55 protein-coding genes (1 of these 55 running past the window's edge) are annotated in these 57,671 nt (G+C 35.5%); 45 read left to right on the top strand and 10 right to left on the bottom strand.

The window, feature by feature from the left end:
• Positions 1-99 precede the first annotated feature (99 nt).
• From EKM64_RS08580 to def, 4 genes are all read right to left on the bottom strand, one after another.
• The gene (locus EKM64_RS08580; RefSeq protein ID WP_125677634.1) at positions 100-1,050 is read right to left on the bottom strand and encodes a diacylglycerol/lipid kinase family protein; all 951 of its coding nucleotides are present in this window, start codon (positions 1,048-1,050) and stop codon (positions 100-102) included.
• Positions 1,051-1,094: 44 nt separating this feature from the next.
• Positions 1,095-2,783 carry a ribonuclease J1 gene (gene rnjA / locus EKM64_RS08585; RefSeq protein ID WP_125677636.1) on the bottom strand — a complete coding sequence of 563 codons (1,689 nt, stop codon included), beginning with the start codon at positions 2,781-2,783 and terminating at the stop codon, positions 1,095-1,097.
• Between the two features lie 3 nt (positions 2,784-2,786).
• Positions 2,787-2,999, bottom strand: coding sequence for a DNA-directed RNA polymerase subunit epsilon (locus EKM64_RS08590; RefSeq protein WP_125677638.1), 213 nt, complete (start codon positions 2,997-2,999; stop codon positions 2,787-2,789).
• 133 nt (positions 3,000-3,132) lie between these two features.
• On the bottom strand, positions 3,133-3,693 hold the full coding sequence (def, locus tag EKM64_RS08595; protein WP_125677640.1) for a peptide deformylase: 561 nt from the start codon (positions 3,691-3,693) through the stop codon (positions 3,133-3,135).
• 797 nt (positions 3,694-4,490) lie between these two features.
• Here def and EKM64_RS08600 point away from each other — a divergent pair.
• The 18 genes from EKM64_RS08600 to holA all read left to right on the top strand — a co-directional run bounded on the left by EKM64_RS08600 (position 4,491) and on the right by holA (position 22,429).
• Positions 4,491-4,916, top strand: coding sequence for a CidA/LrgA family protein (locus EKM64_RS08600; RefSeq protein WP_125677642.1), 426 nt, complete (start codon positions 4,491-4,493; stop codon positions 4,914-4,916).
• 3 nt (positions 4,917-4,919) lie between these two features.
• Positions 4,920-5,666, top strand: coding sequence for an LrgB family protein (locus EKM64_RS08605; RefSeq protein WP_125677644.1), 747 nt, complete (start codon positions 4,920-4,922; stop codon positions 5,664-5,666).
• Positions 5,667-5,687: 21 nt separating this feature from the next.
• Positions 5,688-6,686 carry a D-2-hydroxyacid dehydrogenase gene (locus tag EKM64_RS08610; RefSeq protein WP_125677646.1) on the top strand — a complete coding sequence of 333 codons (999 nt, stop codon included), beginning with the start codon at positions 5,688-5,690 and terminating at the stop codon, positions 6,684-6,686.
• Positions 6,687-6,841: 155 nt separating this feature from the next.
• The gene (gene pdhA / locus EKM64_RS08615) at positions 6,842-7,942 is read left to right on the top strand and encodes a pyruvate dehydrogenase (acetyl-transferring) E1 component subunit alpha (RefSeq protein WP_125677648.1); all 1,101 of its coding nucleotides are present in this window, start codon (positions 6,842-6,844) and stop codon (positions 7,940-7,942) included.
• A gap of 2 nt (positions 7,943-7,944) precedes the next feature.
• Complete coding sequence (locus tag EKM64_RS08620) at positions 7,945-8,922, top strand: alpha-ketoacid dehydrogenase subunit beta (protein ID WP_125677650.1); 978 nt, start codon at positions 7,945-7,947, stop codon at positions 8,920-8,922.
• A 45-nt stretch (positions 8,923-8,967) separates the two neighbouring features.
• On the top strand, positions 8,968-10,257 hold the full coding sequence (locus tag EKM64_RS08625) for a 2-oxo acid dehydrogenase subunit E2 (RefSeq protein ID WP_125677652.1): 1,290 nt from the start codon (positions 8,968-8,970) through the stop codon (positions 10,255-10,257).
• A gap of 7 nt (positions 10,258-10,264) precedes the next feature.
• Positions 10,265-11,692: a dihydrolipoyl dehydrogenase gene (gene lpdA, locus EKM64_RS08630; protein WP_125677654.1), complete on the top strand. Its 1,428-nt coding sequence runs from the start codon at positions 10,265-10,267 to the stop codon at positions 11,690-11,692.
• A 154-nt stretch (positions 11,693-11,846) separates the two neighbouring features.
• On the top strand, positions 11,847-12,140 hold the full coding sequence (locus EKM64_RS08635) for a UPF0223 family protein (protein ID WP_125677655.1): 294 nt from the start codon (positions 11,847-11,849) through the stop codon (positions 12,138-12,140).
• A complete protein-coding gene (locus tag EKM64_RS08640; RefSeq protein ID WP_125677657.1) occupies positions 12,124-12,900 on the top strand; it encodes an inositol monophosphatase family protein in 777 nt (258 codons plus the stop codon). Before EKM64_RS08635 ends, EKM64_RS08640 begins: the two co-directional genes overlap by 17 nt.
• A 65-nt stretch (positions 12,901-12,965) precedes the next feature.
• Positions 12,966-14,831, top strand: a complete 1,866-nt coding sequence (gene typA, locus EKM64_RS08645; RefSeq protein WP_125677659.1) for a translational GTPase TypA — start codon at positions 12,966-12,968, stop codon at positions 14,829-14,831.
• A gap of 137 nt (positions 14,832-14,968) precedes the next feature.
• Complete coding sequence (locus tag EKM64_RS08650) at positions 14,969-16,147, top strand: FtsW/RodA/SpoVE family cell cycle protein (RefSeq protein ID WP_125677661.1); 1,179 nt, start codon at positions 14,969-14,971, stop codon at positions 16,145-16,147.
• Between the two features lie 4 nt (positions 16,148-16,151).
• Positions 16,152-16,418, top strand: a complete 267-nt coding sequence (locus EKM64_RS08655; protein WP_125677663.1) for a YlbG family protein — start codon at positions 16,152-16,154, stop codon at positions 16,416-16,418.
• Between the two features lie 2 nt (positions 16,419-16,420).
• Complete coding sequence (gene rsmD / locus EKM64_RS08660) at positions 16,421-16,969, top strand: 16S rRNA (guanine(966)-N(2))-methyltransferase RsmD (protein WP_125677665.1); 549 nt, start codon at positions 16,421-16,423, stop codon at positions 16,967-16,969.
• A gap of 2 nt (positions 16,970-16,971) precedes the next feature.
• On the top strand, positions 16,972-17,463 hold the full coding sequence (gene coaD / locus EKM64_RS08665) for a pantetheine-phosphate adenylyltransferase (protein WP_125677667.1): 492 nt from the start codon (positions 16,972-16,974) through the stop codon (positions 17,461-17,463).
• Between the two features lie 4 nt (positions 17,464-17,467).
• Complete coding sequence (locus tag EKM64_RS08670) at positions 17,468-18,511, top strand: SepM family pheromone-processing serine protease (protein WP_125677669.1); 1,044 nt, start codon at positions 17,468-17,470, stop codon at positions 18,509-18,511.
• Positions 18,512-18,594: 83 nt separating this feature from the next.
• A complete protein-coding gene (locus EKM64_RS08675; protein ID WP_125677671.1) occupies positions 18,595-19,188 on the top strand; it encodes a helix-hairpin-helix domain-containing protein in 594 nt (197 codons plus the stop codon).
• Positions 19,189-21,441 carry a DNA internalization-related competence protein ComEC/Rec2 gene (locus tag EKM64_RS08680; protein ID WP_125677673.1) on the top strand — a complete coding sequence of 751 codons (2,253 nt, stop codon included), beginning with the start codon at positions 19,189-19,191 and terminating at the stop codon, positions 21,439-21,441.
• The gene (gene holA / locus EKM64_RS08685; protein ID WP_125677675.1) at positions 21,416-22,429 is read left to right on the top strand and encodes a DNA polymerase III subunit delta; all 1,014 of its coding nucleotides are present in this window, start codon (positions 21,416-21,418) and stop codon (positions 22,427-22,429) included. The genes EKM64_RS08680 and holA overlap by 26 nt, the downstream gene beginning before the upstream one ends.
• 136 nt (positions 22,430-22,565) lie before the next feature.
• Here the strand turns inward: holA and rpsT are convergent, their stop codons facing one another.
• Positions 22,566-22,814, bottom strand: a complete 249-nt coding sequence (gene rpsT, locus EKM64_RS08690) for a 30S ribosomal protein S20 (protein WP_125677677.1) — start codon at positions 22,812-22,814, stop codon at positions 22,566-22,568.
• Between the two features lie 251 nt (positions 22,815-23,065).
• On the opposite strand from rpsT, the gene rpsO reads away from it, so the two are divergent.
• From rpsO to EKM64_RS08760, 14 genes are all read left to right on the top strand, one after another.
• Positions 23,066-23,335 carry a 30S ribosomal protein S15 gene (gene rpsO, locus EKM64_RS08695; RefSeq protein ID WP_125677679.1) on the top strand — a complete coding sequence of 90 codons (270 nt, stop codon included), beginning with the start codon at positions 23,066-23,068 and terminating at the stop codon, positions 23,333-23,335.
• Between the two features lie 176 nt (positions 23,336-23,511).
• Positions 23,512-25,209 (top strand): ribonuclease J, encoded by a 1,698-nt coding sequence (locus tag EKM64_RS08700; RefSeq protein WP_125677681.1) that lies wholly within the window; start codon positions 23,512-23,514, stop codon positions 25,207-25,209.
• A 31-nt stretch (positions 25,210-25,240) separates the two neighbouring features.
• Positions 25,241-26,191: a tetratricopeptide repeat protein gene (locus tag EKM64_RS08705; protein WP_125677683.1), complete on the top strand. Its 951-nt coding sequence runs from the start codon at positions 25,241-25,243 to the stop codon at positions 26,189-26,191.
• A gap of 205 nt (positions 26,192-26,396) precedes the next feature.
• Positions 26,397-27,587, top strand: a complete 1,191-nt coding sequence (tuf, locus tag EKM64_RS08710) for an elongation factor Tu (RefSeq protein ID WP_125677685.1) — start codon at positions 26,397-26,399, stop codon at positions 27,585-27,587.
• A 204-nt stretch (positions 27,588-27,791) separates the two neighbouring features.
• Complete coding sequence (gene tig, locus EKM64_RS08715) at positions 27,792-29,078, top strand: trigger factor (protein ID WP_125677687.1); 1,287 nt, start codon at positions 27,792-27,794, stop codon at positions 29,076-29,078.
• Between the two features lie 156 nt (positions 29,079-29,234).
• Positions 29,235-30,482 (top strand): ATP-dependent Clp protease ATP-binding subunit ClpX, encoded by a 1,248-nt coding sequence (clpX, locus tag EKM64_RS08720; protein WP_125677689.1) that lies wholly within the window; start codon positions 29,235-29,237, stop codon positions 30,480-30,482.
• Positions 30,483-30,548: 66 nt separating this feature from the next.
• The gene (yihA, locus tag EKM64_RS08725) at positions 30,549-31,136 is read left to right on the top strand and encodes a ribosome biogenesis GTP-binding protein YihA/YsxC (protein ID WP_125677691.1); all 588 of its coding nucleotides are present in this window, start codon (positions 30,549-30,551) and stop codon (positions 31,134-31,136) included.
• A gap of 143 nt (positions 31,137-31,279) precedes the next feature.
• On the top strand, positions 31,280-32,074 hold the full coding sequence (gene sufC, locus EKM64_RS08730) for a Fe-S cluster assembly ATPase SufC (protein WP_125677693.1): 795 nt from the start codon (positions 31,280-31,282) through the stop codon (positions 32,072-32,074).
• Between the two features lie 11 nt (positions 32,075-32,085).
• Positions 32,086-33,369, top strand: a complete 1,284-nt coding sequence (sufD, locus tag EKM64_RS08735; protein WP_125677695.1) for a Fe-S cluster assembly protein SufD — start codon at positions 32,086-32,088, stop codon at positions 33,367-33,369.
• Positions 33,356-34,591, top strand: a complete 1,236-nt coding sequence (locus EKM64_RS08740; protein WP_125677697.1) for a cysteine desulfurase — start codon at positions 33,356-33,358, stop codon at positions 34,589-34,591. The genes sufD and EKM64_RS08740 overlap by 14 nt, the downstream gene beginning before the upstream one ends.
• Complete coding sequence (gene sufU / locus EKM64_RS08745; RefSeq protein ID WP_125677699.1) at positions 34,578-35,012, top strand: Fe-S cluster assembly sulfur transfer protein SufU; 435 nt, start codon at positions 34,578-34,580, stop codon at positions 35,010-35,012. The genes EKM64_RS08740 and sufU overlap by 14 nt, the downstream gene beginning before the upstream one ends.
• A gap of 12 nt (positions 35,013-35,024) precedes the next feature.
• Positions 35,025-36,467, top strand: a complete 1,443-nt coding sequence (sufB, locus tag EKM64_RS08750) for a Fe-S cluster assembly protein SufB (RefSeq protein WP_125677701.1) — start codon at positions 35,025-35,027, stop codon at positions 36,465-36,467.
• Between the two features lie 18 nt (positions 36,468-36,485).
• Positions 36,486-36,776 (top strand): DUF3781 domain-containing protein, encoded by a 291-nt coding sequence (locus tag EKM64_RS08755; protein WP_125677741.1) that lies wholly within the window; start codon positions 36,486-36,488, stop codon positions 36,774-36,776.
• 57 nt (positions 36,777-36,833) lie between these two features.
• Positions 36,834-37,724 carry a DNA-processing protein DprA gene (locus tag EKM64_RS08760; RefSeq protein WP_164505347.1) on the top strand — a complete coding sequence of 297 codons (891 nt, stop codon included), beginning with the start codon at positions 36,834-36,836 and terminating at the stop codon, positions 37,722-37,724.
• Between the two features lie 18 nt (positions 37,725-37,742).
• On the opposite strand, the gene EKM64_RS08765 is transcribed toward EKM64_RS08760, so the two are convergent.
• Complete coding sequence (locus EKM64_RS08765; protein ID WP_125677705.1) at positions 37,743-38,330, bottom strand: histidine phosphatase family protein; 588 nt, start codon at positions 38,328-38,330, stop codon at positions 37,743-37,745.
• 405 nt (positions 38,331-38,735) lie between these two features.
• Between EKM64_RS08765 and tyrS the strand changes: the two genes are divergently transcribed.
• The 13 genes from tyrS to EKM64_RS08830 all read left to right on the top strand — a co-directional run bounded on the left by tyrS (position 38,736) and on the right by EKM64_RS08830 (position 53,772).
• On the top strand, positions 38,736-39,980 hold the full coding sequence (gene tyrS / locus EKM64_RS08770; protein WP_125677707.1) for a tyrosine--tRNA ligase: 1,245 nt from the start codon (positions 38,736-38,738) through the stop codon (positions 39,978-39,980).
• Between the two features lie 23 nt (positions 39,981-40,003).
• Complete coding sequence (locus EKM64_RS08775) at positions 40,004-41,428, top strand: Na+/H+ antiporter NhaC family protein (protein ID WP_125677709.1); 1,425 nt, start codon at positions 40,004-40,006, stop codon at positions 41,426-41,428.
• A 338-nt stretch (positions 41,429-41,766) separates the two neighbouring features.
• Positions 41,767-42,708, top strand: coding sequence for an aspartate carbamoyltransferase catalytic subunit (locus tag EKM64_RS08780; protein WP_125677711.1), 942 nt, complete (start codon positions 41,767-41,769; stop codon positions 42,706-42,708).
• Positions 42,665-43,933, top strand: coding sequence for a dihydroorotase (locus EKM64_RS08785; RefSeq protein ID WP_225420990.1), 1,269 nt, complete (start codon positions 42,665-42,667; stop codon positions 43,931-43,933). The genes EKM64_RS08780 and EKM64_RS08785 overlap by 44 nt, the downstream gene beginning before the upstream one ends.
• A 9-nt stretch (positions 43,934-43,942) precedes the next feature.
• Positions 43,943-44,635: an orotidine-5'-phosphate decarboxylase gene (gene pyrF, locus EKM64_RS08790; RefSeq protein ID WP_125677713.1), complete on the top strand. Its 693-nt coding sequence runs from the start codon at positions 43,943-43,945 to the stop codon at positions 44,633-44,635.
• On the top strand, positions 44,635-45,270 hold the full coding sequence (gene pyrE, locus EKM64_RS08795; RefSeq protein ID WP_125677715.1) for an orotate phosphoribosyltransferase: 636 nt from the start codon (positions 44,635-44,637) through the stop codon (positions 45,268-45,270). The genes pyrF and pyrE overlap by 1 nt, the downstream gene beginning before the upstream one ends.
• On the top strand, positions 45,270-46,286 hold the full coding sequence (locus EKM64_RS08800; protein ID WP_125677717.1) for a quinone-dependent dihydroorotate dehydrogenase: 1,017 nt from the start codon (positions 45,270-45,272) through the stop codon (positions 46,284-46,286). Before pyrE ends, EKM64_RS08800 begins: the two co-directional genes overlap by 1 nt.
• Positions 46,287-46,457: 171 nt before the next feature.
• Positions 46,458-47,825 (top strand): NAD-dependent succinate-semialdehyde dehydrogenase, encoded by a 1,368-nt coding sequence (locus EKM64_RS08805; RefSeq protein WP_125677719.1) that lies wholly within the window; start codon positions 46,458-46,460, stop codon positions 47,823-47,825.
• Between the two features lie 182 nt (positions 47,826-48,007).
• Positions 48,008-48,349: a PadR family transcriptional regulator gene (locus EKM64_RS08810; RefSeq protein WP_125677721.1), complete on the top strand. Its 342-nt coding sequence runs from the start codon at positions 48,008-48,010 to the stop codon at positions 48,347-48,349.
• Between the two features lies 1 nt (position 48,350).
• Positions 48,351-49,733 (top strand): DUF4097 family beta strand repeat-containing protein, encoded by a 1,383-nt coding sequence (locus tag EKM64_RS08815; protein ID WP_125677723.1) that lies wholly within the window; start codon positions 48,351-48,353, stop codon positions 49,731-49,733.
• A gap of 165 nt (positions 49,734-49,898) precedes the next feature.
• Entirely contained in the window at positions 49,899-51,410 is a 1,512-nt protein-coding gene (locus tag EKM64_RS08820) for a YfcC family protein (RefSeq protein ID WP_125677725.1), read from the top strand.
• A 166-nt stretch (positions 51,411-51,576) separates the two neighbouring features.
• Positions 51,577-52,875: a 3-phosphoshikimate 1-carboxyvinyltransferase gene (aroA, locus tag EKM64_RS08825; RefSeq protein WP_125677727.1), complete on the top strand. Its 1,299-nt coding sequence runs from the start codon at positions 51,577-51,579 to the stop codon at positions 52,873-52,875.
• A gap of 72 nt (positions 52,876-52,947) precedes the next feature.
• Positions 52,948-53,772 (top strand): Cof-type HAD-IIB family hydrolase, encoded by an 825-nt coding sequence (locus EKM64_RS08830; protein WP_125677729.1) that lies wholly within the window; start codon positions 52,948-52,950, stop codon positions 53,770-53,772.
• 137 nt (positions 53,773-53,909) lie between these two features.
• Here the strand turns inward: EKM64_RS08830 and EKM64_RS08835 are convergent, their stop codons facing one another.
• From EKM64_RS08835 to EKM64_RS08850, 4 genes are all read right to left on the bottom strand, one after another.
• Positions 53,910-55,256: a uracil-xanthine permease family protein gene (locus tag EKM64_RS08835; protein WP_125677731.1), complete on the bottom strand. Its 1,347-nt coding sequence runs from the start codon at positions 55,254-55,256 to the stop codon at positions 53,910-53,912.
• A gap of 570 nt (positions 55,257-55,826) precedes the next feature.
• Positions 55,827-56,432, bottom strand: a complete 606-nt coding sequence (locus tag EKM64_RS08840) for a response regulator transcription factor (protein ID WP_125677733.1) — start codon at positions 56,430-56,432, stop codon at positions 55,827-55,829.
• A 1-nt stretch (position 56,433) separates the two neighbouring features.
• Entirely contained in the window at positions 56,434-57,534 is a 1,101-nt protein-coding gene (locus EKM64_RS08845; RefSeq protein WP_125677735.1) for a sensor histidine kinase, read from the bottom strand.
• Positions 57,531-57,671, bottom strand: the end of a protein-coding gene (locus EKM64_RS08850; protein ID WP_125677737.1) for an ABC transporter permease. Its footprint extends 621 nt past the window's final position; the window shows 141 of its 762 coding nt (coding positions 622-762); the start codon falls outside the window, past its right edge — the gene reads right to left on this strand; the stop codon is at positions 57,531-57,533. Before EKM64_RS08850 ends, EKM64_RS08845 begins: the two co-directional genes overlap by 4 nt.

Raw genomic sequence — 57,671 nt, forward strand, 5'->3', positions numbered from 1 at the left:
AGTCAAAGCAAAAGCACCTCCAAGATTTATTTTCTCAGAAGTGCTCTTATTTATCTGTATCAAATTATATACTCAGTACCTATCGACTATCTTTTTTTGTTACTTTTCAACTGGTAACCAGAAGGGATGTGAAGAAACTTCAAAATTTATTTCAAATTCTTGTGGTGTTAATTCTTCACCATCCATTTGACCGTATTCATCATGTAAACTACTTAACGTAAATGATTTAGCTTGTGTATGCCAAACATTCTCATCTTGTAAATGAGATCCATTCGTCAATAATTTGCTGAAAAGTTTAATGAATGTCATTCCCGTTATCTTATTAACAACGACTAGATCCAATTTGTCATCAAATGGAGTTGCTAAAGGATCAATTGCCACACCACCGCCAAAGTAAGGATGATTGGTTGCTGAAACGATATAAGCCTGATCAAATTTTTTGATGCTGCCGTCAGTCGTCACTGTTAGAGGAAATGCTTCTTGTTCTTTGATGACTTTCACTAAACTGGAAACGTATGCTAAAGTCCCCAATTTCATTTTATTTAGGAAGTCTTTTCTCTTAGAGTGATTTGTAGTATAGACAGTATTAGCGTCAAGTCCAATTCCAATATTATTTACAAAATATTTTGTCTGTTCAGGAAAAATTGCTTTGCCAATGTCAATTGGACGTGGTGTCTTCATCGACAAAATATTTTGTAATAAGATCAATGGTTTAACATGATGCAATTTTATCCCGCGACTAAAATCATTACCGGATCCAGCGGGTATGTAAGCCAGTGGCGTATTGGGATTTTTAGAGTTCTTAACTCCGTTGACTGACTGATTCAGTGTTCCATCGCCACCCAACACTAATATCTTAGCGTTTGGTTCCAAATTGTCAGCAAGTTCTTTAGCAATTCGGATACCGTCACCGTTTTTTTGTGTGGTGTGAATTTGAAAGTCAATATTGTTTTGTTTGAGAAAATGCTTAATAGTTTTCCAGATTCGTAATGATTCGCCATTACCAGCTCTGCGATTTAAAATTATTTCCAGTTTGCTAATTTTTGTCATAATAAACCCCTTAAAAAATAAAAAAGCAGATCAATTTGATCTGCTTAGATAGAAGTGGAAATTATCATTGGTAAAATCACAGGATTTCTGGCTGTACGTTTGTATAGAAATTCTTGCAATCCTTCAATTATAATTCGTTTCAATGATGCTTCAGTAACTTTTTCCTCACCGTCAAAGGCACTTTTAATTAAATGGAAGACGCGTTTTTGAGCTTGATTGATCAACTCACCTGATTCACGCATATAAACAAATCCACGTGATAAGATATCAGGTCCAGCAAGTACAATATGTTTTTGATAGTCGATAGTAGCAACTACCACAACCATACCTTCTTCGGAAAGTACTTGTCGATCATGAATAACTACATTACCAATATCGCCGACACCTTTACCATCAACGTAAACGTCTCCGGCAGGGAAGTGCCCAGCAACATGGGCAGAATCTTTAGTTAATGCTAAAACATCGCCGTTTTCTAGTAGGAAAGAGTGATCCATTGGCACATCACATAAAGCAGCTAATTCAGTATGGATCTTCAACATTCTGTATTCACCGTGAATTGGCATAAAGAATTTAGGCTTCATTAGTCGAAGCATTAATTCTTGTTCAGTTTGACCACCATGACCAGAAGCATGGATATTGTTTACTTTACCATGAATAACTTCTGCACCAGCTTCAGATAGTTCATTGATCAAGTGGTTAACGCTGATTGTGTTACCAGGAATAGGGTTACTTGAGAAAATAACCGTATCGCCTGGTTGAATACTGATCTGTCTATGTGTACCGTTAGCAATTCTACTTAGAGCAGCTAATGGTTCGCCCTGTGATCCGGTACAAAGAATCAAAGTCTCATTTGCGGGAGTTTGATTCAATTCGTGTGGATCGATCATCATGTCATCAGGAATATTGAGATAACCTAATTCACGACCATTCGCAATTGCTGATTCCATGCTTCGTCCAAAGACGGCAATTTTCCGTCCTTGTTGCATGGCGGCATCAACTGCTTGTGATACACGATAAATATTAGAAGCGAAGGTAGCAAAGATAATTCTGCCTTCTATTGTTTCAAATATTTGATGAATTGTTAGTCCAACTGATCTTTCAGATTTTGAAAATGTTGGTATTTCAGCATTTGTACTATCAGATAGTAGACATAAAACTCCATCTGATCCCAATTTTGCCATTTTTTGTAAGTTTGGAGCAGGCAAACCAGCTACTGGTGTTAGATCAAATTTAAAATCACCAGTTTCTACAATAGTACCTTGAGGCGTTTGAACTGCGACACCCAAAGTATCGGGGATAGAGTGAGTTGTTCTGAAGAAAGAAACGCTAGTTTTTGGAAATTTAATAACGGTGTCTTCTTCAATGGGATACATCTTAGTAGTTCTGAGCAAACCATGTTCTTCAAGTTTACCTTTTATTAGAGCACAGGCTAATGGACCAGCGTATATAGGAATATTAGGTAATTTTTGAAGTAAGAAGGGAATACCACCAATATGATCTTCGTGACCATGGGTAATAAATAGTCCCTTAATTTTGTCTTGATTTTGAACAAGATAACTGTAATCAGAAATAACATAGTCAATTCCTAACAGTTCATCTTCTGGAAACTTAATTCCGGCATCAATAACAATTAATTCATCTTGATATTGAACACCGTACATATTTTTACCGATTTCACCAAGGCCCCCGATGGCGAATACGGCAACTTCATTATTTTTAACTTTAAACGACATTAATTAAAACTCCGTGAGCTTGTATGAAGGGTCTTTTTGCTCATATTCCAAGTGTTTTTCATCAAGCTCCTGAATGAATTCAATATGGTACTTTGTCTTTGTTTCTACTGTTTCACGAACCTCGATACTTGAGTCAGCATTCATGTATAGTGACTTAGTAAATTCACGACGGGGGTTATCTAGTTCGCTTTCTTGATATAAAACTTTATAAATCAAATTGGTTTCTCCTTTAGTGTTTATTAACGAAACAGGTCAGCTTCGTTTATTAATTTCTTGTCCATTAAACGTGCAATAATACAGATGGAACAAGTGTAACATAGAACCAGTTTCAAGTATACTGAACGCTATTTTACGATACTACTACGGTACTTGGATCGAGTTCGAATGGTTCTTTTTTGTCTATCTTGTCGTAATATAAATGACCATTTAAATGATCGATCTCGTGTTGGCAAACGATAGCAGGATAATCTCTGACACGAAGTGTTTGCGAATTTCCATCGAAGTCGTCGTATTTGATCGTAATACGATCTGAACGAGGAACGAATCCAGGTACGTCTTTATCAACAGAGAGACAACCTTCACCTTCAGATAGTGCAGCATTTTGAACTGAGTTTCTGATGATAACAGGGTTTATCAAAGTAATTTTAAGTTGAGGTTTGTCGGACTCATCTTCTGCAGGTACCAAAACGGATGCCATCATTTTAGAAACTCCAACTTGAGGAGCAGCTAAACCGACACCGGCACGTAACTGATGCTTCTCGGCAATTTTTTCATCTTGACTGTTGATCAGATATTCCATCATGTCATCAGCTAATTTCTTATCTTCATCACTCAATGGGAATTCAACTTTTTTAGATACTTTTCTTAATACAGGGTCACCATCGCGAACGATGTCTTTCATTAAATACATAATTTCCTCCAGATATTTAGATTTGAGTTATACCAGTACTTCTATTATAAATTATTTTACGTTAAAAAATGAAATATAACTTAAATTACTTTACAAATTTATTTGGTCAGATTGATTTTTGTTAATTAAGATGTCTATTTGTGCCTTTTAATAGGAAGATTAGGAATCGGGATTCTAAAATTACTATCAAAACCATTTGGGCATCGCTTTTTTTGCTTTTGAAAAAATATCAAATTTTTGAAAATAATTTCCCAAGTTTTACCTTTAAACTTTCAGAAAGAAAAACTTTCTCTATAGATCATTTATTAAATCGCAGAAAGAAGGCGTTAAATCATTCAATGTTACTCGTGAAATCTTTATAAAGGGTCTTATTGTTGAATCTTAGACGGTATGATGTTTTTTTGGGAACAATGCCTATAACTACTGGTTCCAATACCTTGTCAGAGGATCTTAACGAAGGTTTCTACGGTATCATTGGATATTTTTGATATGAATATCACTTATTATTACACTTAAAAACAAGACTTTAATTTATAGACATATTGACAATAAAAAATATTTTTTTTATTTTTTATTAATATTGAACAAAAAAATGATAATTGTGAATCAAATAACTAAATGAACATTTTTTGGTGTCTGATATAGAAGGAACTTAATAATACTTTTAAGGTCATTTTCACTTTTAAGCTGTCAAATGTGAGTAAATGAACTTAGTTGCCATGCCCTGAAGAATCATGATAAGATAAGCTCGCACACCGATGTAACCGTTTTCAGCAGAACTAAAGGGGAATATACTTATGAACAAAACTGAGAAAGAACGGATTGCCGAAGAGGAGCAAAAAGATGCCTCTCCCGTAATAATCCAGCTCGGAATTTTTGCTGCGGTATTGTTTGTATCTAATATTTTATCTGTGATAATGCCGAAAGCATTTCCAGTACCAGTACCAGTTTGGGGTTTGATAATTCTCTATGTGCTTTTAACAACACATGTAGTTAAATTACACCAAGTTGAAAAGTTATCTGGCTTTTTGATTGGAATTATCGGAGTTTTCTTCGTTCCATCTGGTATTCAGATGTACAAAAGTTTGGATCTAATTAAGGAGGATGGAATTACTTTAATCATTGCGATTATCGCTTCAACGATAATATTATTGATAACTGTAACCTTTACTGCACGACTTTTCATTTCTATTAGTAAGAAAATTAGAAACAGGAGGGCATGACATATGCAGTTTATCAATAATACATTCTTTGGAATATTTGTTTCAGTGGTGGTTTATTTAATTGGGCTCTACTTATTTAATAGATTTAATAATTTCTTTTTATTTCAGCCACTGTTCGTCGGAATGATTTTAGGTATTTTTGTACTATGGATTTTAGAACAAACTTTGGGAGTTTCTTCTACTATAATATATGATGCTTTTTGGCATGGTGGTAAAGATAACTTCATTGGCGCCAATTTATTATTCTGGTTCTTAGGACCAGCTACAATATCTTTTGCAGTTCCATTATATAAACGAAATGATATTGTCAAAGATTATTGGGTCGAAATACTACTATCTTTAATAGTAGGTTTATTCATCAGTTTGATCATTATCTACTTAATGTGCAGAGCTCTTAACTTGAGCGATTCTGAAATCGCTTCATTATTACCACAATCAGCAACAACTGCCATTGCTTTACCACTATCAACTAGTATTGGCGGTATACCAGCTATTACTGCTATGACGGTAATTTTAAATTCGGTGATTGTATTAGCGATAGGAGATCAGCTTGTTAAGTGGTTGAAACTTGACACTGACCCTATCGGTATTGGATTAGGTTTAGGTACTTCTGGACATACGATCGGTTCAGCCAAGGCTGTAAAACTTGGTTCCATAGAAGGAGCGATGGCGTCGATTGCCGTCATTGTTGTGGGAATAGTAACCAATATTGTTGTTCCATTATTTGCACGATTGATTGGTTTAAAATAATTTTTTTCTAAGGAGATTGTTATGAAGCTTATTGACTATGGTGTAAGAGAAGATGAAATGCAATATATAAAGGATTGGTCAAAAGAAAACGATATTGAAGTTAAAATCGTTTCAGACCTGTTAACTGCAGAAACTATTGAAGCTGCAAAAGGATTCGATGGTGTTGTGGCTTACCAACAACTTCCATATGATCCAATTATTTTCGACAAGATGAAAGAATATGGTATTAATGTTATTTCACTGAGAAATGTCGGAACAGATAATTTACCTATTGACGCACTTATAAAGAATGATATTAGACTTACAAATGTTCCAAGCTATTCTCCAGAGGCTATTGCTGAATATTCAGTGACTGGATTAATGGCATTACTAAGAAGTATGAAATCTATGATCAGAAAAGTAGATAATCATGACTTTAGATGGGCACCAGATATCGGTAGAGAACTAAATACTCTTACTGTTGGTGTTGCTGGTACCGGAAGAATTGGTCGCGCAGCAATTAAAATTTATCAAGGTTTTGGGGCAAAAGTTATCGCTTATGATAAATTTCACAATTCAGAATTAGAAGAACAAGGCATGTATGTTGATAGTCTTGATGAGCTCTTAAAGAATTCGGATGTTGTAACACTTCATTTACCTAGTCTTGGTAAAGGCAATACGGTCATTAATAAGGACACTATTTCAGGAATGAAAGACGGTGCAATTGTTGTCAATACTGGACGTGGAGACTTAATTAAGACCAAAGATCTCTATGATGCAGTAGAAAACGGTAAATTGGCCGGATCTGTCCTTGATGTTTACGAAAACGAGGTTGGTATTTTCAATAGCGACCTTTCCAATAGTGAACTTAATGACGACCTACTAGAAGCAATGATCAAACATCCTAAATTTATCATCACGCCTCATATTGCCTTTTACACTACTAGGGCAGTAAAGAACATGGCTACAATATCACTAGATTCTATGGTAGAGGAACTGCAAACAGGTACCTCTAAAAATGAAATTAAATTAGGAAAATAGTTAATTCATTCACAAGGATTTCACCGGAAATTTTTTATTGAAAGCGGTTAAAAAACCCTTGTTTTTTTCATAATCAATGATAGTATAAAGAGTGTGAAAGCCCTTTCAATGCAGGTTGGACGGGTGAGTTTCTTTAATGAAAGGACTGTAAGAGAATGGCAAACAAACCGATTGTTGACTTTGAAACTATTAAAAAAGATTTATCAAATAATCCAAAGCCAATTCAAGTTTTAAATGAAAACGCTGAAATTGTGGATCAAAAAACTTTTGATTCATTTTCAGATGATGACTTAGTTGAATTTATGAAGAAAATGGTTTGGGAACGTGCATTGCACGAACAAACTATGAACTTCTCACGTCAAGGACGTATGGGATTCTACGCACCAACAGAAGGAGAGGAAGCTTCTGAAATGGGTACTGTTTTGGCAATGAAGAAGCAAGATTACTTATTGCCAGCATACCGTGATGTTCCTCAATTGATTCAACATGGGGCTACTGTTACAGAAGCATACCTATGGTCAAGAGGCCATGTTGTAGGTAACAAATATGAAGCACGTGCTATGATGCCACAAATCATCATTGGTGCTGCCTATGATGAGGCTGCCGGTGTTGCTTTAGGACTTAAGAAGAATAAAGAAGATGCTATTGCATTCACATACACTGGTGACGGTGGTACTTCTCAAGGTGATAGTTATGAAGGTATGAACTTTGCAGGTGCTTATCAAGCTCCAGCATTGTTCATCGTTCAAAATAATGGCTTTGCCATTTCAACACCACGCCACAAACAAACAGCTGCTCCAACATTAGCTCAAAAGGCTGTTGCTGCTGGTATTCCTAGTGTTCAAGTTGATGGTATGGATATCTTAGCTTGTTATAAAGTTGCTAAGGCTGCTCGTGAATATATTACAGCCGGTAATGGACCAGTTATGATTGAAACATTAACATATCGTTACGGTGCTCACTCAAGTGCTGGTGATGATCCTACTCGTTACAGAACTGAAGAAGAAACAAAACCTTGGTTCGATAAAGACCCATTGATTCGTTTAAGAAAAGTTCTTGAAGACAAGGGTCTATGGTCAGACGAGGATGAAGAAAAACTTGTTGATGAATATAAAGCATCATTCAAGGATGCTATCAAAGAAGCAGATGCTGTTGAACCAGATACAGTACCAGCAATGTTGAAGCGTACATTTGAAGTCCCAACTCCAGAAATACAAGCCGAAATTGAAAAATTTGAAGAAAAGGAGTCGAAGTAACGATGGCAAAGAAAACCTATATTAAAGCAATTACTGACGCACTTGACATTGTCTTAGACGAAGATCCAAAAACATTGATCTTCGGTGAAGATGTTGGTAAAAACGGTGGTGTATTTAGAACCACACAAGGTCTTCAAGAGAAATATGGTGAAGATCGTGTCTTCGATACTCCATTGGCTGAATCTGGAATTTTAGGTATGGCAACTGGTCTAGGTGTTACTGGCTGGCGTCCAATTCCCGAAATTCAATTTATGGGATTCTCATTTGAAGCTATTGACCAAATTGTTGGCCAACAAGCAAGAATGCGCTTCCGTTTTGATGGCAAACAAACATCACCTGTTACAATCCGTACACCTTATGGTGGTGGTACACATACCGCTGAAATGCACGCTGATAACCTAGAAAACTACTTTACAGGTACACCAGGCTTACGTGTTGTTATGCCAAGTAATCCATATGATGCTAAAGGACTATTGATTTCATCTGTTGAAAACAATGACCCTGTTTTATTTATGGAAAACCTTAAGTTATATCGTTCAATGAAGGATGATATTCCTGATGGCAAGTATACAGTTCCATTGGACAAAGCTAACGTTTCACGTGAAGGTACAGATATTACTATTGTTGCCTATGGTGCTGAAGTTAATGAAGCACTTAAAGTTGCTGAAAAATTAGCTGACGAAAAAATCTCTGTTGAAGTTATTGATTTAAGAACTGTTTCTCCTATCGATACAGAAACAATTTTCAAGTCAATTGAAAAGACACACAAAGTTGTAGTTGTACAAGAAGCTCAAAAGATGGCTGGTGTTGGAGCACAAGTTGCTTCGGCCATCTCAGAAAATGCTATTATGTCTCTTGATGCACCTATTGGTAGAGTTGCCGCTCCAAACAGTGTTTATCCATTTGCTCAAGCCGAAGATATTTGGATCCCAGGCGCAGATGAAATTGAAGAAAAAGTTAAAGAAATTTTAAATTATTAATAAAAACTACTAATAGATAGGTAATCGAAGGGAAGGATTCTAGCCATGGCATTTAAATTTAAGCTACCAGAACTAGGCGAAGGAATGGCCGAAGGTGAAGTCGCTAGCTGGCTTGTTAAAGAAGGAGACACAGTTAAAGAAGATGATTCTTTAGTTGAAATCCAAAATGATAAGTCTGTTGAGGAACTACCTTCACCAGTCTCAGGTACTATTAAACAAATCGTTGCACAAGAAGGACAAACTGTAGAAATTGGTGATACATTGATCATTATTGATGATGGATCAGCTGATACAGGCGACGATGAGGAAGCTCCAGCTGCAGCCGCATCAGATGACTCAGCTTCCGCACCTGCAGAAGAAGCTGCACCAGCAGCAGAACCTGCTAAGGATGCTACAGGATCAGCAAATGCTGATTACTTAGCAATGCCATCAGTACGTCAATTAGCACGTGATAAGGGTGTCGATTTATCACAAGTTACACCAACTGGTGACCATGGACAAATTACAAAGGCTGACGTTGAAGGATTTAACGGTGCTGCAGCTGCTCCTGCTAAGGAAGCTGCACCAGCTGCCGCAGCCGCACCTGCTGCAACAGCTACAGCAATCAGACCTTACAAGTCAGATAATCCAGAACTTGAAACACGTGAAAAGATGACTATGACTAGAAAAGCCATTGCTAAAGCAATGTCAAATTCTAAGCACAGAACTCCACATGTTACAAGTTTCGATGATGTTGAAGTTTCAGCTTTGATGGCTAACCGTAAGAAGTACAAGGCAGTTGCTGCTGATAAAGATATCAAGCTAACATTCTTGCCATATATCGTTAAAGCCTTAGTTGCTGTTATGAAGGAATATCCTGAATTCAACGCTTCTATTGATGATACAACTGAAGAAATCGTTTACAAGCACTACTTTAACGTTGGTATTGCTACAAACACAGATCATGGTTTGTATGTACCAAATATTAAAGATGCTGATTCTAAGGGAATGTTCCAAATTGCCAAGGAAATCACAGAAAATACTCAAGCTGCATATGACAACAAATTGAATGCTAAGTCAATGTCTGGTGGTTCAATCACTATCAGTAATGTTGGTTCAATCGGTGGTGGCTGGTTTACACCAGTTATCAATCAACCTGAAAGTGCTATTTTAGGTGTTGGTAAGATTGCTAACGAACCTTACGTTGATGAAGACGGAAACATCCAAGTTGGTAAGATGTTGAAGCTTTCACTAAGTTATGATCACAGACTAATTGACGGTGCATTGGCACAAAATGCCTTGAACCTCATGAAGAAATTGTTGCATGAACCAGATATGCTACTAATGGAGGGCTAGTTTAAAAATGGCAGATAATGTTGTAGAAAAAGATACTGTTATCATTGGTTCGGGACCCGGCGGATATGTTGCCGCTATTCGTGCCGCTGAATTAGGACAATCAGTAACCGTAATTGAAAAATCAGATACTGTTGGTGGAGTTTGTTTAAACGTTGGATGTGTTCCTTCAAAGGCTTTAATTACAGCCGGACACAGACTACAACAAGCTAAGAATGCCGAAACATATGGTATTACAACAAAAGAAGCCACAATTGACTTCACAAAGACACAAGCTTGGAAAGACGAAAAAGTTGTTGCACGTATGACAAATGGTGTAAATATGCTTTTGAAGAAGCATAAAGTTGAATTGATCCAAGGAGAAGCATACTTGGACAACGATACACAACTACGTATCATGCCTGCTGGCCCTCGTCAATTTATGGATAATGGTGGCGGTCAAACTATCAAGTTCAAGAATTTGATTCTTGCTACTGGTAGTCGTCCCGTTGAAATCAAAGGATTCAAGTTTGAAGACAGAATCGTTGATTCAACTGGTGGTTTGAACTTTAAAGAAGTTCCTAAGGAACTTGTAATCATCGGTGGTGGATATGTTGGTACTGAATTAGCCGGCGCATATGCTGACTTAGGTGCACATGTTACTATCCTTGAAGGTACACCACAAATCATTCCTAATTTTGAAAAGGATATGGTTTCAGTTGTTAAGAAGAACCTTGAAAAGAAAGGCGTTACTATCGTTAATAATGCCATGGCTAAGAAGGGTGAAAACGCTAAAGACAACGTTACTGTTACTTATGAAGTTGATGGTAAAGAAGCAAAAGTTGTTGCAGATTACTGTATGGTAACTGTTGGACGTCGTCCTAATACTGACAACTTTGGTCTTGAAATGACAACTGTTAAGACTACAGATCGTGGACTTATTGAAGTCGACGCACAAGGTCGTACAAATGTTCCTAATATTTATGCTATTGGTGATATTGTTCCTGGTCCAGCTTTGGCTCATAAGGCTTTCTTTGAAGCTAAAACTGCTGCAGGTGCTATTTCTGGAAAGAATACTGCTAATGACTTTATCGGTGTTCCTGCTGTCTGCTTTACAGACCCAGAATTAGCAAGCGTTGGTCTAACGCAAGCCGAAGCTAAGGATAAAGGTATTGAAGTTTCATCAGCTAAGTTCCCATTTGCTGGTAATGCTCGTGCCGTATCATTAGATGCTCCAGAAGGTTTTGTAAGATTAATTGCTAAGAAAGATACTGGTACACTTATTGGTGCACAAATCGTTGGCCCTGGTGCTAGTGACTTGATCTCTGAATTAAGTGTTGCTGTTAACTGTCAATTGAATGCCGAGGATATTGCCTTGACAATTCACCCACATCCAACATTGGGCGAACCAATTCAAGAAGCAGCCGACATTCTTATCGGATATCCTACACATATTTAGTTAATAATTTAAAAAAGATCAGAGATTCCAGTGAGGAATTTCTGATCTTTTTTGGGTTGGACAGATTGGCAAATTAGCTGATTTAAGTAATAGGTGATGCACTTGCATCACTTTTTTTGTATAGTATAGTAAATGGTTGAAAAGGGGAATACTTATGCGCGAAAACTATAGTTATCCATTAGATGAAGATTGGAACAATGATGAAATAATTACAGTAATGGCACTATACAATGCGGTTGAGTCAGCCTATGAGCATGGTATTAAACGAGAAGATTTTTTAAATAAATATCGATCATTTCAACAGGTGGTATCAATGAAGATGGAGCAGAAACGTCTGGATCATGAATTTGAGACTGAGTCAGGATATTCCATCTATAAAGTATTTAAGCAATGTCAAAAAATACCTGATAATGAGAAAGTAAGGGTTCAATATGAAAATAAATATTAAAGAGATGGATGAATTCCTAGTTGAATTACTAAGTGAAGTTGGGAAAAGCCTCTTAGTGGACTCCAAAAAGGATAAGTCTGTTGGGACAAAAAGTAGCCGGATCGACTTGGTAACCAACTTTGATAAATCTACTGAGAAATGGTTAGTTGGCAAAATAAAAGAAAAATATACTGATGCAACTATCTTTAGTGAAGAAGGCTATGGAGATGTCGTAAAAGATATGTCCGGATTAGTTTTCTTTGTTGACCCGATTGATGGTACAATGAACTTTGTGAAACGACGCGATGATTTTGCCTCGATGATAGGAGTTTATCTGGATGGCAAACCGTTTCTAGGCGCAATAATTGATGTTATTAAACAAGAAATCTATCATGGTGGACCTGATTATGGAATTTTTAGAAATAAAGAAAAAGTGATCAGTCCTAAAAATCAGTCATTACCAGAAGGTCTAGTTGACATCAGCTGGCCTATGGTTGTAGCAGATCGTTTTAATTCTCAAGCGGTTGTCCAAAAAAGTAGCGGGTTGAGGATTTATGGTAGTGCAGGGATTATTTTTGAACATTTAATCTTTGGTAGAGAGGTTCTATACATGTCTTATTTGGCTCCTTGGGATCTAGCCGCGGGTCGAGTACTCTGTGAAAGTCTCGGTTTGAAGGTCTCGACTATTGACGATAGCCCTGTAAATATGCTAAAATCACAAGTCGTAATAGTTGGTACTGAAAAAGTTGTTTCAGAGGTACTAAAGACAGTTAAAAAATAATAACTGAAACTGTGAATTACAATCACAGTTTTTTTATTGCAAGTAATCCAGTCGCATTACTATTAATGGAAGGAAGAAGTACTTTGACTAAATTAAGAGAAGATATTAGAAATATTGCCATTATCGCCCACGTTGACCACGGTAAGACAACCTTAGTTAATGAAATGTTAAAACAATCAGATACATTAGGGGAACATTACCAAATTCAAGATCGTGCTATGGATACCAACGCTATCGAAAAGGAACGTGGTATCACAATTCTTTCAAAGAATACAGCCGTTGATTACAATGGCAAAAAGATCAATATTTTGGATACACCAGGACATGCCGATTTCGGTGGTGAAGTTGAGCGTATCATGAAGATGGTTGATGGTGTTCTACTTGTTGTTGATGCATACGAAGGAACTATGCCTCAAACACGTTTCGTTCTAAAGAAAGCTTTGGAACAACACCTTACACCTATTGTTGTTATCAACAAAATTGATAGACCAGGTGCTCGTCCTGAAGAAGTTGTTGACGAAGTTCTTGAATTGTTTATCGAATTAGGTGCTGATGATACACAACTTGATTTTCCTGTTATTTATGCTTCAGCTATCAACGGAACATCAAGCTATGATTCAGATCCAGCTGCACAAAAACACACAATGGATCCATTGTTTGACACAATTTTGAAGACTATTCCAGCTCCAGTAGATAACTCTGACGAACCATTACAATTCCAAGTTGCTTTACTTGATTATAATGATTATGTTGGACGTATCGGTATTGGTCGTGTCTTCCGTGGAACTATCAAAATCGGTGACAATGTTACTGTTATGAAGCTTGACGGATCGACTAAGAATTTCCGTGTCACTAAGATATTTGGTTTCATGGGTCTTGATCGTGTTGAAGTTCAAGAAGCTAAGGCCGGAGATTTGATTGCTGTTTCTGGTATGGAAGATATCTATGTTGGTGAAACTGTTTGTCCAGTCGACCATGAAGAAGCACTTCCATTATTACGTATTGATGAACCAACACTTCAAATGACTTTCTTACAAAACAACTCACCTTTCGCTGGTCGTGAAGGTACAGAAGTTACTGCTAGAAAGATTGAAGAACGTTTAAGAAGACAATTACATACTGATGTTTCACTTAAAGTTGAAGATACTGATCAAGCTGGTGCTTGGATGGTTTCAGGACGTGGTGAACTTCACTTGTCGATCCTTGTTGAAGAAATGAGACGTGAAGGATTCGAATTACAACTTTCTCGTCCAGAAGTTATTTACAAGAACGTTGATGGCGTAAATAGCGAACCTTTCGAAGAGGTTACAATTGATACACCTGACGAATATGTTGGATCAGTTATCGATTCAATGTCACAGAGAAAAGGTGACATGAAGAACATGGAAAGTACTGGAAATGGTCAAACACGTTTGATCTTCTCAGCTCCCTCACGTGGGTTGATCGGTTACTCAACTGAATTCTTATCAATGACTGGTGGTTACGGTATCATGAACCACACATACGAAGAATACAAACCAGTTGTTAAAAACTGGGAACCAGGTAGAAGAACTGGTGCTTTGGTTTCAATCAACCAAGGCCCTTCAACTACATATAGTTTACAATCAGTTGAAGATCGTGGAAAATTATTTATCGGTGCCGGTGTTGAAGTATACGAGGGTATGGTTGTTGGTGAAAGTAATCGTGATCAAGATATCGCCGTTACTGTTACAAAAGGTAAGAACCTTACAAATACTCGTGCTGCTGGTAAAGATCACGCTGCTGCAATCAAAACTCCTAAGGAAATGTCACTTGAACAATCAATTGAATTCCTAAATGAAGACGAACTTTGTGAAGTAACACCTAAGAGCGTTAGACTACGTAAGAAGATCTTAAGCACAAATGAACGTAAGAAGTATGATAAGCAAAGAAAAATGTCTAAGAAAGCTTAATATAGCTTAATCAGGTATAACATCATTCGATGTTATACCTTTTTTATTTATTCTTGTAAATCCTGAAAGACTGGCTTTTCTATACGCGTTATTTGATTGGTGGTATAATCTTATTATTAGATTTTAGGAGTATTAATGTGAAAAAATTAAAGTTAATTGACTTGTGGATTTTAATCCCATACATCATACTTCTGGGTATTGGTGTAGTAATGGTATATTCCGCCAGTTTTTATAATGCTATGTCGAATGGTGGCAGTACTAATCAATACTTGATAAAACAAGGAATGTACGCGTTCATAAGTCTGATTCTCTTTTTTATAACTTTTATGTTGAAAGTAAAATTCTTTAAAAGTTCAAGGACTCGAGCGTTTTTATTGGCAGTTACATTAGTATCCTTAGCCTTACTGCTAGTTAGAGCATATTTTAATCCTAGTAGTAGGATCAATGGTGCATCCGCATGGATCAATTTTGGACCAATAAATTTTCAACCACTGGAATTAGCTAAGATAACTTTGATTCTTTATCTGGCTTATATCTTAACGAGCCGTAGAAGTAGACTATTGGATAATGAAAAGCTTTTTGACTCACTAAATGTTATTAGAGAACCAGTTATAACCGTTTTGACCATTATCGTTCTAGTTGGATTTCAGCCGGATATAGGTGGTGCATTGATATTGGGATTGATAACTATAGTTTTGATATCTTCGTCTTCAATACCTTTCAACCATATTTTAAAATTAGATGGTAGTTTACTTGGAGCATTTTTAGTTGGTATATTCTGGATAGCTAAATTTCAACCTAAATTTATTATTAAAAATTATCAATATCAACGTATTTTGGCAATGTTACATCCATTTCAATTGGAGCGTACATCTGGTAACCAGTTGGTTAACTCCTTTTATGCAATTAGTAATGGTGGTATTTTTGGGGTTGGTTTGGGAAATAGTATTCAAAAAAGAGGCTATTTACCTGAACCTCATACCGATTTTATCTTAGCTATTATCAGTGAAGAACTGGGACTAGTAGGAGTTTTTATAGTATTAGGCTTATTAGGATTAATTATTTTCAGGATGCTTTATCTTGGAATGAAATCAGTCAGCACTTATAATGTCTTAGTTTATTATGGTGTAGCGGTTATGATGTTGGCACAGACGATTCTAAACGTTGGTGGATTGTTAGGCTTAATGCCGTTGACAGGTGTTACATTACCATTTATTAGCTATGGTGGCTCAAGTCTATTAGTTCTGTCGTTCTCATTAGGGATAGTCTTAAATCTTGAAGCAACCAATAAATTCAATATAGAAAAACACAGGTGATTTTATGTACAAGAAAGTGGAACGTCAGGCTTTGTATGTCTGGGTCTACTCAATGAAATGGAAAAAGAAATTACAACGTTATGGGACAGTTTATTATTCATCTCCAAAAATGAAGTATGTGATGTTGTATGTTAATTCCAGTAAGGCTTCAGAGGTTAAAAAGGAATTAGTCAATAAAAAGTATGTTAAGCGTGTGACTGTTGCTCATAGAAAAGAATTAGATGAGCACTACGTTCTAAATAATAAGAAATCTGATGAGTTAGAGGAATAATTATGAAAGTTGTATCAGGTGCCTTTGGTGGATTGAATTTGAAACCAGTTCCAGGCAATAATACCCGCCCCACTTCAGCAAAAGTCAAGGAAGCAATTTTTAGTATGCTGACACCTTATTTGAATAATGGAGTAGCTTTAGATCTATTTGCAGGTACTGGTAGTCTGGGAATTGAGGCTGTATCACGTGGTTTTGAAAAAGCTTATTTGGTGGATAAGGCGTATAAGGCCATCAATACCATCAAAGAAAATGTTGAAAAAACTCATCAAGAAGAACAGTTTGTGATTTTAAAAAAATCTGCTACTGAAGCCTTAAAAGAGTTCTCTGAGAAGAAGATCAAATTTGACTTAGTGTTTTTGGATCCTCCATATAGAATGAAGATAACAGAACAAATAATTTTAGATATGATTGAAAATGACTTATTAAATGATGGAGCAATTATTGTTGACGAAACGGATTATAATGTTGAGTTAAGTTCTGATAAAATAACTCTTATTAAAGAAAAAGATTACAAAGATACAAAAGTTGTGATGTATCAATTTGGAGGATAATTATGCCAAAGAGAATTGGAATGTATGCAGGAAGTTTTGATCCTGTTACAAATGGTCATTTAACGATCATTCGTCGTGCTGCTAAGCAGTTTGATGAATTGATCGTAGCCACAATGACCAACAACTCTAAGAATTACATGTTTGGTTATCGAGAGAAAAAGACTTTTATTGAAAATGAATTAAGTGATTTAAAAAATGTCCGTGTCATTGACGGTAAAGAACAGCTGACTACAAAATTAGCTAAAGAATACGGAGCCACTACGTTGGTACGTTCAATGCGTAATTCTAGTGATTTCAGCTATGAAGCGGGTGTATTCGCTATGAATAAATCTTTGGATTCAGAAATAGAAACAATTTTTTTATTGGCCGATTCAAAGTATGCTAATATATCATCATCAATGATTAAAGAAGTCGTCAAATTTGGCGGGGATGTTTCAAAATTTGTCCCTGAAGATGTGGCAGATGCTTTAGTTAAGAAATTGCGGAAGGACTAAGCAATTGAAATTTAATAAAACTAGAAACAAGATTTTTGGTGGAGTATTTATCTTCATCATCGTCTTAGCATTCTTTACCTTTCCAACTAAGTATTATCTGGAAGTTCCCGGAAGTGCTGAATCTACGTCACAATATGTCAAGGTTGATGGCAAGCATGATAAAAAAAAGGGTGATTTTTTACTAACGACTGTTGGTATTATGCAAGGAACGCCTTTTACCTTATTACGTTCTTTAGGAGATGATTTTGAAACAATCTATCCTCGTGAGGAATTGATGGGTAATGAAACTGACCAACAATATATGCAAGTTCAGCAATACTATATGAGATCAGCGACTAATAATGCGATTCAGGCCGCCTATTCGGCTGCCGATAAACCGTTTACTAAGAAATATCTGGGTGTTTACGTAATGGATATTTTGAGCAACTCAGCTTTCAAAGGTAAATTGAAGGTCGGAGATACGATCAGTTCGATCAATGGCTATAAGTTTAAGAACTCTGATCAGTTTATTAAATATGTTCGTAAACAAAATAAACATTCAACCGTTAAAATTAGCTTTACTAGAGATGGGAAAAAGAAAACGGCTAGTGGGAAACTTGTCAAATTGGCTAGTACGAAACGTTTTGGATTGGGTATTACATTGACCGATAATACAGAGGCAAAGGGAACACCGCCAACTAAAATAGATGCTGGTGATATTGGTGGTCCATCTGCAGGTTTGATGTTTACGTTGCAAGTATATTCACAGATAACCAATAATAATCTTAAAAAAGATCGCATAATTGCTGGTACTGGTACAATTTCTCCTGATGGAACGGTCGGTCCTATTGGTGGTATCGAAAAGAAGATCTATGCTGCCTCCTCAGAAGGGGCCACTATCTTCTTTGCACCTGATGATCCAGTTACTAAAGAGATTAAGAAGTATGATCCTAATTACGTTAATAATTACCATTTGGCCAAACGTGCCGCTAAAAAAATTAATACCAAGATGAAGATTGTTCCAGTTAAGTCATTAAATGAAGCTATCAAATATCTCGAAAAAAATTAAAATAGAAGTCTGTCGGATAATTCGGCAGACTTTTTTCGTTGAAATTTAAATTTTTTAACGTAGTTTTTATTGAGGTGATTTTAATGGAAAAAGTAATTAAAGTATGTCGAGAGAATTTAGCTGTTATCGTCTTATTATTCTTACTACTAGGTTTTGGAGTTTGGAATTTAACACATAAGGCACAGATTAAATCTGTACCAGTGGCCACCAGTACCGTTGTTCAGAAAAAAACTGCTCCTAAAAAAGAGTTGACCAACAAAGGATTGGTGATAGATATTCAAGGAGCAGTTAATAATCCTGGAGTATATCATTTAAGAAATGGTGCCATTGTTCAGGAAGCAATTAAATTGTCTGGTGGATTAGTCGAAAATGCGGATGCCAAACAGATTAATCAGGCTCAAAAGGTAACTGATCAAATGCAAATAATAGTTCCCAGAGTTGGAGAACCATCGTCTTCAACAAGTAATGGGGGAGCGGACATTAAGAAACAAGTGAATATCAATACTGCTAAGGTGGAGGATTTTCAGTCGGTAACCGGAATAGGCCCTAAAAAGGCCGAGAAGATCATTGCTTTTAGAGAGCAAAATGGAAACTTTAAGGAGTTAAAGGATCTAACTAAAGTGTCTGGTATCGGCGATAAAACTTTAGAATCATTAAAAGATCAATTAACTGTTTAAATGAAAAACTATCTTATTTTTCCAGCCTTGCTTAGTTACTGTGTATCTCAATTATTTGCAGAAACAAACTGGGCCATTTGGATTTTATTGGCAGTTTTAATTTTAATGAGAGTTATTTTTTTAAAAAATCCGATCTTGTTTATTGTGATGATCATGATTGCGGGAATCGTTTGGATCAGGAATGATAATAAAATTCAAGAAATTACTCCTAATAAAGAATTTCTAACAATTTTTCCAGATACTGTTAAAATCAACGGTGACCTGATGAGTGGAGAAACGTCGATCGATAAGCAAAAAGTGAAATTCTTTTATAGGATACGTAGTCAGGCAGAAAAATCTAACTGGAAATCTTTATCTGAGCCTGTTACGGCCAGAGTGACAATCGATAAAATTGAAAAGATTAAACTCAATAGAAATCCTGGTGAATTTAATTATAAAAATTTTTTAAAAAATAGAAATATTTACTATTCGGTTCGACTTGCAAAAGTTACTCAAATTAAAAATTATCAACCAAAATCATTATCAGAAAGAATAAATGTTTTACGAATACATGGTCTAAAAAAACTAGAAATATTACCCAAATGGATAAAAATACATACACAAAGCTTACTATTTGGATACAGCAGTGGGGAAGAAAAGGAATTCTTTAATAGTTTAAGTATTTTAGGAATAATACATCTGTTTAGTTTGTCAGGGTTACATGTTTTAATGTTAGTGACTTTTTTTAGAAAATCTTTTTCTACTATTAAAATAACTCGAGAATTGACAGACGATATTCTGCTGATCCTATTACCAGTCTATGGAATTATGGTAGGATCTAAAATTGGAATATGGAGAGCAATAGTTTTGTCAATTTTGGGTATTATTATTAGTAAACTAAAGTGGAATATAAGTAAGTTAGATGTTTTCAGCCTAACAATAATAATATGTCTCATTGTACAGCCCAAGTCTATTTTAGATATGGGTGGACAATTAAGTTTTTTATTGTCGTTTGCATTATTATTTATCTATGATATAAAAAGTACAATTGGGATGACATTTAAAATCAATTTAGTTAGTCTTCCTCTGATTTGTAATTACACTTATCAGTTCAGCTGGCTAATATTATTGACAAATTTGATATTTGTTCCCTTTTTTGAATATATAATTTTACCAACTACGGTAATTGCTGTGGCAGTACCAGATTTGTCTATATGGAATATAGTAAATCAACTGTTTGATAATATTTATAAGTTTCTCGAGCAAATAGCACAGGATGATAGATTTATACTGATAACTGGTAAAATTTCTTTATTAGTCGTTTTGATCCTGATTGGTTTGAGTTTGTTTAACCTAGAACAAAAGAAATTTCAAAATAAATATTTATTCAGTTATATTGTGATTTTTACTCTGGCTGTAACATACAATAAATTTCCTTTGGCTGGTCAAGTGTCGATGATCGATGTTGGCCAAGGGGACAGTATTTTAGTGACCACGCCTTTCAATAGAAAGACAATTTTAATTGATACCGGTGGTAAATTGAGTTTCCCAAAAAAGGAATGGCAAAAAGGAACGATTTCAGATCAAGTGACAACCTCAACAATTCCTTATCTTAAGTCTCTAGGTATTAACAGAATTGATCGGATTTTCTTATCACATAAAGATGCTGATCATATGGGTAATCTACCTATTTTGTTAAGTAAATTCCCGGTATCTGAAGTTAGTTTTGGTGAAGGATTAGACGATAATATATCTATAAAAAGGATCATTAATAACAATAGTAGTGTTAAGTTTACGCATCTGAAACAAGGTGATAAATTCAAGATTGCGGATACAGGTTGGAATGTTTTATGGCCTAAAAAGAGAAGTATTGGTGAAAATGGCGATTCGTTAACCTTATTGGCCAGTATTAACGATAAGAATTGGTTATTTACTGGCGATTTGGATATTGATAGTGAAAAGAAGATTCTCGATGATTATAAAATAAAAATTGATTACCTAAAAGTAGGCCATCATGGATCGAGAACTTCAAGTGGTGATGAATTTTTAAAACAAATTTCACCAAAGTTAGCTCTTATTTCGGCCGGAGTCAACAATCGTTATGGACATCCAAATAAAGAGACCATTCAACGGTTAGATAAATTACATGTGTCACATATGAATACGGCTGATTATGGTATGATTACTTGGTATTATTATCCGTTTATGCAACAGAACAAGATAAAAACTTTTTTAAAGGGTGAAGTAATTGAAAATAAAAGAATTAAAAAGTGAATTGAAAAAGGGAAATATTCAAAATGTTTATCTTGTAACTGGTAAAGAAGAAGTATTTGTTAAACAGGTCGAAAATTCATTTAAGAGTCTTTTATTGCCAGAAGAACGTGATATGAACTTTTCTTCATTCGATTTGGAAGATACATCATTAGACGATGCAATCAATGAAGCAATTTCGGCTCCATTCTTTGGAGAAAAACGTTTAGTATTCATCAATCATCCATACTTTTTGACTGGTGAAAAATCTAAGGGTTTTGTTGAACAAAATATGGATCTCTTAACAGAGTATGTTAAAAATCCTACCCCTTCCACTGTCATGGTTATTTTTGCGACCTATGATAAATTGGATTCTCGTAAAAAAATTGTTAAACAATTAAAGAAATCTGCCGGAATTATAGATGCCAGTAAAATGGACAGCGGACATTTGGTCAAAACAATCAATGAGGATCTGAAAAATAGTGGTTATAAGATCGAAAGAAGTGCACTGGATCTTTTGATCAACAAGACACAAGGTAATTATTCTCAAATAGTAAATCAACTGGAAAAGCTGAAATTATATGCTTTGAAATCAAAAGTAATCGATGAAAGGGCGGTTAGTGAACTGGTTCCTCAGAGTTTGGATGATAATGTGTTCGAATTAATGAATCAAATTCTAGCGCAAAACATTTATCAAGCTGAAGAATTATATCAGCAATTCTTACTGCAAAAAATTGATCCAATACTATTAGTAGCCATACTGATGTCACAATTACGCACTTTGATCCAGACCAAAATATTAAACGAACGCGGTTTATCAGAATCAACCATTTCCAAGAACTTAAAGTTACATCCATATCGTGTTAAAATGTCATTAAAACAGGCTAGAAATTTAGAAATTCAACAGTTGATATTGATGTTTCATTCAATCGTTGATTTGGATTATCAAATTAAATCAGGTCAGGGTGATAAGGAATTGCTGTTTGATCTTTTTATTGCTAAATTTGCTTAATATGTCTGGGCAGCTGTAGTCGTATTAAACAATAATGATTACAAAAAATCCGTCGAATGAAGGTTAACAGCTTCATCGACGGATTTTATTATTAAAATTAGGATAAAAAAATAAGCAACTATAAGTTGCTTATGTCTTAATTCATTTTAGCAAGTCTTGACTTATCACGAGCAGCTTTGTTTGCTTTGATTAGGCCTTTTGACTTAGCCATGTCAATAGCACGTACTGCTGATCTAAATAATTCATCTTTGTTGTCAGCATTGTTTGAAGCTGAAGCTTCAAAGTTCTTGATAGCTGAACGCATTGCATTACGTTGTGAGCTGTTGCGAAGGCTAGCCTTTTCTGCAGACTTCACACGTTTGATAGCTGATTTAATTTGTGGCATCAATTTCACCTCCGATTACCTAGTGACTTAAACTCAATACATAGAATTATACATAATTGATACTTTCAATGCAATAAATTATTTGTAATTAATTTAATGATTTGCATAGTTCTCTGGATTTTAATTGGTTTTTTATATTGAAAGTAAACTATATATATAGTAAACTGATTAACCGTACTAACCATGCTCTGTTTGACGATTCACCGTCGTTTTGCATAGTTTGGCCAAATTAATAGGAAAAGGTGAATGAAATGGCTATTTCAAAAGAAAAGAAAACAGAAGTTATCAAGCAATATGCTCGTAAAGAAGGAGACACAGGTTCTCCAGAAGTACAAATTGCTGTTTTAACATACGATATTAACTCATTGAACGATCACTTGAAGGTTAACAAGAAAGACCACCATTCATATGTTGGTTTGTTGAAGAAGATTGGTCACCGTCGTAACTTGCTTAAGTATCTTAGAGATAATGATGTACAACGTTACCGTGAATTAATCAAGTCACTTGGCCTACGTCGTTAATATTTATTTTAGGGGATTCCATTCGGAATTTCCTATTTTTTTTGCTAAATTTCAATTTACTGAACGGTGTGATAGAATAACAATCAGGTACATATCAAGTAGTCTTAAGTAGATGGACTCAAAACGACAATTAGATATTGTTATCTATTTATATTTAAGAAATGAGAGATGAAATAATGAGCAAAAAAATAAAAATTATTCTATTAAGCGGAGTTCGCGAAAATGGAAAGAATATGTATGCGGTAGAAATTAACAACGAGATTTACATTTTGGATATCGGTTTACAATATCCTGATAACGACTTGTATGGGATCGATGTAGTTGTTCCAGATATGACATACATTAAGGAAAATATTAGCAAAGTAGTTGGTATTTTCTTATCACATGGTCACGCTGATGCTATTGGTGCTTTGCCATATTTGATTGGAGATTATGATATTCCTGTCTTTGGTTCAGAAATGACAATTGAACTAGCCAAAATAGTTTGTTCGAATGATCGTCGAAGCAAAAAATTTGATGATTTCCATATTATTGATGAAAATACAGCCATTGATTTTGAAGAAGCTACCGTAGCTTTCTTTAAGACAACTCATTCAATTCCAGGTTCTTTGGGTATTGATATTAAAACTAGTGAAGGACAGATTGTTTATACAGGTGACTTCAAGTTTGATCAGGCCGCTGTACCAACATATAGAACTGACTTTGGACGTATTGCCAAGATCGGTAGTGAACGTGTCCTTGCACTATTGAGTGATTCAGCCAATGCGGAATCACCATATGAGAACTCGAATGAACGTGATATTTATGAATATATTCTTGATATGTTCAATTATCACGATGGTAGAATTGTTGTAGCACAAGTTGCATCAAACATTCAAAGAATGCAACAGGTTCTTGATGCAGCAGATAATACAGGACGCCAAGTCTTTTTGTCCGGTACTGATGCCGAAAGAATTTTAAAAACGGCTATGAAGTTGGGTTATTTAAAGATCAATAACAAAAAACTTATTGTTAAAGGTAAGGAATTAGATGATGTAGACCCAAGTAAGTTGGTAGTTATTGAGACAGGAAGAATGGGTGAGCCTATTAAGTTATTACAAAAAATGGCTAATCCATCTTCAAAGACCAAATTTCAAATTGAAGAAGGAGATTTAGTATTTATTGCTACAACTCCTTCTCATGCAATGGATACAAGCTTTGCTAAAACACGTGATGCAATTTATAGAACTGGTGCAGAAGTAAAATCATTAGGTGACGATCTTCATTCATCAGGCCATGCTAACAAGAGTGACCTACAATTAATGATTAATTTGTTACAGCCTGAGAATATCATTCCTGTACAGGGTGAATATAGACTCTTGGATGCTCATGCTCGAATTGCTCATGAAACCGGTATTCCATATCAAAATATCTTCCTTACTAAAAAAGGTGACGTTTTGAATTATGAAAACGATCAATTTTATTTGGGTAAGGGCGTAGAAGCTGGAGATACCATGATCGATGGAATTGGTGTCGGTGATATAGGAAGTATCGTTCTTCGCGACCGTGAATTATTGGCGGAAGATGGTGTTTTCATTGCTGTTGCCACAATTGATCGTAAGAAGAAGAAAGTCGTTGCTAAGCCTAAAATAACAGCCCGTGGATTTGTTTACATGCGTGCTAGTCGTGACTTACTCAGTGAAAGTTCTGATTTAATTGTTGATACTATTGTTGATTATCTTCAAAATAGTAAGGACTTTGACTGGTCAGACCTTAAGCAAGGTGTTAGAGATAAACTGAATCATTTCTTATATGAACAAACAAACCGCCATCCGGTCATCTTGCCAGTTATTATGGAAGTTAATCAAAATAGACATCGAAAATCTAAAAAGTAAGATCAAATGATCTTTTATCAAGAGGTATTTTATGGACGACTCAGATAACCTAAAGAAAATATTAGACGCAGCTGACGATGCATTCAATAAAGGTGATTGGGATGAAGCCACTGAACTTTATACCGAAGCATATACTATGCAGCCATCCTTTTTAATAAATCAAGGACTGGCTGCTTCTTTGTTGAACCTAAAAAAAGCTGATGATGCTGAGGCCGTCATTTTAGATTACTTCAATTATTACCTCAGTGATGCTGATGCAGCTAAGCTTGCAACTGATATTGTGCTAGAAAACAATGATTTCTTATTAGCAAATCAGATTATTAATTATTATAAGAACAATAGTTTCTCTACTATTGATGAAGAATTTATTCTTGATTTTAAACATCGTGTGGATTTGGCCGAGGAGCGTCATTTACGCTCATTTAGGCCCCATATGACAACAATATTGACTCGTTTACGTTCAATAGTAACAAAACCCATGGTCACTCAAATTCAGCTTATACGGAGTATGAGAGAATTTGACAAAAAGGATTATATTGTTGGTTCCAGATTACTGTTGGGAAATCCGCTCTTACATCCGTTGTTGAAGAGTGAGTTAGTTGAAAACCTGTATAAGTTAGGTGTGGATGAAGAAATTGATATTTCATTTTATGGTGAAATGAAATCATGTAATCCATCAAAATTAAAACCAATCATGGCAACTGATATCTACTTAAAGATGTGTGATGAGCTGGATAAAGTTTTGGCCGACAGTAAAAATGAGACGCAAGTTGAGAATTTACGTGGAGAGTTATCATTATATGCTGCTATGGTCTATCCATTTGGAGAAAATATAATAAAAAGCCCAAGTCTCTGGACAAACCTTTTCCTTTTGCGGTATGGTCTTATAGATGAGTCTGATGTTAAAGACAATTCACACTTTTCAGAGGTGAAGAGTTGGATCGATAGGTTCGATTCTTTAATAAATATGTTTCAGCAATGAAAATAATGCATTTTTTTCGTTATTAGTATTTACAATTTGGATTGTGCCCCGTATAATCCAAAGAGTATATTTTTAGTAGGCGATTTGCGTTGTATTGCTTTGCTTTCGCCCCTGAAAGTAGTATAATTTTTCAGTAAAGAGTCATCTAAAGAACATTTTCTTTGGATTAATCTTATGAAATGAAATTTTAGGAGGATTCTTTGTAATGGCAGAAAAAGAACATTATGAGAGAACAAAGCCCCATGTAAATATTGGGACAATTGGTCACGTTGACCACGGTAAGACAACATTAACAGCCGCAATTACAAAGGTTTTGGCTGACAAAGGTTTAGCTAAAGCTGAAGATTACGCTGATATTGATAAAGCTCCAGAAGAAAAAGAACGTGGGATTACTATCAACACTGCTCACGTTGAGTATGAAACTGAAAAGCGTCACTATGCACATATTGATGCTCCAGGACATGCTGATTACGTTAAGAACATGATCACAGGTGCTGCACAAATGGATGGTGCCATCCTTGTTGTTGCTGCAACTGATGGTCCTATGCCACAAACTCGTGAACACATCCTTTTGGCTCGCCAAGTTGGTGTTGAATACATCGTTGTATTCCTAAACAAGACAGACCTTGTTGATGATGACGAACTTGTTGACTTAGTAGAGATGGAAGTACGTGAATTACTTTCAGAATACGATTATCCTGGTGACGATACACCTATCGTTCGTGGATCAGCTTTGAAGGCTCTTGAAGGTGACCCAGAGGAAATTAAACACGTTGAAGAACTACTTGATGTTGTTGATGAATATATCCCAACACCAGTTCGTGAAACAGACAAGCCATTTATGATGCCTGTTGAAGACGTATTTACAATTACTGGACGTGGTACTGTTGCTTCTGGTCGTATCGACCGTGGTGAAGTTAAAGTCGGTGATGAAGTTGAAATTGTTGGTCTTAAAGAAGACGCTACAAAATCAACTGTTACTGGTCTAGAAATGTTCCGTAAGACATTGGATCTTGGTGAAGCCGGAGATAACGTTGGTGTTCTTCTTCGTGGTATTAACCGTGATCAAGTTGAACGTGGACAAGTTCTTGCTAAACCAGGTTCAATTAAAACTCATACAAAGTTCAAGGGTGAAGTTTATATTATGACAAAAGAAGAAGGTGGACGTCATACTCCATTCTTCTCAAACTACCGTCCTCAATTCTACTTCCATACTACTGACGTTACTGGTGTTATCGAATTGCCAGAAGGCGTTGAGATGGTAATGCCTGGTGACCAAGTTACTTTTGAAGTTGACTTGATTGCTCCAGTTGCCGTTGAAGAAGGTACACGTTTCACTGTTCGTGAAGGTGGACGTACTGTTGGTGCTGGTGTTGTTACAGATATCTTAGACTAATCTCTTTGATTCTATCTAAAAAGAGTTGAGACTACGTCTCAGCTCTTTTTTATTATCATATATTTGATAAAGAAAACGCTTTAAGGTATCTTATAATAGTGAACTAATGGCTTAAAAGCCTATATTTAGCGTGAAATATTTACAATATTATTGATTTAAGGTAATATTACAAAGTATGAGATCGTGAAATACCGGAGGGATAAAATGTCTGCTAAGGCTGAATTTACAAAAAAAGAAAAAAATACTGGTGAATTAAAATTTGAAATTGACCAAGATACTATCAAAAAGGGTTTAGATACTGCTTTTGATCGTGTAAAGAAAAACTTAAACGTTCCTGGTTTTAGAAAGGGTAGAGTACCTCGTCAAATTTTTAACCGTATGTACGGAGAAGAAGCTTTGTACGAAGATGCTTTGAACGCTGTTCTACCAGAAGCTTATGATAAGGCTGTTAGTGAAGCTTCAGTTGAACCTGTTGACCAACCACAAATTAGTGTTGACTCAATGGAAAAAGACGAGCCATGGGCTATCAGTGCAACTATTACTGTTAAACCAGATGTTGAACTTGGTAACTATACTGGTCTTGAAGTTAAGAAGCAAAAGCGTAATGTTATGAAGACAGACGTTGAAGCTCGTCTTACAGAATTACAAAAACAACAAGCTGAACTTGTTCTTAAAGACGGTAAAGCTGAAAAGGGCGACACAGTTGTTATTGATTATGCGGGCTCAGTTGATGGCAAAGAATTCGATGGTGGCAGTGCTCAAAACTATTCACTTGAATTGGGTTCAGGTTCATTTATTCCTGGGTTTGAAGACGAATTGATTGGTCACAGTGCTGATGAAGATGTTGACGTAAACGTAACATTCCCAGAAGACTACCAAGCAAAAGATTTAGCTGGTAAGAAGGCTATCTTTAAGACTAAGATCCATGAAGTTAAGACAAAGGAATTGCCAGAACTTGATGATGACTTTGCTAAAGACGTTGACGAAGATGTTGATACTTTAGATGATCTTAAGAAGAAGATCCATGACGAATTAAAGGATCAAAAGAAGCAAACTGCTGAAGACAACATTCAAGAAGAAGCTATCTCAGCTGCCGTAAAGAATGCCAAGATTGACGAAGTACCACAAGCAATGATCGATACAGAGGTTTCTAACCAAATGAACCAATATCTATCAAACTTACGTCGTCAAGGTATCGATCCTAAGTTGTACTATCAAATGACAGGTACAACAGAAGATGATATGAAGAAACAATTCTCAACTGACGCCGAAGAACGTGTTAAGACTGATCTTGTCATCGAAGCAATTGTTGCCAAAGAAGGCATCAAACCTACAGAAGATGAAATCAAAGATGAAGTTAAGTCACTTTCTGATGAATATAAGATGGACGAAAAAGCTGTTAGAAATGCTCTTACAGATGATATGTTGGCCCATGATATTTCAGCTAAGAAGGCTATCGAACTTATCGTTGATTCAGCTGAAGAAAAATAATTGATTATTGAATGAAGAAGCCTATTGGCTTCTTTTTTTTAGGTGATTAATTGATATGAGTTTAAGGTAAAATTTGTTTAAAACTAATTACTTTACTCTTAACAGCTTCAATGCTAGACTTTCAAAGTATTGGAACTATTGAAGGAGAAATCGCATATGTTTGATAGTACAGAAACTACAGGCACAATCAGTTGTTCTTTCTGCGGAAAGACACAAGATCAAGTTCAAAAAATTGTTGCAGGACCAGGCGTATATATTTGTAATGAATGTATCGATCTTTGCAAAGAGATCATTGATGAGGAATTAAATGAAAACAAACCATTAGACCTTGAAAATATCCCTACACCAGTAGCAATTAAGAAGATCCTTGATGATTATGTCATTGGTCAAAGTGATGCTAAACGTGCTTTATCAGTTGCCGTTTACAATCACTATAAGAGAATTAATAAGATGGAAAACTCAAAAGATGGTGACACAGAGTTGCAAAAGAGTAATATTGCTTTAATTGGACCAACTGGTTCAGGTAAAACATTCCTTGCTCAAACTCTTGCTCGTATTTTGAAGGTACCTTTTGCTATTGCTGATGCAACAACTTTAACTGAAGCAGGTTATGTTGGTGAAGATGTTGAGAATATCTTATTGAAGCTATTGCAAAATGCTGACTTTGATGTTGAAAAGGCTGAACACGGGATCGTGTATATCGATGAAATTGATAAGATTTCAAAGAAGAGTGAAAATGTTTCTATTACACGTGATGTTTCAGGAGAGGGTGTTCAACAAGCACTGCTTAAAATCCTTGAGGGAACAATCGCTAGTGTTCCACCACAGGGTGGAAGAAAACATCCCCAACAGGAGCTTATTCAAATTGATACTACTAACATTCTATTTATCGTTGGTGGTGCCTTTGATGGGATCGAACAAATTGTTAAAAACCGTTTAGGCGATAAGACAATTGGTTTCGGTGCTGAGCATGATATTAATCTCGATGAGGAAAAGAGTTTGATGCAGCAGATCATTCCTGAGGATTTGATGAAATTTGGTATAATTCCAGAATTCATCGGTCGTATTCCTATCGTTACAGCTCTTGAGAAACTTACTGAGAGTGATTTGGTTCAGATCCTTACTAAGCCTAAGAATGCCCTTATTAAGCAATATCAAGAACTAATGTCACTTGATGGTGTTGAGTTGAAATTTACTGATGGTGCCTTAAATGAAATTGCCAAGATGTCAATTGAAAGAGATACTGGTGCTCGTGGATTGCGTTCAATTGTTGAGGAAACAATGTTGGATACAATGTTTGATATTCCGGAAAGAAAAGATGTCAAAATGGTTAAAGTAACTAAAGATGCTGTCCGTAAAGTTAAAGAACCAGAATTAATTCTAAAAGATGGAGAGGTTGCCTAGTGGGCAATCTTTTTTTATATTCTTGATTGCATGTCATATGTTAAAATAAAAGCATTGAGGTGAATTATGCAGGTAAATAATGTTTCAATGAACTTAAGTGCGGTTAGTTCTAAGCAATATCCAGATGATGGTTATCCAGAAATTGCACTATTAGGGCGTTCTAATGTGGGTAAATCATCACTGATCAATACGCTTATTAATCGGAAAAGCTTTGCCAGAACGTCAAGTACTCCAGGTAAAACACAAACACTTAACTTCTATAATATAGAAGAACAACTTTATTTGGTTGATGTTCCAGGATATGGATTTGCTAAAGTCTCTAAGAAGCAACGTGAAGAGTTTGGTACCATGATCGAAGAATATTTAACAACTAGAGAAGTCTTAAAGGGTGTAATTATTTTAACTGATGGTCGTCATGTACCAAGTGAAGATGATGTATCAATGTATCAATACGTTAGTTATTTTCATATTCCCACGTTGATCGTTTCTACTAAGATGGATAAAGTAAAGAAGAATCAATGGAATAAGAGTAGTAGTCAAATTATGAAGACAATGCAGATCAATCAAACTGATGAAATACAAATGTTTAGTGCAGAAACTAAATATGGTAAAGAGCAGGTTTGGGATTGGATCGAGTCAAAAATGGTAAATTAAGGTCACAGATATTGGTTGTGGCCTTTTTTGCTGTCCACATTTGTGAGGAATTTAATTTATTACTATCGAATATATTAAATTATATTGGTTTCGAATTGAAACAATACTATAATGAAAGCATTAACAGTAATGGAGGGATATGAATGTCTACTTTAGAAATTAAAGATCTACATGTTTCGGTAACTGACGATGAGAACGGTGAAGGACAAGAGATCTTAAAAGGCGTTAATTTAACAATGAGTACAAATGAAATCCACGCGATTATGGGACCTAACGGAACGGGTAAGTCGACTTTATCACAAGCAATTATGGGTAATTCAGCTTATAAGGTAACTCAAGGAGATATTTTACTTGACGGCAAAAGTATCTTGGAATTGCCAGTTGATGAACGTGCGCGCTTAGGACTATTTCTGGCGATGCAATATCCAGCTGAAATCCCTGGTGTTACAAATGTTGAATTTATGCGTGCTGCCATCAATTCACGCCGTGAAAAAGATGATCAAATTCCCGTTATGGATTTCATTAAGAAACTGGAATCCAAACAAGATATCTTGGATATGACTGATGAGATGTCAGAAAGATACCTTAATGAAGGTTTTTCCGGTGGTGAAAAGAAACGTAATGAAATTCTACAATTACTAATGATTGAACCAAAATTTGCTATTTTAGATGAAATTGACTCAGGTCTAGATATTGATGCTCTAAAGGTTGTTTCACGTGGAGTTAACTCAATGCGTGGTGATAACTTTGGTTCATTGATCATCACTCACTATCAAAGACTTTTGAATTATATCGTTCCAGATCAAGTACACGTTATGATGGATGGAAGAATTGTTAAGAGCGGTGGCCCAGATTTGGCTAAGAAACTAGAAGACGAGGGTTATGCTGGTCTACGTGACGACTTACATCTTGATGTTAAACTAACGGATGAAATTTAGGAGGAGGAGTTATGCGAGCTAATTTAATAGATAAATATAAAGACGACGTGACTTCCTTTTCTCAATCTAAAGGCGAACCAGATTGGTATCAGAAAGTACGTCTTGACAGTTTGGAAAAAGCCGAAGAATTATCTCTCCCTAAATATGAAAAAATTAATTATCGCAGTTGGAGATTGGATCGCCCAGGTTCAATCGAAAGCGCGGATACTAGTGAATTTAATAGAAAACCTCAAGCAGAAAATTATATCTACCAAGTTGGAGATAAAACTATCTCAACTAACTTAGAAGATGAATTATCAAAGAAGGGTGTTATTCTGACTGATATTTTTTCAGCTATGAAAGATTATCCTGAATTGATGCAAAAGTATTTTATGACTAAGGTTACTAAAACGACTGATAATAAATTGACTGCCTTGAATGCTGCGTTCTTAAATAGTGGTGTATTCTTGTATGTTCCAAAAGGTGTACGTATAACTAAATCCATTCAGGCTATGTTTGTTCAAGATAATTCAATTGATTGTGACTTTGTACATCATGTTTTAATTGTTGCCGATGCCGATACTGAAGTAACTTATTTGGAAAATTTGGTTTCTGAAGGTTCTGGTTATAAAAATAAAGCCAATGTTGTTGTGGAAGTAATTGCAGCGGACAATTCACGAGTACATTTTTCAGCACTTGACCAATTGTCAAAAGATACGACGACTTATTTGAATCGCCGTGGCATTACAGGTAACAATGCCCGTCTTGATTGGGCCATTGGTTTTATGAATGATGGAAACGTTATTGGAGATTTTGGGACCGATCTATTAGGCGAAGGTTCCCATACAGAAGCCAAAGTTGTAGCTATTACAACTGGTGAACAAGTTCAAGGTATTGATACTAAAGTTACTAATTACGGTAAACATACAATTGGACATATCCTTCAACACGGAGTTATTTTGCAAAAATCAACACTTACCTTTAATGGTGTTGGTCATATTGTCAAAGGTGCTAGAGGTTCTGATGCACAACAGGAGAGTCGTGTTCTGATGCTTTCTAGAAAAGCTCGTGGTGACGCTAACCCAATTCTTTTGATCGATGAAAATGATGTTACGGCTGGACATGCTGCCAGTGTCGGTCGTGTCAATGAAGATCAAATGTATTATTTGATGAGTCGCGGTATTGATGAAAAAACTGCACAAAGATTAGTTATTCGTGGATTCTTAAGTAGTGTTATTTCTGAGATCCCGGAAAAAGATGTGCGTGCTAGTTTAACTCAGATGATCGAGAGGAAATTAGTCTATGGACAACAATAATATTTGGAGAAAAGATTTCCCTATCCTTGATCAAAAAGTTAATGATGAGGATTTAGTTTATTTGGACAATGCCGCAACAACGCAAAAGCCTAAAGAGGTTATTTCTAAAGTAGTCAATTTTTATTACAGCGACTACGCTAATGTGCATCGTGGTGTTCATACCCTAGCTGAGCGCTCAACTGAACAATTTGAGGCTGCACGTGAAAAGGTTAGAAAATTTATCAATGCTAAATCCGCTAAAGAGATCATCTTTACTAAAGGCGCTACTAACTCATTAAATCTTGTTGCACAAAGCTACGGCGAACAGAATATTCATGAAGGTGATGAGATCGTCATTTCCTATATGGAGCATCATAGTAATCTAGTTCCATGGCAACAATTGGCTCTCAAAAAGAAAGCTACTTTAAAATATATTGAGTTGACCAAAGATGGCCGACTTGATATGGAAGACGCTAAAAAGAAGATTACAGATAAGACCAAAATTGTCTCGATCACTCAAGCATCCAATGTTTTGGGTGTCATTAATCCCGTTAAAGAATTAGCTGAAATGGCGCATGCTCATCATGCGACCATAGTGGTTGATGGTGCACAGTCTATTCCTAATATGCCAGTTGATGTAAATGATTTGGATTGTGATTTCTTTGCCTTTTCTGGTCATAAGATGATGGCCGAAGGTGGAATTGGCGTTTTGTATGGTAAGCAAGACCTTTTAGAGCAGATGCCTCCAGTTGAATTTGGTGGTGAAATGATCGAGTTTGTAAATAAATTCGATAGTTCGTGGAACGAATTACCATGGAAATTTGAGGCTGGAACACCTAATATTGCCGGTGCTATTTCTTTAGGTTATGCAATCGATTATTTAGAGTCGGTCGGCCTAGATAATATTCAAAAAAATACGCAAGCAATTGTTGACTATGTATTGCCTAAGTTACTTGCCATTGATGATTTAATAGTTTATGGACCACAAGATCCTGTGGATCACACAGGCGTTATCTCGTTTAATTTGAAAGGTTTACATCCACATGATCTGGCAACTGGTTTGGATATGGAGGGTGTTGCTGTTCGTGCAGGACATCATTGTGCACAACCATTAATGACATACTTGGGACTTAAAGCTACTGCTAGAGCTAGCTTTTATCTGTACAACACTATTGATGATGCTGACAAACTAGTTGAAGCAATTAAAGCAACGAAGGAGTTCTTTAAAAATGTCACTATCTAAAATGGATAACCTTTATCGTCAAGTGATTTTGGATCATTCTGAAAATCCTCATCATCATGGGGAGCTACCTAAATCTACTAATGAAATTGAATTAAAAAATCCTACTTGCGGTGATGTATTAAAATTACAACTTGAAGTAGAAGATGGAATTATTAAAGATGCTGCTTTTAGTGGCTATGGTTGTACGATCAGTCAAGCATCGGCCAGTATGATGACGGATGCCGTGATCAATAAAAAAGTTGAAGATGCTGACAATATGGTACAAGTCTTTTCCGATATGATCATTGGTGAAGATGTTGATACTCATGTTTTGGAAGACGCGGCTGTTTTGCAAGGAGTTTCTAAATTCCCGGCTCGAATCAAATGTGCAACCTTAGCTTGGAAAGCATTACATAAATCATTGACTAATCAAAGCAAATAGGAAGTGAATAATATGCCAGAAACTGAAAATACAAGAAATAATGAAGAAGCTGTTTCTTCTGTAAAATCATTGGATCTAAAAGATGACTATGACTTTGGCTTTCATGATGATGTCAAACCCGTTTTTTCAACTGGTAGAGGACTAACAGAAGACGTTGTTCGTGCTATTTCTAAAGAGAAAAACGAACCAAAGTGGATGTTAGACTTTAGATTGAAATGTTATGAAATGTACAAAAAGATGCCAATGCCTAAATTTGGTCCTGATTTGTCAGGATTAGATTTGGAACATATGCGTTACTATCAAAAAGCAACTGACAAGAAGTATCGTGATTGGGACGATGTTCCAACTGAATTGAAAAACACTTTTGATCGATTAGGCGTTCCAGAGGCCGAAAGAAAATATCTAGCCGGATCATCGGCACAATATGAGTCAGAAGTTGTCTATCACAATATGCGTGACGAGTTCGCTAAGTTTGGCATTATCTTTACTGATACAGATACTGCTTTACGTGAATATCCGGAATTATTTAAAAAATGGTTCGGAAAATTAGTCCATCCAGAAGATAATAAGTTTGCAGCTCTAAACGGTGCCGTTTGGTCTGGGGGGTCGTTTATTTATGTACCAAAGGGTGTAAAATTAGATACTCCTATTCAGTCATATTTCCGTTTGAATGCGGAAAATAGTGGTCAGTTTGAAAGAACTTTGATCATTGCTGATGAAGGATCAAGTATTCAATACGTTGAGGGATGTACAGCTCCTAATTATTCAACTGACAGTTTGCATGCTGCAGTCGTTGAAGTATTTGCCGAGAAAGACGCATATGTACGTTATACAACCATTCAAAATTGGTCTAATAATGTTTACAGTCTTGAGACAAAACGTGCTCAGGCCATGGAAAATGCCACAATGGAGTGGGTCGATGGTAACCTTGGTTCTAAGATCACTATGAAATATCCTAGTGTTTATCTTGATGGTGAGGGTGCCAGAGGTACAATGCTGTCCATCGCTGTTGCAGGGCACAATGTTGATCAAGATGCGGGTGCCAGAATGATTCATGCAGCCAAGAATACTTCATCTTCGATCGTTTCAAAATCGATTTCAAAAGATGGTGGTGCGGTAGATTATCGTGGTACAGTTCGTTTTGAAAGAAATTCAGATGGATCAAAGGCTCACGTTGAGTGTGATACGATCATCATGGATGAAGATTCTAGTTCTGATACAATACCGTACAACCAAATTCTTAATGGGAACGTTTCGATGGAACATGAGGCTAAGGTTTCTAAAGTTTCAGAGGAACAACTCTATTACTTAATGAGTCGTGGTTTGAGTGAAGAAAAGGCTACTGAAATGATCATTATGGGATTTGTTGAACCATTTACTAAGGAATTACCAATGGAATATGCCGTTGAATTGAACCGCCTTATCAGTTATGAGATGGAAGGTACTGTTGGTTAAAGTTTAAATTAAATGATTATGTTAAAAGCCAATACTAAAATTCAGTATTGGCTTTTATTGTGGAAAGAAGATAAATTGATAGATAATGTTACTTATACGGAACTAGTTTTTGCTAGAGTAAATAAAAAGTTAAATACGGATTTATCTAAATCAAGGATTAAAGAAATAGTTAACGGAATTTTATCTGATGAAAATAGTTTTATTGAAAGAATTGGGAAAAATTATTACGTTAGAAATAAGAAATATAAAATCAGATTAACAATAAATTCATCAACGAAAAGATTAATAACAGTAGATTCAATTCTTTAGAAAAAAAAGTTCAAATTTAGCGAAATTTACTTTAACAAACTAAAAATGGAGTTGAATATGGATCAATTAACTGTTTTAATCATGAGTTTATTGTCATTTAAAGGAATCGGTAACCAGGCTGTTATAAGATATTTAAATGAATCAAAACAGCATTTAAAGAAATTTGATTTTGCGGAAATAAGTACGACAAAGATTTCTAAAATTAGAAAATTGCTGAATGAGGGGATTATTTCTAATAAAACTTGGGAAACGACCAATGAAATAACCTTAAAGCGATTACAAATCAGTTTTCAAAAAAATATTCAAATCATAAATTACTTCGAAGATAATTATCCAAAAAAATTACAAAATATGTCAAATCGTCCCGTTCTGCTATACCTAAAAGGTAATTTTCGACTGTTAAAAGCAGAAAAAATATTAGCGATTGTCGGAACAAGAACACCTAAAACAGTCAGTCAGACTTGGGTATCCAAAATAGCCAGTGAATTGGCCAATGATCATGTTATTGTTAGTGGCCTTGCCAAAGGCATTGATACCATGGCTCAACAGCAAATCGTAGATTGTCATAGACAAACAATTGCTGTTTTAGCAAATGGATTAGATATGCCGATCTATCCTTATGAGAATGAAGAATTGGCGGCAGAAATTTTAGCAAATGGAGGACTGTTAGTTTCCACGTATCCCAATGGAACCAAAGTCTACTCACATAATTTAGCGGCTAGAGATGAATGGCAGAGTGCATTGAGCGATGGTGTGATTGTCGCTGAAACAGGGATGCGTGGAGGTACTACTAATACGATTAACTTTGCACTAGAGCAAGAAAAGTTATTGATGATGTACGATCATTTAGAATTATCAGGTAATCAATTTTTTTTAAATGATACTCGAATTAAATCAATAAAGAATTATTCTGATATTATTAAGCAAGAAAAAAACCATATCGAATAAATTCGACATGGCTAATTATTATTTGAGGTTTGAATAGTCGTGGTTAATGGCTTCCTCAAGATTATATTTATTATCTTCAAAAGTATATTTTAAAATACTGCAATTAGTAAATCCACTTCGTAATATTTCAATAGAATCGTTCCATTGATTATTGAAAGACAAGATTGAAACATAATGACTTACTACTAGGACGTTATTAACATCTTGGTTCATAATGTCATTTAATTCTTTTGTCACACGTTTCTGAACGTTTATCATGTCTTCACCACCATATTGAACAAAAGCATCATTGAAGAGCTCATAATGTGATTTGATCGGATTTAAGCGAGTATTTTCACCCTCAAATAATCCAAAGTACATTTCCTTTAATCCTTTACGGCGTTCGTATGGCATGTCGGTTATCAATTCCAAAGTGTCACTTGCACGTTCTGAAGTTGAAGAGTAGGCAGCATCGAAAGTGATGTTGTTATCTTCATAATATTTTTTTGCTACTTTAGCTTGATTGTAGCCAAGCTCTGTTAGTGGAGCATCAGACCAGCCTTGCATTTTTCCTCGTTCGTTAAAAATAGTTTGACCGTGTCGCATTAAATATAGAGTCTTTTTCATATATAACTTCCTCATGATTTTTTATACCTATAAGATTGTAAAGGATTTGTGGAATTAATAAAAGTGACAAGGCCTTTTTTAATTTATTTACAATTTTTTTAAGAAAACTACTTGCAAAAATTATATTGTCTGCTAGTATCATATACATAAATTAAATTTCAGCTTCACAAGAAGTAATCATTTATCTGGGTGTTCAGAGAATTGACGGTTGGTGCGAGTCATGCAGGATAAATTGATAAAATACCTAGTTGAAATTTCGTGTCCGACGTTACAGGAATAAAGAGCAAATAGATTATTCTATTTGAATTTTGGGTGGTACCGCGCAAAAAGCGTCCCTGCATATTAATTGCAGGGGCGTTTTTTTTATTCCCAGTGATCCGGACAAAATAATAGGAGGATATTTAAATGAACATTATTGATGAACTTTCGTGGCGTGGTCTGATCAACCAACAATCTGATGAAGAGGGCTTAAGAAAGTTAGTCGACGAGAAGGACATTTCACTTTATTGTGGTATGGATCCAACAGGAGACTCAATGCATATCGGCCATTTGTTACCATTCATGACTTTGAAACGTTTTGGTGATGCGGGTCATCATCCTTATATTGTCATTGGTGGGGCAACTGGTTCAATCGGTGATCCAAGTGGTAAAAAGGCCGAACGACCAATGCAAACAATGGACCAAGTTAATCACAATGTTGAAGCACTTAGCAATCAAGCTGAGAAGATTTTCAAGGACTTCACAATGGTTAATAACTATGACTGGACGGAACCTATTGGTATTTTAGATTTTCTTCGCGATTATGGGAAGTTATTTAATGTAAATACTATGCTTAATAAAGAAATTATTTCAAGTCGTTTGGAAGCAGGTATTTCCTTTACAGAATTTACCTATCAAATCCTACAATCATTGGACTTCCTAACACTTTTCCGTCAACACGATATTCAGTTACAAGTTGGTGGTGGTGATCAATGGGGTAACCTTACAGCTGGATTGGATCTTATTCATAAGGCCGAAGGACAAGAAGCTAAAGTTTATGCTTTGACAATTCCATTATTACTTAAAGCTGATGGTACTAAATTTGGTAAAACAGCTGGTGGAGCAGTTTGGTTAGATGCTGAAAAGACATCTCCTTATGAGTTCTATCAATTCTGGTTCAACCAAGATGACAAAGACGTTATTAATCTTCTTAAGAAATTTACTTTCTTAACACAAGATGAAATCGCAGCTTTAGCAGAAAAAGTTAAAACAGCACCTGAAGAACGTGTTGCACAAAGAACTTTGGCAGAAGAAGTTACTAAGTTTGTTCACGGAGAAGAAGCTCTTAAAACAGCAGAAAAAATTACTGATGTACTCTTCTCAGGTGAAATTCAAGCTCTAACGACAGATGAAGTTGCACAAGCCTTCCACGGTGTACCAAGTGAAGAGATCTCCTCAGATGAGATAAATTTGGTCGACTTATTGATTGCCGCAAATGTCGACAAATCAAAACGTCAAGCACGTGAAGACATTCAAAACGGAGCTATTAGAATTAATGGGGAAAGACTAACTGATACAACAATTATGATCGATCCTAAAGACTCGTTTGATGGCAAATACATCGTTATCCGTCGTGGAAAGAAAAAGTACTTCTTAGCCAAAATTAAATAAATTTAATTAAGGCGATGGATGAAATGGAAAAGAAAAATAGGCTCAATTTTGTAGAAAGTATCATTATCATGTTAGTTATGTTTGGCATGTTAGGAACCATGATGATCAAATTTAAAATGACTCCACAAGTTCCGATTTTGTTAACATTTACTTTATTACTGTTTTACGGAAAATTCCGTGGTTTCAGTTGGAATGAGTTACAAGAAGGAATTATCAATGGTGTTAAACCTGGTATCATCCCAATGATCATTTTCGTTATGATTGGAGTTTTAGTTGCTTCTTGGTTGATTTCAGGAGTAATTCCAACGATCATGGTTTATGGACTTGAGATTTTGAATCCTAGTTTCTTCTTATTTACAGTATTTGTAAGTTGTTGTTTGGTTGGAGTTATTGTAGGTAGTTCATTTACAACCATTTCTACTTTAGGAATTGTTTTCATGGGTATTGGTCAAGTTATGGGTATTGACGCTGTTCTAACCGCTGGTTCCATTGTTTCTGGTTCCTTATTCGGAAATAATATGTCTCCGCTTTCGGGAACAACTAACCTTTCAACTGGTATTGCTGGTGTCGATAATGTCTTTAAACATATCAAGACGATTTCACATACAGCATTGATTTCAGCCATAGTTACAGGAGTTATCTTCCTGTTTGTTGGACACACTAGTGCCAAAGTAGATATGGCTTCGGTTCATAATATTATTAATGCTTTACAAGCTAATTTCTTCGTTTCACCAATTATGTTGTTACCAATTGTTGTTTTGATCACATGTGCTTTCTTACAAGTACCTGCTATCCCGACACTTTTGAGCGGTTCATTGACAGCCATTATTATGGATGTTTTCATAAATCATACATCATTTAGTACTATCAGTAATGTTATTATGAAGGGTTTTGTCTTGAAATCATCAGATAAGCATATCAATGCAATTGTCAGTGGTGGTGGTGTTTCAAGCATGCTTGATAGTATTTCATTGATTCTGGTCGCCTTAACACTTGGTGGTGTTTTACTAAAACTCGGTGTCGTTGATAATTTGATCGGTAAACTTAGAAGTCGTGTTAATACACCTGGTAAAGTTATTGCCGCATCAATGCTCAGTGCAATTGGTGTTAACTTCTTAGTTGGTGAACAATACATTTCTATTATTCTTCCCGGAACAACATTCCGTAAAAATTTTGAGGACCTCGGTATCGAACCACAATACTTATCACGTGTCTTAGCTAGTGGTGGTGCTGATATTAATGCCTTAGTACCTTGGGGTGTCAGTGGTATCTTTATTTCTGGTATTCTTGGAGTTAGTCCCGTTCACTTCATTCCATTTGCTTTCTATGTGTGGTTAAATCCACTTCTAACGGTTATTTTTGCTTTTGTCTTTGGTAAGAGTTACTTAAAATCAACTGATTCAAAAAAGACCGTTGTTCCTAAAAATCTGGTTTTAGATGCTAAATAATATTCAATTATTAAAAAGATATTATTTATCGGTACACAGCCTGATATAATCAACTTTTGGTCTTAATAGTCAGATGATAAAATCTGAAAACACTTGACGTTGTTGGTAAATTAATTTATATTATTTTCAACGAAAACTTTTAAACAAGTCCTGTGAGGCTTGGAAGGTTCAACACGCCACGCGTAAACTTCCTCTCCTTGTGGGTAGGAAGTTTTTTGTTTACTAAAAAAAATAAAAAGAACTTTTAATCAGATCCAGCGAGGTCTCAAAGGTTGAGTGGCATTTTCTGCCTTTGAGACACCGCATCTGTCGGTGTCTTTTTTTATTGGAGGAAAACAATGAAAAACATACTTTCTATGTCACAACTATCAAATGAAGAGATTTTTGACCTGATCCACTTGGCTATGGATTATAAGTCGGGAAGGATAAAATCTAATAACAGTGATAAATTTGCAATGAATTTATTTTTTGAAGACAGCACGAGAACTAACACTAGTTTTCAAGTTGCTGAAGCTAAATTAGGCATGAAACAGATCGATTTTGACGCTCGTCACTCATCTGTCAATAAAGGTGAATCATTATATGATACAGTTAAGACAGTCGAGAGCATGGGTGTAAATTTAGCTGTTATTCGTCATAAGCAAGATAAATTCTATGAAGAATTATTAGGTAAAGGTTTGAAGATTCATTTGATCAATGCAGGAGATGGTACTGGACAACATCCCTCACAGTCACTTTTAGATTTAATGACTATTTATGAAAGATTTGGATATTTTGAAGGATTGAAAGTCGGTATTATTGGAGATCTAAAGCATTCACGTGTGGCACATTCCGATGCTCAGGCCCTGACGAATCTTGGAGCAGAGGTTAACTTTGGTGGACTGGACGGCTGGTACAGCGACGAATTCAAAGCTATTGGCCCACATATGGAAGTCGATGAGCTTTGCCAAGAAATGGATATTGTTATGTTGTTAAGAGTTCAACATGAACGTTTGGCAGATAATGAGAATCAAAATTTTTCTAAGGAAGAATATTTCAAAGAGTTCGGTATTGATATGCGAAGAGTCGAAATGATGAAGGCGGATACGATGATCATGCACCCAGCACCGATCAATCGAGGAGTAGAAATTGCTGACGATATAGTCGAATGTGAAAAGTCATATATTTTCAAGCAGATGGAAAACGGCGTCTATATGAGAATGGCAATGATCGAATCCTTATTAGGAGGGAAACAATTTGACAACGATCCTGATCAAGAACGCGAATTTGTTTTACGCTAAACAAGTAATTAAAAGTGATCTTTTGATTGAAGATGATAAAATCACGCAAATTGCTGACGAAATAAATGAACGAGCCGATAAGATTATCGATGCGGACAATAAATTAGTGGCACCAGGATTAGTTGATGTTCACGTGCATTTCAGAGAACCTGGGCAAGTACATAAAGAGACTATATTAACTGGTTCTAAAGCTGCTGCACATGGTGGTTTTACAACTGTTGGCGCTATGCCCAATGTCATTCCAGTACCTGATAATGTCGATGATTTCAAGAATCAATTGGAATTAAATAAACAGTCAGTGATTAAAACTTTGCAATATGCTCCAGTAACCATGAATGAAACTGAAGATAAATTGAGTCCGATCGAAGATTTAGCGAAACTTGGTGCAATGGCATTTTCAAATGATGGTCATGGAATCAATAATGCCAAAACAATGTTTGACGCAATGTTACGTATCAAGGCCGTTAACAGTCATTTGGCGGCACACGTTGAAGATCAAAATCTTTTTAATAAAGGAGTCATTAACGCTGGCCCCGTAGCAGAAGAATTCGGATTACCAGCAATTGAACGAGTAGCTGAAACATCCCAATTAGCTAGAGATTTGATTTTGGCAAAAGAAACTGGTGTTCATTATCATGTATGTCATCTTTCAACAGCTGATGGGGTTAAGCTGATCAGGATGGCAAAAGACGCTGGGATCAATGTTACTTGTGAAGTTACTCCACATCACTTGTTGCTTAGTGACAGTAACATCATTAAAGATGATGCTAATTATAAGATGAATCCGCCACTAAGAAGTGAAAATGACCGTAGAGATTTGATAGATGGTCTCTTAGATGGAACTATCGATATGATTGCTACAGATCATGCTCCGCATGCGGAAAATGAAAAGAATCAAGGATTCTTGAAGAGTGCTTTCGGTATTACAGGAATTGAAACATCATTTCCATTAATGTATAGCCGTTTTGTCAAAACAAGTTTGATGAGTTTAGAACAATTATTGGAGTTGATGACTAACAAACCAGCACAAATATTCAATTTATCTGCTGGAGAAATAAAAATCGGCGCCGATGCCGATTTAACTATCATTGATCTAAATAAATCTTTTGAAATTAAAAAAGAGGATTTTATTTCTAAAGGTATGAATAGTCCATTTATCGGTCAGGAAGTTTATGGTCAAATTCAAAAGACCTTTGTAAAGGGTCAAGAGGTTTATTCAATTTAGGAGGAAAAAATGTCAAAGCCAGTTATAGTAGCATTAGATTTTGCAGATGATTTTGAGTGCATTGAATTTTTAAGTCAGTTTCCCAAGGATACTGATTTATTTTTGAAGATAGGATTAGAGATGTTCTGTCAATTTGGTTATCCTTTTGTGAGAAGTTTACGTAATCGAGGATATAAAATATTTTTGGATTTAAAATTGCATGATATTCCTAATACTGTTAAAAGAACCTGTGAAATGATTGCTAAGTGGGATGTACAAATGTTGACTGTTCATGGAAGTGGTGGAGCAGAAATGATATCTGCCGCCAAAAAGGGACTAGAAGGATCGGAAACAAAGTTGCTGGCTGTTACACAATTGACTTCTTTAGGTCAAAAAGAACTGGCTGAAGAATTGATGATCCCTCAAAAATCACAGGACTATGTAACTCATTTAGCTAAACTAGCTTTTGATAATGGAGCAGATGGCGTTATTTCATCAGCTTTAGAGGTTCCGATGATCAAAGAAATAACTGATGACGACTTTCTCTGTGTTACACCGGGTATCAGACCTAAGACAGCCCAAGTTGGTGATCAAAAACGTGTTGCAACACCTAAAGAGGCTAGGAAACTTGGCAGTGATGCTATTGTAGTCGGAAGACCGATCACACAAGCCGATAATGGTTTTGTCGCATATCAAAATATTTGTCAGGAGTGGAGTAAATAATGGAAAATTCAGTAGCGTATCAAACAGCCAGTAAATTACTAGAAATTAAGGCAATAACTTTAAATGCCAAAACGCCTTTTGTTTGGGCTAGTGGGATCAAAGCTCCAATTTATACCGATAATCGTTTGACGATTGCCTATCCAAATTTTAGGCGGCAAATTGCCAAAAACTTGGCCGAATTGATAAAGAATAACTATCCTGACGTAGAAGTTATCGGAGGAGTTGCCACAGCGGGTATTCCTCATGCATCTGGAGTTGCCAATATTTTGAATTTACCATTGAATTATGTCCGTTCAAAACCTAAGGATCATGGTAAAAATAGCCAAATTGAAGGTCGCTGTAAAGTTGGAGATAAAGTAGTTTTGATCGATGATCTTATTTCCACTGGTGGAAGTATTTTGAAAGCCGCAAAAGCAGTACGTGAAGCTGGAGCCGAAGTTATTGGAACAGTTGCAATTTTTTCTTACAATTTACCAGAAAGTAAGACTAATTTTGATAACGTCCATACTAAACTAGTTACCCTGACAAATTATCCAACGATGATCGATGTCGCTAATGAAAAGGATTATGTTAAAGAAGAAGATATGGAACTATTAAAGAAGTGGTACCAAGACCCAGAAGGATGGTGCAAATAATGGATTGGTATCAATTAGCTCGCCCAGCGATTTTTGCAATTGACCCAGAAACAGATCACAAATTGGTTGGAAATGGTTTGAAGATTTTTAATGACCACCCCCAAATTTTAAAGAAATTATTCTATACTCGTAAGCGAGAAAATCTTCAAGTTAAGATCAAGAACTTAACTTTTGATTCTCCAATTGGTATTGCAGCCGGATTTGATAAAAAAGCCGAATTTTATAATAGCCTAGGTGGATTAGGTGCCGGTTTTGTTGAAATCGGTAGTGTTACGAAGCATCCTCAAGAAGGAAATCCTAAGAAGCGTGTCTTCAGATTGACTGAAGACCAAGGGATCATTAATCGTATGGGATTGAATAACGTCGGAATTGAAGAAACAAAGCGCCGACTAAAAAATCATCCTGCTCAAACTAAATTAGGTATCAGTATTGCACCAGGTCATGGTCTAGAGAGTGACCAAATGATTGCCGAAATGATTGATGATGTTAAAGAAATTCACGAATATGCTGATTATATTGCATTGAATCTCAGTTGTCCTAATCAAGTTGGTGTGACCGTCCTTCAACAATTAGACATTTTGAAACCACTACTTGAAGGAATTGCCGCTTTAGAGATTGATGAACCCATTTTTGGAAAATTCAGTAATGACATTGATACGGACGAATTGATTGCTAACTTGCATGCATTAGATGGTTTGCTCGATGGAATTATTCTATCTAATTGTTCAGTCAAACGTGATAATTTGATTTCAAATAATCAAGTCGAAAAAGGTGGTTTGAGTGGGAAACCTATTTTTGCGCAATCAATGTTTTTAACTAGGACGTTACATGATGAATTTCCAGATATGCCAATAATTTATTCTGGTGGCGTCTTCACACCGGAGGATGCCAAATTGGCACTTGATACAGGTGCAACTTTAGTTGAGGTCTATTCGGGGTTTATCTATAATGGTCCAGAATTGATTGAGAGGATCAATCGTTACCTCTCAGAACAGAAATTATTAGAAAATATTTAATGCCGACGTTGTTCGGCTTTTTTTATTTTAAATCCTAGGTTTAGAGGTTACGTCTATGTTGATATTAACTAGAAGTGATTCAATTAATTGGCAGTATAAAATATCTTATAAATTGACAAAAACTACTAAAAAAAGTATGTTGAAATCGGTTACTATTTGAGGAGGTATTTTATGGCCTATAAAGCAATTAATCCATTTAATGGAGAGTTAATCAGAGAATTTCCTAATGCAACTGATGCTGAAGTTGAAACTACATTAAAAAATGCCCATGAATTTTATTTAGAAGCAAAACATCAACCTATTTTAGAGCGTGAAAAAATGCTCAAAGAAGTAGCGGATGAGATGAACGCTAATATTGATTATTATGCTAAGATTTTGTCTCTTAATATGGGTAAATTATTTAATGAAGCAAAACAAGAAGTATTGAGAACAACTGAATTTGCAGAATACTACGCTAGAAATGGTAGTAGTCTACTAAAAGATCAGCCATATGAGATACCGAATAATTATGCTTATGTTGAATACAACTCGATCGGTGCCATTATGGCAGTTGAGCCATGGAATTTTCCATATATGCAAGTCATGCGAGTTTTTGCACCTAACTATATTGTTGGTAATCCTACAATTTTAAAGCATGCAAGTATCGTTCCTGAAGCTGCACAGGCTTTTGAAGAAGCTATTTTAAAAGCTGGTATTCCAACTGGAGCCTTCAAAAATATTTTTGCCGATTATGATCAAGTTAACAAGATGATTGCTGATCCGAGAGTTCAAGGCGTTGCTTTGACCGGATCAGAAAGAGCTGGTAGTCAAATTGCTGCTGAGTCAGGAAAAAATCTCAAGAAATCAACTATGGAGTTGGGTGGAACCGATGTTTTCATGGTTCTTGATGACGCTGATCTAAAAAGTGCAGTTAATGACGCAGTTTTGGGTAGACTGGGAAATGCTGGTCAAGCATGTACTTCGGCAAAACGTTTTATCGTCAATCAAAAATTGTATGATGATTTTGTTGATGGTATCAGTGCCCAATTTGCTAAAAGAACGTTAGGAGATCCGCTAGACTTTAAAACGACTTTAGCACCTATGTCATCAAAATCTGCTCAACAAAAGTTACAAGGACAAGTAAATGATGCAATTTCTGGCGGAGCCGAAATTATTTGGGGAGATAACACTCCAATTAAGGGACCAGGATCAATGTTTAATCCTCTGATCATTTCTGGAATTACAGCAGACAATCCGATGTACGACCAAGAATTATTTGGACCTGTCGCCCAAGTATATAAGGTTAAAGATGATGTAGAAGCTGTTCAATTGGCTAATCGTTCTCAATATGGACTGGGTGGGGCAATTTATTCTAAAGATGTCGAACGTGCTCAGAATTTAGCCAGCCATATTGAGACAGGGATGGTTGCCATCAATCAGACAATGTTATCTCATGCCGAAGTGCCATTTGGCGGAGTTAAGAGATCTGGTTATGGTCGCGAATTAAGTGATTTAGGGATTAAAGAGTTTACTAATCAAAAGACAATTTTATATAAGTAGAATATGTTGAATTTTCGAGTATTAAGTTAAATAAGATTTGTAATCTGATTTTTGATTACAGATCTTTTTTTGATGAGGGAAACTTTTATGTCATATGTTTAGATAAATACTATTCTGAGAAAATTACTTTGACACACATAGTAGTTGATGTTACATTATATCTATCGAAAGGAAGATACATTATGAAACCAATAATTTCGAAAGATATAATTCGTGGTCATACAACTACGATTGTTTTGAACATTCTTAGTCAAGGCGACAGTTATGGATATGAAATAGCTAAGATGATTAAACAATTGAGTCACGAGTCCTATGAGCTTAATGAGGCCACACTCTATACAGTTTTTAGACGTTTAGAAAAAAATGGTGATATTGCCAGTTATTGGGGTGATGAGAGCCAAGGTGGAAGACGTAAATATTATCAGATCACTGAACAAGGTACTGAGACTTTAAAGAATAATGTCAAAGAATGGAATTTCGCCAAGCATGTTATCGATGATTTGATTCTTGGAAGGATAAATTAATATGAATGAAAAAATAATAGAATTAGTAAAACAGCAATTATCAGAAATATTTGAGGACTATCCTCACACTGCCGATATCCACGAATTGGCAGAAGAATTAAAATCGGATTTAATTGCCTCGGCCGAAGACAATCTTAAAGATGGCATGTCACCTGAATATGCAGTTAAAGATGCCTTCAATAAATTTGGTGATATTAGGGATTTGATCGAAGATGTTGTGCATGAAAGTGGTCAGAAAGAAAAAAACGAGAATCACGAGGGTCATCATATTGATATCAATCAGTCAGGTATCACAGTCGATGGTGGAGATAAATTAAAAATCGATAAGAGTGGGATGTTTATTAATAAAGGCAAGTCATTCAAGGCGGACGGTTCAGGTGTTTCTATTAGTGAAGGTCGAGTTTTTAGAGCTGATGAAAATGGGCTTAAACTCGGAAATATGGTTATTGATGGTCGCGGTATCAACTTTGAACAGAATGAAAATAAAGTCCGCGATACCTTCTCGAAATTTGATGAACAATTTAATACCAATGTCGATACAGAAGTTTATGTTGAAACCTTGAATTTAGTTAATGAACAAGAATTTAATGTTGATGAAGTGGAGCGTTTAGATATCTCATATGGTTTTGCAACTGTTCGTGTGTTGCCGAACGAAGGTGATAAAATCATTTTAAGAGAATATATGTCACGTAATAATCCAGATTATTTTGCTAGAACTTCAATTGGATCAGATACATTGCAAATCAAGCAAGGTCGTTTTCCTAAATTTTTAAGTTTAAAAGTAAGAACTCAAATTCTGATCCCCAGTAATTTTTCCGGTGATATGAGAATTTCTAATTCTGCCGGTCAATTATATCTAAATGGTATCTCGGGATTGAACACGGTCAAGGCCACTATTAATAGTGGGAATGGTTATTTTAATAACGTTTCAGTTGAAAATCTTTCAGTAAAAGCCCAGTCCGGAAGAATCAAGATGGAAAATGTTAAGGCGGGTGATATTCTACAATTATTAGCTCATAGCGGTTCGATCAAGATCAATAATGTACTTGGCCGTGAATTTGAGATCAAAGCACATTCAGGATCAGTTCGAGGTGAGAATTTGAGTGGTAGTGGTTATGTGATAAGTCATTCAGGAACAGTTTCATTAAGTATTGAAGAATTAACAGGTGATATTAATGCTGAATCTAATAGTGGAACTGTTAGATTAACAATGATGCCAACCAATTATTATTTTGATTTACAGTCTAAGAGCGGCACTGTTAAGAGCCCTGAAAATGCAATCATGGATCACGATACTTATAGTTTTAAAGCCGGTTATGTCGGCGATAATCCTCAATATATGATTAAAGGTAAAGCATCATCAGGAATTGTAAAATTGTATTAAAAAAAAACGTCCGATATTAAATTATCGGACGTTTTTAAATGAATAAATATTAGATAAATAGAGTGTAAACTTAAAATTAATTAAAAAAATTTTAATTTTATATTGTAATTTGTAAGAAATAAACGTATCCTTAGTATCATTCTACAAGATAAGGGGAGATATTTTATGCAGGAAACAAAAAGTAAATGGCATATGCCTTCGGCATTTACCATATTGTTTATCCTAATAATTCTTGTAGCAATTTTAACCTGGATCATTCCAGCCGGAGAATATGCTACTACTAAGGCAGGCAACGTTATTGCCGGGACTTACCGAAGCCGAAGTAGCAGTCCTCAGGGACTATGGGATATTTTTGAGGCTCCCATAAACGGAATGATAGGTACTAAAACAACAGATGGAGCAATTCCTGTATCACTATATATCTTGGTTATTGGTGGTGTTTTAGGAGTTGTTAATAGAACAAATACTTTTGCTGATGGGATCGGATCGGCTGCTAAGAAATATAAAGGTAGAGAAAAATATTTGATCCCATTTTTAATGACCTTGTTTGCTTTAGGTGGGACCGTTTTTGGAATGGGTGAAGAAACTATTGCCTTTGTTCCGATTGTTATTCCAATTATGTTAAGTGTTGGTTATGATACGATCACGGCTATTTCAATAACCTTGATCGGTTCACAGATCGGTTGTATGGGTTCAACAGTTAATCCATTTGCGACAGGTGTGGCTTCAGATACGATTCACATTTCGTTGGGACAGGGAATTCTGCCTAGAGTAGTATTCTTAGTATTATCTTTGATCATCGGAATTATTTATGTTATGCGTTATGCTGCTAAAGTGAAGGATCATCCTGATCAATCATTAGTATACGAACGTCATGAAAAAGATCTTAAAGAATTCGTCGCAGCCAGTGATGTTGAGGTAACAGAATTAACTAAGAGACAAAAATGGGTTCTATTCGCTTTTATTATGACATTTGTCGTTATGATAATCGGATTGGTTCCTTGGGCTACATTAAATCCTAAGTGGACATTTTTTGCTGATTTTTTGAAGTGGCTTAACAGTATGCCATTTATCGGTTCATTTGTTGGACGTGATATGGTGCCATTTGGTACATGGAGTTTTGTTGAGATCACTACGCTGATTTTCTTTGCATCGTTAGTTATCAAGGCCATTTATAGAATGAAAGAGGCTGACTTTATTGAGGCCTTCATGGATGGTGTTAGAGATTTCGTTGAAGTTGCTATGATCGTGGCTATTGCCCGTGGGATTCAAGTTATTATGAATAATGGCTATATTTCAGCAACTATTCTTCACGCCGGTGAGGTTGGTCTACATGGATTATCATCATCAGTTTTCATTATTTTGACATATATTTTCTATATTCCCATGTCATTCTTGATACCATCAAGTTCAGGATTGGCCGTTTCGACAATGGGTATTATCGGACCTATTGGTAGATTCTCCGGTGTACCAGGATCAACCGTTGTTACAGCTTATCAAATTGCTTCAGGCTTAGTTAACCTTGTCACACCAACTTCAGCCATTGTTATGGGTTCATTAGCATTGGGCCATGTAAGTATTGTTACTTGGTTTAAATATATTTGGAAACTATTGTTAGTCTTCATAGTTTTCACTTGTGCGTTTTTGGCATTTTGTACAATTTTTAATTTCCAATAATGATAACATCGTAGCCATAATTCTAGGTTACGGTGTTTTTCTTTCAGAAAAGTGCTAATAATTTGTTTTATATCAGGAAATTGGTTAGTTTAGAGTTAATAAGAATATTGATATATCAAATTATATAAGAAAGGAAAGGACTTAGTTTCCTTGAAAGTTTGGTAAAATGTTTAACTTTAATACACAACCTAAAAAATATTCATTAAATGGTGAAATAACTGTTCCTGGAGATAAAAGTATTGCGCATCGAGCCATTATGTTTGGTTCCATTGCAAAAGGTGTCACACAACTTAGCAATTTTTCTTTCTCAGAAGATTTGGCTACAACTGTTCGAATATTTAAAGAATTAGGTGCTAAAATTCATTCTGAACCAAGTACCAAAGGAATGATCATTAAAGGCACTGATCATAATTTTAATTCAGTTGATAAACCATTAGAGATACACAATGTTGGTGAATTGGAAAGTTTATTATTAGGAGTTTTAGCCTCAGTTCCACAAGAGTACATTATTGATGGGGGAGATTTTTTAAAAAAACGTCCTCAAAATGGTTTATTAGATCTTTTAAAACAGATGGGAGTTGTGTATGATGCGACTTCTGAAGAGGCATTACCGTTAAAAACTATTGGTAGTGGTTCCTTAAATGGCATTACATATCAACAAGAGATATCTAGTGCTCAAATTAAAAGTGCATTGATCTTAGCGGGATTATTTGCTAAATCAAAAACTACGATTATTCGTAAAATAGCAACTAGGAATCATACTGAGATACTGGCTAATTATTTTGGAGCAAATATTAATATGAATTCTAAAACGATCATAGTTGATCCAAAAAATACAAAATTAAAGGGGAAGAGTCTGACCATCCCTGGAGACTTTTCTTCAGCCTCATTTTATTTAGTCGGTGCTATGTTATCTACAGATAGCCAAATAACTTTGCGTAAGGTTGGACTCAATCCAACTCGAATTGGCCTTCTAAATGTTATTGAACAAATGGGTGGAAAAATTACCATTACCAATCGTGTTGAAAATATCGAACCATACGGCGATATCGCTGTAGGAACACAAACTCTTCATGGCACTACGATCACAGCTGAACAGGTACCAACAATTATTGATGAAATACCTTTGATTGCTCTGATGGCCTCACAGGCAACAGGGAAGACAGTTATAGAAGAAGTTCAAGATGTCTATCTTCAAAATAGTGAACGAGTTAGAAATATGCGTACAGAATTGGCAAAATTAGGAATCGTCATGCAAATAAATGATGCTTCTATCGTCATTGAAGGTAATCAAAAAATTAAAGTTAAAGATGATGTCGATAGTCACAAGGATCACCGCATAGCAATGATGCTGGTAATCGCATCTAATTTAACTAAGACTCCATTTCAAATTAAAAATATCGAAGCAATTGACGTTTCATATCCTAACTTTATTTCAGATTTGAAGAAATTAGCAAATTTTTAGGCATTAAGAACTTCTTTTTTTGTGACCGTTATCGTATGATAACGGTAGTGAAATTATGTAAGGGGTTACTTAATGATTAAATTTATCGGAACTGACTTGGATGGGACCTTGCTGAATAGTTATAGCAAGATATCAGAGGAAAATATTGCAACCATCCAAAAAGCAGTAAAAGCGGGGATAAAGTATGCCATTTGTTCCGGCAGAACATTGCACTCTGTTAATGGATTCTTTTCAAAAGATTTAAAAATACCGGGTTATCGAGTTGTTTTAAATGGAGCAGTAGTTGTTGATCCTGATGGTAAAAAAATTGTGGACGCTCCAATGGACAAAGAAGTTGTTGAAGAAATATTTAAAAGAGTAGAATTTAGTGAATTTAAAGTAGTTTTAGATGGGTTAAATAGTTCATATATTTATGATCCTAATCACAATTTTTCGGCATATTATGAAGGAAATGATCGACATCATTTAAGAGCTGAGAATTTTACAAAATTACGTGAAGTTAACGACGATGATGATTTCAAAATTTATAAAGTTTGTTTTAGTACGACGCCAAAACGTTTATCTGAATTGAAGAGGAAAATAGAATCGTTAGTAGCATTACCAGTCACTGTCAGTAGATCAGGTAGTGATTACTTTGAAATAAATGCTCTAGATGTTTCAAAACTCACAGCATTGCAAAAAATTTCTGAATATGAGGATATTCCAATCACTGAATTTATGTGCTTTGGTGATTATGGGAATGATTTAGAAATGATTAGAAGTGTTGGTTATGGTGTTGCTATGGATAACGCCATTGATTTAATTAAGGATGAATCTTGGACCATTACTAAGAATAATAATGATAACGGTGTTTCCTTTATGATCGAACGTGTTTTAAATGGTGAATTTGATGAATAAAAACGAGCGTGTCAAATACGTTCAATTTATAAATATAACGTAAAAATATCCGTATTTACATAGTAAATACGGATATTTTTGTAGTTGAACGGGAGAAGTTGTATTTTATTGTGTATTTAGGTCACGAATTCTTTTGTTTATGCGGTTTTAGTTTTAGAAACAGCTTCTTTAACTTTTGGCATTAGTAAATTTAATAAAATTGCTGAAACTGCAGCAATCGCAATCGGTGAGCCTAATAAGTATTGTAATAGTTGTGGTGCTTGTTTAGTAACTGAGGTTGGTAGCAATACTAAGGCTAAGGTCAAAATTATTGGTAAACCGATTATGTAGAGATCACGGTCAGTTGTATGTAGATTACGAATAACGTTTAGACCATTGAGCATAATCGTTACACAGATGATGGCAAAAACACCACCAATAACAGGTGCAGGGATCGCAGCCAGAAAAGCAGACAATTTACTGAAAAATCCCAAAATGGCGAACCAGATGCCAGCAAATAGGAAAACCCTTTTACTAGCAACACCAGTAATAGAAATAATACCAGCATTAGTTGAATAGCCTGTAACTGGAGTTGTGCCCAATAAGGATGCGATCAGACAACTAAAACCTTCACCAATGATCCCCATATTCCATTGTTTCTTGCTGATTTCATGATTTGTGACAGCACCCATAGCAAACCAAGTACCAGTTGTTTCGGTCGTAATGACCGCATATATAATAATAAAAGTAATTATTGCTGAGGCTGAAAAGTGAATTCCATAGTGGAAGACAGTACGTTGAGGAAGACTGAACCATGCTGCATCAGAAACAGTTTTCCAATCGAAAATTCCCATCAAAGTAGAAAAAATCGTACCAACAGCTAACGCTAAAATAATTGAACCAGTTCTAAAGAAACGGCGGACACTAGGAAAATGCATACTAATACCCACGGCAATCAATAATGTAAGAGCGGTAATAGAAGCTAGGATAATATTATTATTGATATTGCCGGATGCTTTGAAAATATTGTCATTCAATGCTGAAGGGATCAAAGATAATCCAACGCAAGTAATAATTGTTCCACCAACTAGGGCTGGAACAAGTTTACTAATAATTTTTTGAAAGATTCCAGTGGCACCCATAATGATCAAAATAATTGATCCAATCAATAAAGCACCAATCAAATTTCCCATTCCATTGCCCTTAACGCCGCCAGAGGCTAAGACGACCCCAGCAGCAGCACCAAGTGGGACAAATGATGGCCCTTGTGAGACTGGCATTTTCATGAAGAAGTAAGTTTGCAGTATTGTGCCGATACCGGCAGCTAAAAAGGTTGATTGTAGCAATCCCATTTGATCGGGTAAGCTCATAGCCATCATTCCGGCCAATATTATTGGTGGAACATAAATATCCATTGCTAAAACGTGCTGTAAACCTAGGAATCCTGATTCAACTAAGCCCACTTTATCGTCTGGTCCCACTAAAAGGTTACTTTTATTTTCCATTATGTATCTCCCTCTAAATGATCTTGGAACTAAAAAAATCGGGCAAGGCAAACTGGACGATTGTCTGACCTCGAGTAGATCTAGTCGCAGTTTGCTTGACCGATTTATAATCCGGTTCATTCGCGGGTATTAAAATACACGTGAGAACATTGGGTGTAAAATCCGCCTTGTCAAACGACATTGAAGAACTACACTCCTCGTAAACGCTTTGATAGGTGATAATCTGACACTTCCTTAAAAGATAATAGTTAATAGACTAACATGTATATTAGCTATAATAAAGAGTAAAATGTTCGGAAATTGCCGGTATTTTGTTTTTTTTAATAATACTAATGCAATAAATATAAGTCGTATATATATTTTGAAGCAAATATTAAATTATAATTAGATTAAAATTAATATAGGATTTGTTCTATCTAATAAGGTAAATCAGTATTTCTACAATTGACCAATCAGGTTAACTTACTCCTGGAATAGTAAACCCAAGGGGAAAGTATACCCTAAAACAATAAATAAAAGGAGCTGTATCTCACTTGTTGTTAGAAAACCAAGTGAGATACAGCTCCCTTTTTAGATCCATTTATTCTTTTCAGCAATATTCAGGGCGTCAATCCTAGAGGAAGCTCCGGTTTTGCTTAATATGGATGAAATATAATTGCGAACCGTTCCATCAGATAGAAAGACGGATTTAGCAATTTCTTTGCTATTTTTACCAATTTTTATCTCTTTTAAGACGTCTAGTTCTCGTTTGGTCAAAGGATTTTTTTCGGCAGATAAAATAGTAGTTACTAATTCTGGTGAGAAGATTGTTTGCCCATCTAAAACTTCATGAATAGTTTTGACCAGCTGATCAGTTGGATTGTCTTTTAGTAAGTAGCCATTGATATTAGCTTTGACTGCTTGTTCAAAATAGGTTGCTCTGGCAAAAGTTGTTAAAATTATTACCTTAGTTGGAAGATCAAGTATTTTTATTTGTTCAGCCACATCGAGTCCGGATAACTTTGGCATTTCAATATCTAGGATGGCAATCTCCGGTTTTTTAGAAATAATTTCAGATAGGGCAGTTTGACCATCGGTTGCTGTTCCAATTACTTCAAGGTCATCCTCAAGTCCTAGTAAAGTTGCCAAAGCTGTATTTAACATTTCCTGATCTTCTGCCAAATAAATTGTCGTCATTCTAATCTGCCTTTTTTACTTTTATTTTTAAAATGGTTCCGTGATCCGAACTAATATCTATAACCCCATTAATATCAGATAGACGCTGTGATATCCCCGTTAATCCGAATGAATCTTTTCGGACCTTTTTATACCCGACACCATCATCACTAATATCTAAAGTATAGTAATCATGATCTTGACCAAAATCAAATGTGGCTGTATGCGCTTTACTGTATTTGATGATATTTGTTGATGCTTCCTTGATAATTGCCGCCAAAACATTTTGAATTTTGATTGGCCAAGTAGCGGATACTTTTTCATTATTTGATTGTTGAATTATATTTACAATTCTTAAATTATTTTCTTCTTCGATCATTGCTTCAGCAATTGACTTCTGATTCAGGTCACTAACTATTTGCCTAACTAAACTCAAATCATCTCTAGAGGTGGCAGCGATATCTTTGATTTCTTGACGTGCTTGTTCAGCATTCTTATCCATTAGTTTATCAGCTAATTCGGCTTTTAAAGTTATTAAAGAAAATGATTGTCCAAGATTATCATGCAGGTCTTTGGAAATTCGTTCCCGTTCGTTTTGTTTAATTATTGTTTCCAATCGCTTGTTATTTTGTTTCAAACGATACATTCTTCGATAACTGTTTCCAAGTGATCTGGCAGCAAAAGGGGAGCCTACTGCAAACACTGCAGTAATGATTATTCCGTAAATACCGTATGACTTGAAGTTGACTAATATATTTCCAGAGATACAAAGAATACTGAAAATTAAGTAAATAGCCGTATATCTGTAGAATTGCTTATTTTTAAATGGTAGTGAACCAATTTCCCAGGCTGTAAAAATAAATAATGTTCCTAAATTATATTCATAGACTAAGTAAGTTGTGATAATTAATTGACCTACTATTTGTAATGGTAATAAGCGGTTGATCTCATATCCATCTCGATATAATTTGAGAAAGATTAATAATAGTGAAAATAAAATCCAGTTAAAGCTGTTCTTTTCGAACAGTGATTGACTGGATAAGGCAATTAAGGAGAATGCCCAAAAATACGGCATAATGCCAAATCTTTTGGGAAATAAAACATGATTCTCTAAGAATGTCATTCGATGATTAACTCCTTATGTTTTTGATACTTAGTTATGAGTAAAGTTATCACAACAATGATCATTAGCCAAAGGATGATTCCTAAGATGTAATGACTATTTATAATTTTACCATGAAGGATAGATTGATCGATGTT

Origin of the sequence: Companilactobacillus keshanensis (assembly GCF_003946205.1) — a bacterium.
Taxonomy (GTDB): Bacteria; Bacillota; Bacilli; order Lactobacillales; family Lactobacillaceae; genus Companilactobacillus; species Companilactobacillus keshanensis.

Coding starts and splice junctions, on each gene's coding strand:
- yihA (WP_125677691.1), top strand. CDS start 30,549: ATGCAGGTAAATAATGTTTCAATGAACTTAAGTGCGGTTAGTTCTAAG.
- sufD (WP_125677695.1), top strand. CDS start 32,086: ATGCGAGCTAATTTAATAGATAAATATAAAGACGACGTGACTTCCTTT.
- sufC (WP_125677693.1), top strand. CDS start 31,280: ATGTCTACTTTAGAAATTAAAGATCTACATGTTTCGGTAACTGACGAT.
- tig (WP_125677687.1), top strand. CDS start 27,792: ATGTCTGCTAAGGCTGAATTTACAAAAAAAGAAAAAAATACTGGTGAA.
- EKM64_RS08830 (WP_125677729.1), top strand. CDS start 52,948: ATGATTAAATTTATCGGAACTGACTTGGATGGGACCTTGCTGAATAGT.
- EKM64_RS08780 (WP_125677711.1), top strand. CDS start 41,767: ATGAAAAACATACTTTCTATGTCACAACTATCAAATGAAGAGATTTTT.
- EKM64_RS08755 (WP_125677741.1), top strand. CDS start 36,486: ATGTTAAAAGCCAATACTAAAATTCAGTATTGGCTTTTATTGTGGAAA.
- sufB (WP_125677701.1), top strand. CDS start 35,025: ATGCCAGAAACTGAAAATACAAGAAATAATGAAGAAGCTGTTTCTTCT.
- pyrE (WP_125677715.1), top strand. CDS start 44,635: ATGGAAAATTCAGTAGCGTATCAAACAGCCAGTAAATTACTAGAAATT.
- EKM64_RS08580 (WP_125677634.1), bottom strand. CDS start 1,050: ATGACAAAAATTAGCAAACTGGAAATAATTTTAAATCGCAGAGCTGGT.
- EKM64_RS08815 (WP_125677723.1), top strand. CDS start 48,351: ATGAATGAAAAAATAATAGAATTAGTAAAACAGCAATTATCAGAAATA.
- EKM64_RS08620 (WP_125677650.1), top strand. CDS start 7,945: ATGGCAAAGAAAACCTATATTAAAGCAATTACTGACGCACTTGACATT.
- pyrF (WP_125677713.1), top strand. CDS start 43,943: ATGTCAAAGCCAGTTATAGTAGCATTAGATTTTGCAGATGATTTTGAG.
- EKM64_RS08680 (WP_125677673.1), top strand. CDS start 19,189: ATGAAAAACTATCTTATTTTTCCAGCCTTGCTTAGTTACTGTGTATCT.
- pdhA (WP_125677648.1), top strand. CDS start 6,842: ATGGCAAACAAACCGATTGTTGACTTTGAAACTATTAAAAAAGATTTA.
- EKM64_RS08605 (WP_125677644.1), top strand. CDS start 4,920: ATGCAGTTTATCAATAATACATTCTTTGGAATATTTGTTTCAGTGGTG.
- EKM64_RS08835 (WP_125677731.1), bottom strand. CDS start 55,256: ATGGAAAATAAAAGTAACCTTTTAGTGGGACCAGACGATAAAGTGGGC.
- EKM64_RS08640 (WP_125677657.1), top strand. CDS start 12,124: ATGAAAATAAATATTAAAGAGATGGATGAATTCCTAGTTGAATTACTA.
- rnjA (WP_125677636.1), bottom strand. CDS start 2,783: ATGTCGTTTAAAGTTAAAAATAATGAAGTTGCCGTATTCGCCATCGGG.
- tuf (WP_125677685.1), top strand. CDS start 26,397: ATGGCAGAAAAAGAACATTATGAGAGAACAAAGCCCCATGTAAATATT.
- EKM64_RS08625 (WP_125677652.1), top strand. CDS start 8,968: ATGGCATTTAAATTTAAGCTACCAGAACTAGGCGAAGGAATGGCCGAA.
- EKM64_RS08635 (WP_125677655.1), top strand. CDS start 11,847: ATGCGCGAAAACTATAGTTATCCATTAGATGAAGATTGGAACAATGAT.
- EKM64_RS08775 (WP_125677709.1), top strand. CDS start 40,004: ATGGAAAAGAAAAATAGGCTCAATTTTGTAGAAAGTATCATTATCATG.
- EKM64_RS08840 (WP_125677733.1), bottom strand. CDS start 56,432: ATGACGACAATTTATTTGGCAGAAGATCAGGAAATGTTAAATACAGCT.
- sufU (WP_125677699.1), top strand. CDS start 34,578: ATGTCACTATCTAAAATGGATAACCTTTATCGTCAAGTGATTTTGGAT.
- EKM64_RS08610 (WP_125677646.1), top strand. CDS start 5,688: ATGAAGCTTATTGACTATGGTGTAAGAGAAGATGAAATGCAATATATA.
- EKM64_RS08675 (WP_125677671.1), top strand. CDS start 18,595: ATGGAAAAAGTAATTAAAGTATGTCGAGAGAATTTAGCTGTTATCGTC.
- coaD (WP_125677667.1), top strand. CDS start 16,972: ATGCCAAAGAGAATTGGAATGTATGCAGGAAGTTTTGATCCTGTTACA.
- rsmD (WP_125677665.1), top strand. CDS start 16,421: ATGAAAGTTGTATCAGGTGCCTTTGGTGGATTGAATTTGAAACCAGTT.
- typA (WP_125677659.1), top strand. CDS start 12,966: ATGGAAGGAAGAAGTACTTTGACTAAATTAAGAGAAGATATTAGAAAT.
- rpsT (WP_125677677.1), bottom strand. CDS start 22,814: ATGCCACAAATTAAATCAGCTATCAAACGTGTGAAGTCTGCAGAAAAG.
- rpsO (WP_125677679.1), top strand. CDS start 23,066: ATGGCTATTTCAAAAGAAAAGAAAACAGAAGTTATCAAGCAATATGCT.
- EKM64_RS08600 (WP_125677642.1), top strand. CDS start 4,491: ATGAACAAAACTGAGAAAGAACGGATTGCCGAAGAGGAGCAAAAAGAT.
- EKM64_RS08760 (WP_164505347.1), top strand. CDS start 36,834: ATGGATCAATTAACTGTTTTAATCATGAGTTTATTGTCATTTAAAGGA.
- def (WP_125677640.1), bottom strand. CDS start 3,693: ATGTATTTAATGAAAGACATCGTTCGCGATGGTGACCCTGTATTAAGA.
- EKM64_RS08705 (WP_125677683.1), top strand. CDS start 25,241: ATGGACGACTCAGATAACCTAAAGAAAATATTAGACGCAGCTGACGAT.
- EKM64_RS08810 (WP_125677721.1), top strand. CDS start 48,008: ATGAAACCAATAATTTCGAAAGATATAATTCGTGGTCATACAACTACG.
- lpdA (WP_125677654.1), top strand. CDS start 10,265: ATGGCAGATAATGTTGTAGAAAAAGATACTGTTATCATTGGTTCGGGA.
- EKM64_RS08740 (WP_125677697.1), top strand. CDS start 33,356: ATGGACAACAATAATATTTGGAGAAAAGATTTCCCTATCCTTGATCAA.
- aroA (WP_125677727.1), top strand. CDS start 51,577: ATGTTTAACTTTAATACACAACCTAAAAAATATTCATTAAATGGTGAA.
- EKM64_RS08765 (WP_125677705.1), bottom strand. CDS start 38,330: ATGAAAAAGACTCTATATTTAATGCGACACGGTCAAACTATTTTTAAC.
- EKM64_RS08655 (WP_125677663.1), top strand. CDS start 16,152: ATGTACAAGAAAGTGGAACGTCAGGCTTTGTATGTCTGGGTCTACTCA.
- EKM64_RS08845 (WP_125677735.1), bottom strand. CDS start 57,534: ATGACATTCTTAGAGAATCATGTTTTATTTCCCAAAAGATTTGGCATT.
- EKM64_RS08805 (WP_125677719.1), top strand. CDS start 46,458: ATGGCCTATAAAGCAATTAATCCATTTAATGGAGAGTTAATCAGAGAA.
- EKM64_RS08820 (WP_125677725.1), top strand. CDS start 49,899: ATGCAGGAAACAAAAAGTAAATGGCATATGCCTTCGGCATTTACCATA.
- EKM64_RS08700 (WP_125677681.1), top strand. CDS start 23,512: ATGAGCAAAAAAATAAAAATTATTCTATTAAGCGGAGTTCGCGAAAAT.
- EKM64_RS08800 (WP_125677717.1), top strand. CDS start 45,270: ATGGATTGGTATCAATTAGCTCGCCCAGCGATTTTTGCAATTGACCCA.
- clpX (WP_125677689.1), top strand. CDS start 29,235: ATGTTTGATAGTACAGAAACTACAGGCACAATCAGTTGTTCTTTCTGC.
- tyrS (WP_125677707.1), top strand. CDS start 38,736: ATGAACATTATTGATGAACTTTCGTGGCGTGGTCTGATCAACCAACAA.